Origin of the sequence: Sphingobacterium sp. UBA5996, from assembly GCF_002429765.1 — a bacterium.
GTDB lineage: Bacteria > Bacteroidota > Bacteroidia > Sphingobacteriales > Sphingobacteriaceae > Sphingobacterium.
In genome coordinates this window covers 173014-223330 of sequence record NZ_DJAS01000016.1, presented here as the reverse complement: position 1 = coordinate 223330, position 50317 = coordinate 173014, and the positions used below count along the sequence as shown (strand labels likewise).

At 38.3% G+C, this 50317-nt stretch carries 48 protein-coding genes (1 of these 48 cut by a window edge); 38 read left to right on the top strand and 10 right to left on the bottom strand.

Annotated features, from left to right (window positions below; genetic code table 11):
• Positions 1-103: 103 nt before the first annotated feature.
• Complete coding sequence (locus B3E00_RS12960) at positions 104-670, bottom strand: hypothetical protein (protein WP_293938763.1); 567 nt, start codon at positions 668-670, stop codon at positions 104-106.
• A gap of 628 nt (positions 671-1298) precedes the next feature.
• On the opposite strand from B3E00_RS12960, the gene B3E00_RS12955 reads away from it, so the two are divergent.
• Genes B3E00_RS12955 through B3E00_RS12940 form a run of 4 tightly spaced genes read left to right on the top strand, consistent with a single transcriptional unit; the run spans position 1299 to position 7596 of the window.
• Entirely contained in the window at positions 1299-1667 is a 369-nt protein-coding gene (locus tag B3E00_RS12955; protein ID WP_293938761.1) for a hypothetical protein, read from the top strand.
• 1 nt (position 1668) lies between these two features.
• Positions 1669-3009, top strand: coding sequence for a TlpA family protein disulfide reductase (locus B3E00_RS12950; RefSeq protein ID WP_293938759.1), 1341 nt, complete (start codon positions 1669-1671; stop codon positions 3007-3009).
• 23 nt (positions 3010-3032) lie between these two features.
• A complete protein-coding gene (locus B3E00_RS12945) occupies positions 3033-6209 on the top strand; it encodes a SusC/RagA family TonB-linked outer membrane protein (protein WP_293938758.1) in 3177 nt (1058 codons plus the stop codon).
• A gap of 34 nt (positions 6210-6243) precedes the next feature.
• Positions 6244-7596 (top strand): RagB/SusD family nutrient uptake outer membrane protein, encoded by a 1353-nt coding sequence (locus B3E00_RS12940; protein ID WP_293938756.1) that lies wholly within the window; start codon positions 6244-6246, stop codon positions 7594-7596.
• A gap of 56 nt (positions 7597-7652) precedes the next feature.
• On the opposite strand, the gene B3E00_RS12935 is transcribed toward B3E00_RS12940, so the two are convergent.
• Complete coding sequence (locus B3E00_RS12935; RefSeq protein ID WP_293938755.1) at positions 7653-8021, bottom strand: hypothetical protein; 369 nt, start codon at positions 8019-8021, stop codon at positions 7653-7655.
• A gap of 109 nt (positions 8022-8130) precedes the next feature.
• On the bottom strand, positions 8131-8724 hold the full coding sequence (locus B3E00_RS12930) for a hypothetical protein (RefSeq protein ID WP_293938754.1): 594 nt from the start codon (positions 8722-8724) through the stop codon (positions 8131-8133).
• 331 nt (positions 8725-9055) lie between these two features.
• Here B3E00_RS12930 and B3E00_RS12925 point away from each other — a divergent pair, with 331 nt between their 5' ends.
• From B3E00_RS12925 to B3E00_RS12890, 8 genes are all read left to right on the top strand, one after another.
• On the top strand, positions 9056-10090 hold the full coding sequence (locus B3E00_RS12925; protein ID WP_293938753.1) for a hypothetical protein: 1035 nt from the start codon (positions 9056-9058) through the stop codon (positions 10088-10090).
• 39 nt (positions 10091-10129) lie between these two features.
• On the top strand, positions 10130-10465 hold the full coding sequence (locus tag B3E00_RS12920) for a hypothetical protein (RefSeq protein ID WP_293938751.1): 336 nt from the start codon (positions 10130-10132) through the stop codon (positions 10463-10465).
• 442 nt (positions 10466-10907) lie between these two features.
• A complete protein-coding gene (locus tag B3E00_RS12915; RefSeq protein WP_293938749.1) occupies positions 10908-11552 on the top strand; it encodes a DUF6266 family protein in 645 nt (214 codons plus the stop codon).
• A gap of 90 nt (positions 11553-11642) precedes the next feature.
• Positions 11643-12203, top strand: a complete 561-nt coding sequence (locus B3E00_RS12910) for a DUF6266 family protein (RefSeq protein WP_293938747.1) — start codon at positions 11643-11645, stop codon at positions 12201-12203.
• Positions 12204-12245: 42 nt separating this feature from the next.
• Positions 12246-12632, top strand: a complete 387-nt coding sequence (locus B3E00_RS12905; RefSeq protein ID WP_293938746.1) for a hypothetical protein — start codon at positions 12246-12248, stop codon at positions 12630-12632.
• On the top strand, positions 12551-13132 hold the full coding sequence (locus B3E00_RS12900; RefSeq protein WP_293938745.1) for a CHAP domain-containing protein: 582 nt from the start codon (positions 12551-12553) through the stop codon (positions 13130-13132). Before B3E00_RS12905 ends, B3E00_RS12900 begins: the two co-directional genes overlap by 82 nt.
• Positions 13129-13584 carry a hypothetical protein gene (locus B3E00_RS12895; protein WP_293938743.1) on the top strand — a complete coding sequence of 152 codons (456 nt, stop codon included), beginning with the start codon at positions 13129-13131 and terminating at the stop codon, positions 13582-13584. Before B3E00_RS12900 ends, B3E00_RS12895 begins: the two co-directional genes overlap by 4 nt.
• 116 nt (positions 13585-13700) lie before the next feature.
• Positions 13701-14192: a hypothetical protein gene (locus B3E00_RS12890; RefSeq protein ID WP_293938741.1), complete on the top strand. Its 492-nt coding sequence runs from the start codon at positions 13701-13703 to the stop codon at positions 14190-14192.
• 61 nt (positions 14193-14253) lie between these two features.
• Here B3E00_RS12890 and B3E00_RS12885 read toward each other — a convergent pair whose 3' ends face one another.
• Both B3E00_RS12885 and B3E00_RS12880 read right to left on the bottom strand, forming a co-directional pair.
• On the bottom strand, positions 14254-14865 hold the full coding sequence (locus B3E00_RS12885) for a DNA-binding response regulator (protein WP_293938739.1): 612 nt from the start codon (positions 14863-14865) through the stop codon (positions 14254-14256).
• The gene (locus tag B3E00_RS12880) at positions 14862-16775 is read right to left on the bottom strand and encodes a 7TM diverse intracellular signaling domain-containing protein (RefSeq protein ID WP_293938737.1); all 1914 of its coding nucleotides are present in this window, start codon (positions 16773-16775) and stop codon (positions 14862-14864) included. The genes B3E00_RS12885 and B3E00_RS12880 overlap by 4 nt, the downstream gene beginning before the upstream one ends.
• 183 nt (positions 16776-16958) lie before the next feature.
• On the opposite strand from B3E00_RS12880, the gene B3E00_RS12875 reads away from it, so the two are divergent.
• The 23 genes from B3E00_RS12875 (at position 16959) to B3E00_RS12770 (ending at position 42811) form a co-directional block, all read left to right on the top strand.
• The gene (locus B3E00_RS12875; RefSeq protein ID WP_293938736.1) at positions 16959-17450 is read left to right on the top strand and encodes a hypothetical protein; all 492 of its coding nucleotides are present in this window, start codon (positions 16959-16961) and stop codon (positions 17448-17450) included.
• A gap of 224 nt (positions 17451-17674) precedes the next feature.
• Positions 17675-19057, top strand: coding sequence for a nucleotide sugar dehydrogenase (locus tag B3E00_RS12870; protein ID WP_293938734.1), 1383 nt, complete (start codon positions 17675-17677; stop codon positions 19055-19057).
• A gap of 84 nt (positions 19058-19141) precedes the next feature.
• The gene (locus B3E00_RS12865) at positions 19142-19648 is read left to right on the top strand and encodes an ArsR family transcriptional regulator (protein ID WP_293938732.1); all 507 of its coding nucleotides are present in this window, start codon (positions 19142-19144) and stop codon (positions 19646-19648) included.
• A gap of 145 nt (positions 19649-19793) precedes the next feature.
• Positions 19794-20915 carry a non-hydrolyzing UDP-N-acetylglucosamine 2-epimerase gene (wecB, locus tag B3E00_RS12860; RefSeq protein ID WP_349681463.1) on the top strand — a complete coding sequence of 374 codons (1122 nt, stop codon included), beginning with the start codon at positions 19794-19796 and terminating at the stop codon, positions 20913-20915.
• A 9-nt stretch (positions 20916-20924) separates the two neighbouring features.
• Entirely contained in the window at positions 20925-22133 is a 1209-nt protein-coding gene (wecC, locus tag B3E00_RS12855) for a UDP-N-acetyl-D-mannosamine dehydrogenase (protein ID WP_293938730.1), read from the top strand.
• Positions 22134-22139: 6 nt separating this feature from the next.
• Positions 22140-23603, top strand: coding sequence for an oligosaccharide flippase family protein (locus tag B3E00_RS12850; protein WP_293938728.1), 1464 nt, complete (start codon positions 22140-22142; stop codon positions 23601-23603).
• Position 23604: 1 nt separating this feature from the next.
• Positions 23605-24759: a polysaccharide pyruvyl transferase family protein gene (locus B3E00_RS12845; protein ID WP_293938726.1), complete on the top strand. Its 1155-nt coding sequence runs from the start codon at positions 23605-23607 to the stop codon at positions 24757-24759.
• A gap of 2 nt (positions 24760-24761) precedes the next feature.
• The gene (locus tag B3E00_RS12840) at positions 24762-25964 is read left to right on the top strand and encodes a hypothetical protein (protein ID WP_293938724.1); all 1203 of its coding nucleotides are present in this window, start codon (positions 24762-24764) and stop codon (positions 25962-25964) included.
• Complete coding sequence (locus B3E00_RS22240; RefSeq protein WP_414712420.1) at positions 25942-27129, top strand: EpsG family protein; 1188 nt, start codon at positions 25942-25944, stop codon at positions 27127-27129. The genes B3E00_RS12840 and B3E00_RS22240 overlap by 23 nt, the downstream gene beginning before the upstream one ends.
• A 4-nt stretch (positions 27130-27133) precedes the next feature.
• Positions 27134-28276: a chondroitinase-B domain-containing protein gene (locus tag B3E00_RS12835; RefSeq protein ID WP_293938722.1), complete on the top strand. Its 1143-nt coding sequence runs from the start codon at positions 27134-27136 to the stop codon at positions 28274-28276.
• Between the two features lie 160 nt (positions 28277-28436).
• Entirely contained in the window at positions 28437-29570 is a 1134-nt protein-coding gene (locus B3E00_RS12830; protein ID WP_293938720.1) for a glycosyltransferase, read from the top strand.
• 3 nt (positions 29571-29573) lie between these two features.
• The gene (locus B3E00_RS12825; protein ID WP_293938718.1) at positions 29574-30041 is read left to right on the top strand and encodes a serine O-acetyltransferase; all 468 of its coding nucleotides are present in this window, start codon (positions 29574-29576) and stop codon (positions 30039-30041) included.
• Positions 30010-31587 (top strand): alginate lyase family protein, encoded by a 1578-nt coding sequence (locus tag B3E00_RS12820; protein ID WP_293938716.1) that lies wholly within the window; start codon positions 30010-30012, stop codon positions 31585-31587. The genes B3E00_RS12825 and B3E00_RS12820 overlap by 32 nt, the downstream gene beginning before the upstream one ends.
• Complete coding sequence (locus B3E00_RS12815; protein ID WP_293938714.1) at positions 31587-32756, top strand: glycosyltransferase family 4 protein; 1170 nt, start codon at positions 31587-31589, stop codon at positions 32754-32756. The genes B3E00_RS12820 and B3E00_RS12815 overlap by 1 nt, the downstream gene beginning before the upstream one ends.
• Positions 32753-33655: an NAD-dependent epimerase/dehydratase family protein gene (locus tag B3E00_RS12810; protein ID WP_293938712.1), complete on the top strand. Its 903-nt coding sequence runs from the start codon at positions 32753-32755 to the stop codon at positions 33653-33655. The genes B3E00_RS12815 and B3E00_RS12810 overlap by 4 nt, the downstream gene beginning before the upstream one ends.
• A 22-nt stretch (positions 33656-33677) precedes the next feature.
• Positions 33678-34643: an MraY family glycosyltransferase gene (locus B3E00_RS12805; RefSeq protein WP_293938710.1), complete on the top strand. Its 966-nt coding sequence runs from the start codon at positions 33678-33680 to the stop codon at positions 34641-34643.
• On the top strand, positions 34640-35071 hold the full coding sequence (locus B3E00_RS12800; protein WP_293938708.1) for a WxcM-like domain-containing protein: 432 nt from the start codon (positions 34640-34642) through the stop codon (positions 35069-35071). Before B3E00_RS12805 ends, B3E00_RS12800 begins: the two co-directional genes overlap by 4 nt.
• Positions 35072-35233: 162 nt before the next feature.
• On the top strand, positions 35234-36016 hold the full coding sequence (locus B3E00_RS12795; protein WP_293938706.1) for a polysaccharide biosynthesis/export family protein: 783 nt from the start codon (positions 35234-35236) through the stop codon (positions 36014-36016).
• An 8-nt stretch (positions 36017-36024) separates the two neighbouring features.
• A complete protein-coding gene (locus B3E00_RS12790) occupies positions 36025-38421 on the top strand; it encodes a GumC family protein (RefSeq protein ID WP_293938704.1) in 2397 nt (798 codons plus the stop codon).
• A 130-nt stretch (positions 38422-38551) separates the two neighbouring features.
• Positions 38552-39244: a hypothetical protein gene (locus B3E00_RS12785; RefSeq protein WP_293938703.1), complete on the top strand. Its 693-nt coding sequence runs from the start codon at positions 38552-38554 to the stop codon at positions 39242-39244.
• A 27-nt stretch (positions 39245-39271) separates the two neighbouring features.
• Positions 39272-40567 (top strand): SUMF1/EgtB/PvdO family nonheme iron enzyme, encoded by a 1296-nt coding sequence (locus B3E00_RS12780; RefSeq protein WP_293938701.1) that lies wholly within the window; start codon positions 39272-39274, stop codon positions 40565-40567.
• Positions 40568-40599: 32 nt separating this feature from the next.
• Positions 40600-41583 (top strand): gliding motility protein GldN, encoded by a 984-nt coding sequence (gene gldN, locus B3E00_RS12775; protein ID WP_293938700.1) that lies wholly within the window; start codon positions 40600-40602, stop codon positions 41581-41583.
• 265 nt (positions 41584-41848) lie between these two features.
• On the top strand, positions 41849-42811 hold the full coding sequence (locus B3E00_RS12770) for a nucleotidyltransferase family protein (protein WP_293938698.1): 963 nt from the start codon (positions 41849-41851) through the stop codon (positions 42809-42811).
• A 49-nt stretch (positions 42812-42860) separates the two neighbouring features.
• Here the strand turns inward: B3E00_RS12770 and B3E00_RS12765 are convergent, their stop codons facing one another.
• The gene (locus B3E00_RS12765; protein ID WP_293938696.1) at positions 42861-43961 is read right to left on the bottom strand and encodes a nucleotidyltransferase domain-containing protein; all 1101 of its coding nucleotides are present in this window, start codon (positions 43959-43961) and stop codon (positions 42861-42863) included.
• A gap of 207 nt (positions 43962-44168) precedes the next feature.
• Here B3E00_RS12765 and B3E00_RS12760 point away from each other — a divergent pair, with 207 nt between their 5' ends.
• Positions 44169-46082, top strand: a complete 1914-nt coding sequence (locus B3E00_RS12760; protein ID WP_293938694.1) for a polysaccharide biosynthesis protein — start codon at positions 44169-44171, stop codon at positions 46080-46082.
• A 69-nt stretch (positions 46083-46151) separates the two neighbouring features.
• Here the strand turns inward: B3E00_RS12760 and B3E00_RS12755 are convergent, their stop codons facing one another.
• From B3E00_RS12755 to B3E00_RS12745, 3 genes are all read right to left on the bottom strand, one after another.
• Positions 46152-46502 carry a helix-turn-helix domain-containing protein gene (locus B3E00_RS12755; protein ID WP_293938692.1) on the bottom strand — a complete coding sequence of 117 codons (351 nt, stop codon included), beginning with the start codon at positions 46500-46502 and terminating at the stop codon, positions 46152-46154.
• 127 nt (positions 46503-46629) lie between these two features.
• Positions 46630-47001 (bottom strand): hypothetical protein, encoded by a 372-nt coding sequence (locus B3E00_RS12750; RefSeq protein WP_293938690.1) that lies wholly within the window; start codon positions 46999-47001, stop codon positions 46630-46632.
• A 325-nt stretch (positions 47002-47326) separates the two neighbouring features.
• Positions 47327-48409: an AI-2E family transporter gene (locus tag B3E00_RS12745; protein WP_293938688.1), complete on the bottom strand. Its 1083-nt coding sequence runs from the start codon at positions 48407-48409 to the stop codon at positions 47327-47329.
• Positions 48410-48588: 179 nt separating this feature from the next.
• Between B3E00_RS12745 and B3E00_RS12740 the strand changes: the two genes are divergently transcribed.
• Positions 48589-49236 carry a hypothetical protein gene (locus tag B3E00_RS12740; RefSeq protein WP_293938686.1) on the top strand — a complete coding sequence of 216 codons (648 nt, stop codon included), beginning with the start codon at positions 48589-48591 and terminating at the stop codon, positions 49234-49236.
• A gap of 80 nt (positions 49237-49316) precedes the next feature.
• Complete coding sequence (locus B3E00_RS12735) at positions 49317-49646, top strand: hypothetical protein (protein ID WP_293938684.1); 330 nt, start codon at positions 49317-49319, stop codon at positions 49644-49646.
• 105 nt (positions 49647-49751) lie between these two features.
• On the opposite strand, the gene B3E00_RS12730 is transcribed toward B3E00_RS12735, so the two are convergent.
• On the bottom strand, positions 49752-50317 hold the 3' portion of the coding sequence (locus B3E00_RS12730) for a hypothetical protein (RefSeq protein ID WP_293938682.1). The gene runs 439 nt beyond the window's last position; the window shows 566 of its 1005 coding nt (coding positions 440-1005); its start codon lies off the right edge, out of view; its stop codon occupies positions 49752-49754.

Here is a 50317-nt window from a genome sequence, read left to right as displayed (position 1 = left end):
TAAATTTGAGACAGCTTCTTGGCTAAATGCTAGTTATCTAACCGGCAACACTAATTTAAGGATGATAATTTATATCGCCAAATCAATTTAAATTATTACAATTTTATTTTATTTCAACACCGACAATCTGTTTTCCGAAGTCAGTTAATACATATTTAGAAACAATATTTCCCTCTAAGTTTTTCATATGCGAAGTCAATAAGCCTGCTTCAACACATGCTTTGATTGATGCAATCAATTTAGAACTCCTACGTTTAAGACCTATTAAATCTAATATCTCGGTTTCATTTTTCGGATCAATAGTAAGGGGAAGAAGAATAGCCATTCGTTCTATGTCTTTTTGTGTAATCTCATATTTAGTTATTAGGCCTTGATCGTTCAGTACTTTTGAAAAATTATTGATTAGCTGCTCGGAATAGGTAAACTCCTCCTGTAATTGAAGTTGGCCATATAGTTCTTGTTGCATCTTGCAGGCATCTTCATTAATAGCTAACGAAATGAGCTGTAATTCATAACATCGCAAGAAGTTGTTACTGTTATAACAGAGCCGATTTAGTCTAGTAATACTTATTCCAACCTTTCTACATACTTCAGATTTATTTACAGATCGTTTCGCCAGATATTCTCCGAATGGGGTTAATTGCTTTTTCTGTTTAGTTTTTTTTTGCATTATGAGAGACATTGGTTTATCTCAAAAGTATTTTTACAATTATTTTTTTATACATTTTGTTTTATTATTGATACATAATGTATAAATTTGTAGTAATTAATTTCCCTTTTGGGAATGATGTGAAAAGATAAGGATGTTTTATCCGAAGATCTTGTGGAGAAAAGTAGGACATTCGAACACAAGTAGTAGGAAAGGCCTTAGTCTTATGTTATCTTTGTATAGTCATAAGACTTGGTCACCCTGCTTGTTCTGTGTTCGGCCATCGAAAGATGGTGGCTGTCCTACGCCTTCTCGGCAGAGCAAGCAATAGGGTGACCTATTATTTTCTATTGTCTCTGCCAATTTCTCCTCCAAGAAATAAACAATAGAATTATGACAAAAAAACAGACCACAAAAAATCTTATTAAATCTCCCGAGTAGCTCGGTGCGATTAAGCCAGCAATAGTCTGGTCACCTTAGCTATGGAGAGCGTAACGCCAATATTATATGCCTTGTAGATGTCACTCAAACGTCCTCTAGCTTTTCCCAATTAATCAATTTTATTACACACGGCGAACGGCCTAAAAAGTAACTGATTCTATCAGACTGGATAAGCTATGCACTAAACTCGCCATTAAGATTCTTAAAAATGAAGTCTAATTATGCTCACCTAATCCTATTGGATATGGTCATCTATGAGACGCACAGGGAAGAATACGACCCCATTCAGAATGTACAGAGTTTCTGGGAGAAATATTCTTTGAGTACGATCCACGAACATATGGTCGCATTGCAACCTTATTTCGATAACAAAGAGGGGAATTATAGTATTGATCAATTGTCCTCATTTTCTGTTGATCTTCTGCGAACAACAATAGCCTATTTCATGCTGCATATGGATAAAGCCGACTTGGGTAAAGTCCAAATTTCAACGTCTGTGAACGAAGAAGAACTACAGACAACAAAGAGAATCTCGGATTTATTCTTACGCGCATCCCAATCCAATACCAATTCCTAAAATGATGAAAAAATTAAAGTTACAATCTAATAATAGCTTATTGCTACATCGTCAGATAGTAAAGATCGCGGTACTCGTCATCTTATACCATTTAGTTTCTACGTTTAGTTTATCAGCCCAAACGCCCCGCAAGGACAGCGGGGCCGATGGGCTTATTCCAATGAAACCACTAAATATTGGCGACAAGGTTCCAAAATGGCTTTGGGACACACCGCTTGAAGTAGTTAACCATCCTACCGGTCAAAAGACCATTACGCTAAATGAATACCGAAATAAAAAGTTGATTATACTAGATTTTTGGGCAGTATGGTGCGCAAGCTGTGTCGAAAGTCTCGGAAAGATCCAGCATAAGCTGAAATATGATCAATCTGATATCGCATTTATCCCTGTCACAATAAACGCCGATACCGTGGTTAAGAAATTTCAACAGGCAAACAAGGGTGCGGGCGAATGGGAATTTCCACTGGTAGTTAACGACAAAATATTGAAACAGCTTTTTCAACATTCGTCCATATCACATTTCGTTTGGCTGTCGAACGACGGTACTGTGCTAGCTTTCACATCCTCGGAATTTATAACAGATGCCCAGCTGCAGAAAGGTCTGAAAGGAGACTTCGCTGAGGTAAGAATGAAAATAGATCAGATTGATTTTAATCCAAAGCAACCGCTATTGGTACCTGAGCAGGCAAATTTGAAAGCAAAGTATAGCGGGTTTAGGAGTTTTATTGCAGGGGTTACACCGACGAGTGGAATACATGCTTTGCGTAGTGACGGCCTCAAACGTAATTTTATTGTCAATACAACGCTGCGTAGCCTATGCCTAAATGCAATGGCTGGTGAAAACGATCAGTTGTCGAAAAAGAAAATAATCTATGAAGTCAGTGATGTAGATATGTTCTTTAATAAATTCAACATAAACGAGGATGTCTGGCATCACAAAAATGGTCTTTGCTATGAAGCTATTCTACCCGAAAGGGCATCGCAAAAGGTCTTTAGAGAGGTATTAAAGGAAGATTTAGAGCGATATTATCACATTGGCCTAGCGATAGAAAATCGGCCAATCCCAGTAATTTCTTTAAGCGCCAGCAAGGTAAAACCGAAACGGTTTACGCACGATGCGATAGCGCTTAAATCGCTTGTCTATACGCTAAACGTTAGGGACAATGCGATTTCATACCTGGTATGCACCAAAGATATCGAGCAAATTAGCGTGCCGGTGAGCTTAAAGGATTGTACATCCGAGAAACAATTGATCGAGTTGTTGGCAACGTATGGCATTAAAGCCCAGCTACATACCGAGAACCACCCCGTATTGGTCATTCGCGAAGGGAGGGGAGCATGATCAGGATAGTTACTACTTTTTGTATGCTTTTTTGTTTTTTGCAAGTTGTTAACGCACAGACTGTTTTAACTGTGTTGGATAGTGCCGATCATAGTCCTATAAAGGGTGTGCTACTTGAGGTGGATGGTGTGCTTGTGCCGCAATCTTCAGATGAGCAGGGCAAAATTGTTTTTAATGCAGCGAAAGAAAAGTTTCATTTCCTTTTTAGAATGATGGGTTACCGCAATAAAGAATTGACCGTGCAGCGGGGGCGGGTGCCGAATGTGATCTATATGAGTAAGTCCGTTCATCAATTGGAAGAAGTGCCTATAAATACAGGTTATCAGGTGCTCTCAAGGGAACGGTCGTCAGGCTCGTTTGAATTGGTAGATTCCGCACTCTTTAATCGTGCTGTGGGAATGAATCTACTTTCACGTCTTGAAAATACCACATCGGGCCTTTTATTCGATACGCGCAAAGAGCAGCCCAAATTGCAGATCCGTGGACTCAGTACATTGCAGTCTAATGCTGATCCGCTTATTATTTTGGATGATTTTCCATTTGAGGGTAACATTGAATCCATCAATCCCAATGATGTTGCCAATATATCGATCTTAAAGGATGCTACAGCCACATCTATCTGGGGGGCAAGGGCTGGAAACGGTGTAATTGTCATTACGAGTAAACGTGGAAGCCGCAATGCTGCACGTCGTGTCAATTACCGGAATAATTTTTCCTGGAGTGCTCGGCCTAACTTGATGTCCTATCCAGAAATGGCAACTGCCGATTATGTCGAATTGCAGCGTGAGCTTTTCAAGCAGGGGCATTACGACAGCAAAATCAATGACAAAACCCTATATCCCGTATTGGGGGAAGCTGTAGAAATATTTCAAGGTCTAAAAACTGGAACCTTAGCGGCAAGTCAGGGCGAGCTACAGCTTGACGTATTGAAAAGTAGGGATGTGAGGCACGATATTGCGAAATATCTTTATCGGCCAGCTTTTTTGCAGCAACACTTTGTTTCCATAGATGGCGGTTCTGCAAGCAACAGCTATTTATTTTCGGTAGGCTATGATAAAAATAGAAGCGATCTCGTTGGACAGCATAACGATCGATTGACGTTAAACCTCAGGAATAGTATGGACCTGACCACATATCTTAGGCTGGAAAGTGACTTATACTACGCCCATGAGGGGGGGCAACAGAGTGGTTTAGGACGCTATGAAAAGGGGTATCGACTGGGCGGTGTGGAACGAGCTTTGTTTCCCTACGATAGGCTCGTTGATGAAAGAGGTGCATGGCTAGGAATAGAGCGTAACCTAAGACAGTCTTTTGTAGATACGGTTGGCAATGGTTTGCTGCTCGATTGGAATTATATTCCCTTGCATGATCGGGAACAAATGAAGTTGACGTCGGCGATGAATACCCTTCGCTTTAATGTTGGCGCAAAGATCAGGCTATTGAGCTATTTAAATGCTAATCTAAAGTATCAGTTCGGGCAGTCGTTTGGACGCAGCGATGATTACAAAAGTCCGAATAGCTACTATGCCCGAAATCTGATCAATCAAATGACGACCGTTAAAAATGGTACGGCGAGCTACGCCGTTCCGGTGGGCGGTATCTTGGACTATGGCAATAGTCGACTGGGGTCGCACTCCTTTAGGGCTCAAGTAGATCTCAACCTAAAGATCGGTGCATCGGGGCTTCTAACAGGCTTAATGGGGGCTGAATTACGGCATACAAAAAGGAAGAATGAAGGCGATCGGCTGTATGGATATTTCGATGACCTCGTTACTTCGACACCTGTAAATACGATCGATTACCTGCCTACCTACAATGGTATGTATGGGGTACAACGGATTCCGGGCGGGGAAACGTTGGCTGAGAGTACCGAGCGCTTTATTTCTTACTATGGTAACGTTGGGTATTCTTACGATAACAGAATCAACATCAATGCCAGTATGCGTAAGGATGAATCAAACCTGTTTGGTGTGGAGACGAACAAGCGGGGTGTGCCCCTGTGGTCGGTAGGCGCATCCTGGAATATAGCTAGGGAAAATTTTTGGCAGTCACCTGTCTTTTCCGCGCTTAATGTAAGGGCTACTTATGGTACCAGCGGTAATATACCCAATGGGATGTCGGCTTATACCATCATCAGCAATAGATCAGCTTCCTCCAACAGCATCGTCAGATTGCCGTATGCCAGTATTGTTTCTCCCCGCAATCCTTATCTACGATGGGAAAGGGTGGCCATGGCAAATTTTGCATTGGATTTTGGCCTGCTGAACGACCGGATTAAAGGGAGTATAGAGTATTATCGAAAAAAGGTGGTCGACATGGTGAGTTCTCAAACTGTCGACGCTACAAAAGGCTTTTCCTCGGTATTTAACAATAGTGCCCATATGGTAGGAAAGGGAATGGATCTAAACCTAAATGTGCAGGTGTTAAAAAATAGCTGGCGATGGAATGTGAATGCGCAGGCAGGCTATGCTAAAAATAAATTGACGAAATACCTGCTAAAACAGCAAAGCCTCGCTTATCTCTATGTCGGTAGTGGATCGAATGTATTGCCCTACGAAGGTAAAATGCCGTTTATGGTGTTGAGTTACCGTTTTAAAGGCCTAGATGGGGATACAGGGAACCCGATCGGTGAAATCGACGGCATGGAGTCCCAAAACTACGCAGATTTAAAAAACAAAACACCATTGGATCAGCTTGTCTTCCATGGTGCTCCGGTGCCCCTATGGCATGGCGCACTGCGAAATACCGTTTCTTTTCGGCAGGTTACGTTTTCCGCTAATGTTGCTTTTAAAGCAGATTACTATTTCAGGCGAAGTACGATTTCGTACAATACACTGCTGAATAATAATGATGGCCATGCCGATTATGCCTCGAGATGGCAAAAGAAAGGGGATGAGTTTTGGACAGATGTCCCTTCTTTCAGTTATCCCAATAATGCAGATCGTGACAATTTTTATACGATGTCCGAAGCGACTGTAGAAAATGGATCTCATATCCGCCTCAATGATGTCAAAATAGCTTACACATTCCAAAGCAAGCTGTTTGGCGGTAAGGTAATCCGCAGCATGGATGTGTATTGTTATGTCGATCGCTTAAATTGGGTAATCTGGAGAAAGAACAAACGTGGTATTGATCCAGAGCATCCAAATGGATTCAAATTACCAACACAGGTGTCTTTTGGTTTAAACGTACAGCTATAATATGAAAACACCATTGAAAACAAATGATATACAGATGAAAAAAATAATATTTTACATAGGCTTATTGTGCTTGAATGGTCTGCTTTCGTGTTCAAAATTTCTGGATGAAAAGTCAGATAAATCGCTTTCAATCCCAAAATCACTCGACGATCTACAAGCCTTGCTCGATGGTTACTCAACGATAAATCAGGCTTATTCGTGGGCTGGGGAAGAAGCATCAGACGATTACTTTATAAGCACAAAAAATTGGCAGGGCATAGCCAATCAGGATACACGCAATAATTACATTTGGAACGATGCGGCATTGCTCAACGCTGCCTGGATATCGCCTTATAAGGTGGTGTTTGTCTGCAATACCGTGCTCGAAGAAATTGATCTGGTCGACAGAAAAAATAGGGAACAGGATTATGAACGTGTTAAAGGCACAGGACTCTTTATACGGGCATTTGCCTTGTATGAGGTGGCCAGCCTATTTGCACCAGTCTATTCTTTAGAAAATGTGAAGAAATTAGGTATTCCTGTTCGGCTATCAACGACCATCGATGAAGATACCCCCCGTTCTACGGTAGAGGACACCTACCGGCAGATCGTGGGTGATTTGAAAGAAGCAGCAACATTGCTGCCTCAAAATACGGCCTACAAAAACAGACCTACAAAACAGGCTGCCTATGGTTTGTTGGCGCGTATTTATCTTGCTATGGCAGATTATCCAAATGCATTGGACGCAAGTAATAAAGCATTAGCTTATGGAAAAGAACTCTTGGACTATAATACCGTTAATGCGGGTTCAGCAGCGCCCTTTACGATTGCAAACGAGGAAGTAATATGGCTGGCAAGCACAAATTCGGCAAGTCCATTATTGGCGCCTGCGCGCTGCCGGGTGGATACTCTCCTTTTTGCGCACTATACGGATGACGATCTACGAAAAAAAGCATTTTTTACAAAGAATGCCGATGGCTATTATACGTTTAAAGGCGCCTACGATTCGAGGATAAATGGTTTTGTATTTAAAGGAGTAGCGCTGGATGAAATTTATCTTATCAAAGCGGAGTGTGAGGTAAGAAGCGGTAATGCCAGAGAAGGCTTAAAAAGTTTGTCGGTATTACTTGATAAGCGTTACAAAGGCGGTAGCTATCCAATGGATTTTACGGTCGGACAGGAGGAAGCTTTGGCATTCGTGCTAAAGGAAAGAAGGAAAGAATTGCTATTTCGTGGCCTTCGTTGGACAGATCTGAAACGATTTAATTTAGACCCCTCTTCTGCCATAACCTTGGTGAGGAAAATCGATCAGCAGGAGTACACACTTAAGCCTGATGATCCACGATATGTATTTTTAATACCCAGCTACGTCATGGCAGCAGCTAATTTCGAGCAGAACCCTCGCTAACAATAAAAATCCCTCTAGCATATGACGAACATATTCTCTAGAGGGATTTCTACCACTTAATTTTTCAATTTGATCTCTTCAGTCGGTGTCGAACTGGCAATTGCACTATTGATATCCGATTGAAATTGGCTACTAAATGCAGCGGGGTGGGATGAAGAGCCAGGCAAAGCCCGTACAGCGCACATCTCTCTTGTGCCGGGGCATAACACATTGTCGACATCATCAGGAGATGGCTGCGGTTGGATAAGCGTGTAATTGCTAGCATCTGTAGGGTCCCCAATACCATCGTACTGATACCATTGTGGATCGACAGCTTTTACGATATCCTTTTTCATCACTGCTACTGCTGCATACGTACCGATTGCGAGCAGGGCCAAGATTAAAGTGAAGAGTGATGCCTTCACTGCAAATGTTTGTTTCATCATAATCGTATTATTTTGATTATGATGCTAAGGTAGAGCCGGCAAGAGGGCGTTGCTAGAGCATCTATTCCTATTGTGCACACATTATTGCCGAAAGGCGATGTCTTATTTCCTATTTGCTGTCTTTCCACTCCAACTTCGGGTTGTTTTTATTGTGGTTGTACCAGCGCAGCGAAATGCCCAAAAATTGGGCAATCTGTAAATCGGTCAGTTTAAAACGAATATCTGCATACTGCTGATAAAACCAGCGCATCAATGCCAAGCTGTTTTTTAATCGGAACAAATTTTCCTGCTGCCGGTAATATTTAAGTTCTTCCACCAGCAAATAATGGAAGAACGGTGTCAGTTCTGTCGCCTGCAAGAGGTGGTCAACAGGGATCTCGATCATATGGCCCCCTTCGGGAAACACAATATCCATGTCGCTGCGCTGGAATGCCAGCAGGCTTTCGGTCTTCAAGATCATACGATCGGCCTGCCAGATACGGGATAGCCGCTGCTCCTGATCGATCTGCTCATATCCCAGCGCATAGCCCGTATGGATAAAACAGATATGCTTGGCAATACCTCCCCGCTCCAGATAGATTTCCTTTGGACTACAATATTTCACCGTCACCAGCCGACGCAGGGTCTCCTCCTGGCTTGCTGTAAGCCTTCTGTAGCATTCTAAATGCTTCTTAAGTTTTTGATAGGATACGCTATGTTCCATGCGCTTTGATTATTAAATTGGTTATCCATTATTCGGTTTTTCTATCGTACGTATCAAGCAGCTACAGCATATTACTAGCTATAAAATTAAAGGATTTTAGCGCTTTATGAAAGGTATTTGTTGTTCCCGACCGCTGCCATTTACCCTTAGTGATGGAAATATATGTTCCAACTCATATGTCTAAGGGTTTTTTATGGTAAAAAGTATTCCAAAACGTCTGAAAATTAGGTTAAAATATCATTTCTTAATGGTTTAACTATGTAACTTTGATTGATAAAAGTTATTTTAGTGGTTTATAATTTTCGTTTAATCAATCTAACTAAATAAAATTATGACCGATTTTGATATTCAGCTCATGCTTTTTAAAATGATCCGTGAGAAACAGGGCAATTCATCGGCTGGGATAAAAGAACTTCAAAAGCTATTGCGCATTGCCGACCGGCCCTTGCGTAACCGCATGACTGGCCGTACGTACCTCACTTTAGCCGAGTTTTATCGCCTTTCTCTTTACTATGCTATTTCGATCAATGATATTGCCCAGCGGCTGGAAAAGGCCCATGATGATGCGACCGACGTCGTTTTGAAACCCCAGGATGGCCATGGACTACCGCTGTTGACCAGCGATCTGAACGAACTGCCGCTATATATGCTACGCTTGCAGCAGGAGTTTGAACAGCTGTTGCAAGTGGATAAGCCGCTGCTCAAAATGGTGTGTGCCGACGTGCCGCTAATGCAACTAATGGCTTTCGAGGAACTGACTTATTTTAAAATCTATATGTACTATGTGCATTTTACCGGTCTTAAATTATCCTTTGAGCAGTTTGTCAAAAAAATAGAATCCTGTCAACTGAAATCGTATTTTGATCGCATCAACGAGATTTACAGCCATATAAACAGCTCCGAGATATGGGACGAGCATACCATCAATAGCCTGTTGCGCCTACTGGAGGAATGTGCCGTCTACGGTAAGTTTGAACAGGAAGCTACGCTGAGCCGTTTGCTCGATCAGTTCGATCTGCTGGTGGCCAACCTGATCAGCATGCTGCAGGAAGGTGGAAAACCTGCCGGTGGGCAGGTCGAATTCTTTAATTCTGATGCCATCCTGCGGAAAAACTTTACACTGCTGGAAACCGCCCAAGGGCCTAAAGTATTGCAGTCGAAGCTCTTTATGCTGCAGATGATGAGTACCACAGACGCTGACCTGATGGGATATATGGATCAAACTTTTGACTCCTTGATTGAACGATCCAATTCGCTCAGCAAAACTTCGCATTATAGCAAAGGTAAGCTCATACAGATCCTCCAGGCACATGTCAAAGATTACCGCGATAAGCTACTGGCTCCGTGCCGGCTTTTAAAATCCTAACACAATGATACATGCATTTTATTCACCATAAACCGCTACATGATGATCGAAAAACTATTTTTTAGTAAGTGCTTTACGCTATCCGTAAAGCCCGACGATTGCCAAAAGTACTCTTTACAGGAAGTCTTTTGGATACTGATGCGTACCGTAGTCGAATCGAAAGAGGAAGTCAAGGCCATGATCCAAAGTAAACTTCCCGATCCGCCACTTCAGCTCGTGCATTCCAGTGAAGTATGCCAATATGTAGGGATTGTATCCAAGACTCTCTATCGCTGTGAACGGCAAGGGCTGATAAAGGCCGTTAAAAGAGACCATACGGGCAAATATTATCTCCATGCCGATATGGTGACATTCAAACAGAAGTACCGCCAATAGCAACACCATAGTTTTATTTTCTTTCGGCCTTCCTTCTACTCTCCTTCGGGGCTTGTCCGCCCCTGGCTCGCCTCCCGCCTTACCGCCGTCCACTCCCGCTCCACTGTCTGCCCACATAAACAGTGGAGCGGGAGTGGACCCAGAGTGGGCGCAGCGTGGAGGATGGCCGAATCAGGAGCGAACAAAGGGCGAAGCAATTATGGCCCTGCTACCCAAGACCTTTTGCGCGCAAACGTTACAAAGCAACTTCGAGCCCGGACAGCGATCGGACATTTTTAACACGTAGTCCGCAGCCGGCCAAAAAGCGACCGGACAGCGATCGGACTATCCGCTTCGCAGCCTTTTTTTCCTTCCAGTTCGTCCCTATGTTTGTTGGTGTAAAGCAAGATATACCGGTATCAATCAAGTTTTTACATTTTTTTTAACATTAAAAATTAACAACATGGGAACAATTAGAAAAGGCGTCAATGGAGGGTTCAGCGGTAAGGCTGGATCGGTAATAGGCGCAAGCTGGAAAAGTATCGATTACATTCGTGGACTTGCAAAAAAGAGCAATAAGCCGGCTTCGCAAGAACAGCTTATTCAGCAGGCCCGATTTTATACCATCGCCAAATTTATCATGCCAATCGCCCCTTTTGTGGAGGTTGGATTTTCACAGGTGAACGCCGATGTTATGACGCCGACCAATGCGGCATTGCAGGCCAATATCAATTCGGCAGTAGTGGGTTCTTATCCCGACTTTAAGCTGGATTATGCGAAGCTCAAACTTTCGGCGGGAGGCCTGCAGCCTGGGGGCACCACCTCGGTGGAAGTGGCGTCGGGTATATTGATTGTCGGCTGGACCAACACCGCCATTAAAGCCATGCGAGGCGAATTGGATGACCGTGTCCATCTTTTGATGTACCACCCCGAGCTGGACGAATTTTTAACCGCTCCCGAACCGCCGACACGGGGTATGGGCTCGGTAGATATCGAATTGCCCGAGCACTTCCTGGGCGGAAAAGCGCATCTCTGGATGTTCTTTTCTGACCGGAAAAACAAGCGCATAAGCCGCACAACGTACCTGGGTGAGCTCGATCTCGTCTAGTACACCACCCTATGGCCGGTATGCACTGCCGGCCATGGTTTAAATCAAACACATTCAACTCATAATTCCTAGAAATTAATACGCAATACGATGAAGATATTAGCAAAACAATCAGAGAAGCGTGCCTATGTCGCCAATGGAACCGAAATCATGCGGATGAAGTTTGCCAAAGCACGCAAATTTCTCAATCCCTTAAATTATATCATACAGATGGGCTTTGCGCCGCAGCGGCTCAGGAAAGGGAAAACTGCCATTGGCAGGGCCATGTCTGCCGTCCTGCAATCGGCCATGGTAGGGGAGTATCCTCATATTGAGGTCGATCCGGCTCGGGTAAAGATTAGTGCAGGGGTCACAGCCATCCTTCCGGTTTGCAGTGTGGAGCGCATCGGAGCCACCATTCGGTTACGCTGGATCACGCTAGGTGCGCCGCTAAGAGGTGCAGAAAGGGACGACCGTATTATCCTATGTGCCTATGCGGTACAAGAGGAGCTGGCCGCCATCAACGAGGAGGAGGTGCTACGGGCGGAAGGCGACTTGCAGATGCAGCTGCCCGAAGGCATGGAGCACATGCCCGTACACCTCTATCTCTGTGTGCATGACCGCGACAAAATTAATTTTTCCAATAGTCAGTACCTGGGGCTATTTGCATAATCAACTGATCGGGTTAAACGACTTGAAAAAATCATAAATCAAATGACAACAATACAAAAACAAATAGCCTGGTATGTCGAGGATATTGCCTGGCCTTTCAGCACAAAGCAACTGCTCAGTTTCCTTTTGCTGTGCTTGTTCATCTTATTTCTTTCCGCCGGCCTGCTACTGCAGGCCATCGACCCAGCAGCAGGGGTATTGGACATCGGCGTGCTTTCTATTCTGCTGTTTGCCCTATTGGCTGGACTAGCCAGTATCTATTGCTGCTATTGGCTGCAGGAGTTGCTTTGGCACCCGTTTAAATTCTTCCGGCGTAATTTCAATATTCACTTTAATCAATTGACATCATGGCAACAATGCATTATTTATTTTGCTGTATTTTTTCTGTCGCTCTATGCTATGCTTTGGCTGTTGAGCATCGTGCTATAGCGCAACAGCGTGTTTCAGCGCAGAAGACCGTGCCCGAACTCTCCCACGAACAGCAGCTGCGGAATCGGATAGTGCAGCTTGCCGTGGCAGAACTCGGCGTACGCGAGGCGACCGGTAACAATGACGGTCCACAGGTCGAAGCGTATCTGTCTTACACCGGCATGGCAAGGGGAAATCCCTGGTGTGCAGCTTTTGTATGCTGGGTTTATAAACAGGCAGGCCTACCCCAACCGCGCAATGCCTGGAGCCCGGCTTTATTCCCCCGGCAAAGGCGGTATATGGGTAGTTCCGAGGCTACAAAGCAGGCGATGCCAGCAGATATCTTTGGGATCTATAATCAGCGGCTCGGCCGTATCGATCATGCGGGCTTAGTGCGTTCCGTCGATAAAAACTGGATACTCACCGTAGAAGGAAATGTGCAGAACCAGGTGGCTTCCAGACGTCGGCCAGTAGCGACAATCCATACTTTTGCAGATTGGTTAAAAAAAGTGGATCCATGAACAGGCACATCATGTACTGCGCGATGCTTCTCATGGTGATCGCGAGCACAACCGGTTGTAAGGTTCATGAACAGCGCAAAGAGTCGCTCCAAAAAATCGAAACCAACGTTGGGCTTACGGGAACAATGGATCGGATGGCATATAGCCTACGGCAAGATAGCTTATCGCGGGTGTGGTTTTTTACAACCGACACAGCATTTCGTTTTCATCCAGACAGTGGTCTGATGGGGCACGCGGGAAAGCTGTTATCGCAGGAGGCAAACAGCAGGGTAGCTAGGGTCAGTTATCAAGAGCATGATAGTATTCATCGCTACGGACGGCAGGTAGACTTGACTACAGCTACTGCTAAAAGTTCCTCCAATGCGGATGTGATTTGGACCATTGCTGTTGCTTTTATCGTGTTGCTATGCTTTATGCTAAGAGGAAAAATAAAAGGCCTGCCACACCGGTAGGCCTTTTTTGCCGACTACAAGGCACATTTACAATTGTCCCCCATTTGTCCCCCCCTCATTATTAGCCAGCTATGCCCGATTATCTTAATTTTGTGATAACACCTATTCCTATTAGTATGGTAACTTTTTTAGCACTAGCGGCACTTGTTTTAATCTTTGTTTATTTTATCTTAAAGGCAAAGCAAAGACACAAGCTTTTCAACGATGCCGTTTCAATGGAGGTCCACTACCTGTTTCAGGATAGACCCGGGCAATATAGCGGCGACTACCGGACAAAAAGTGGGGTTTTTGTTTTTAGTACAGAGTCGAAGGACGACGCACTTAAAAATTTGGTGATCAAAGCGGTCAAACCCAGCCATCCTGCTTTAGTTGTCAATCTGGAACAAATTGTCGTGGTGCCTTTTGAAAAGAAAAATGAGGGGAACGCCGACGTGTCCGTCCGATTTAAATTGCTCAAAAAGAAGGGTGAAGTCACCGCCTTGGAGGGTAAGCGGATACGTGTTGCTGGTGTATTGAATTATGCCAACAGAAAACCCAAAACGTTCAGTACCGTATTAAAGATCGGGGAGCTTTATCAATCTAAAAGCCAGCTTGATCAGACGACATAATTTGCGTAATTCTTATTTTATGGGAAAGGGTTTGCTTCATTGCAAACCCTTATTTTTTGTCTCAGAATTTGAGTAGATGCTGATGTTCAATAGCCCAGGATAACAGGGCATTGTTTTCTTCATTGAGATCCAATTTTCGGCAGATGCGGTGTCTTGTATTTTTGATGGTATATGGACTCAGGAATAGTGATTCGGCAATATATTTGGTGGTATGCCGCAGTGCAATCAGCTTAAGAATATTTAATTCGGACGGAGTCAAAGTTTTGAGTTTTTCCACGGCCTGATTTTTAACCGTTTGTTGTTGCAGGCGCTGGATCACCATGTGGGTGCCTGCATAAAGTCGGTTTTCGCCCAGCGGTTTAATGATGTAATTCTCAGGTTGTAGGGCTGCCGCACGGTCTATACTGCTTTTGGACTGATAAGAAGTGATAAAGATTAGACTGAAATGCTTCGTTGCGGTATATTTCTCCATTAACTCAATGCCATCCAATCGATCATTGAGCTGAATATCACAGAGTACCAGATCGGGTGAATTTTGCGCCATGTACTGATCCACCTCGTCAACAGTGAGTGCAATATGCAATTCCAAACCTGTATAAAGGGTGTGAAGCTGATATTCAATAAATCGGGCAATAATCATTTCGTCTTCTACAATTAATACTTTTAGGCTCATATGATATTGTTAAATTCAAATAAATATTTAAATCCATTTTGCGGGTTGATGGTCACTGTTCCTCGTATTTGCCGTGTTAGATCCCTTACTAAGCCAATCCCGAAAGAAGCCGCGGAAACAACGGCTTCGGCACCGACACCATTGTCCTCAAACCGCATGGTCGTTCCAAATTCATTTTTGAGTATACTTAAATGAATCGCAGGCGCATCGACAGCACCCTGAGAAAAAGCATATTTATAACTATTTGTCATAAGCTCCGTAATGATGAGCGCTAAGGGTATAGAGGTTTGGGTTGTAATCAACCAATCTTGTCCAACATCGACATGGATAGCCACAGTGCCTTCTGGATCATGCATTTGTTTCAGGTAGTTAACAGTTTCAATCACTAAAATGTTCAATTTCAGCTGACTATTTTGATTATATACCAGCAACTGGTTAACGAGCATCATGGCATGTATTCTATCCTGCATGGATTGTATGGCTTGCATATTTTGGTTGCCATGATCTGACCGGTACAGGCTACCCAAACTATACAGCAGCTGAAGGTTGTTTTTAACCCGGTGGTTGACCTCATCAATGAGGGTTTCGATATAATGGTTTTTCTGAAGCAATTGAATCTGCTGCTCATAGAGCGCATCATTCGCCTTTTTAAGCTCCGCTGTTCGTTCAAGAACGATGGTCTCGGTGGTTTTATGATGCTCCAGTTCTGATTTTCGTATTTTTAGCCGGATGCCGATCAAGAGGATCATCGTGATGCATAACACAAAAAACTGCGTCATAATCGAGACATATTGGATGGACTGTTCCTTCAAGATCAATCCACAATAGATCAATATGCTGATGCCAATGACGAGAAAAATACCCGAATAAATCAAGAACCGCTGCATCCTGTCTATCTTTTTCCAGAGGGATATAAATAAGTTTGAAAAAAAGAGGACATATAGCCCCCCCACGAAAAGGTTAATCCAATTACTCTGCTTAAAATTGGCGAAACAATAGTTATTGATAAAGTTAAATGTTGACGTAATAAATACCAGTAGGATGAGGCCAAGCGTTAGCTTATAATACTGATGGCTTATTTTTTTGAGATTTAAGAAGGCGATCGTCAACAGGGAGAAGCTGATTCCAGCCAGATTTCTAAATACCGATACCAAGCTCCATCCAAGCTGGGGATTGTTTGGGAAAAATAGATCTATAAATTGATTTTGCAGTCCGTAGCTATAAAATCCGATAAATAGTAGAAAGCAAAAGATCCAGATATAAGGCCTGTAGCGCGAGACGAGCCATGCAAAAGCAATGTACAGCAGCAATACAATAATGGCTCCCTCCATAAAGGCATGGATAAGATTGATGCCTTGCACTTTCTTGAGGTAGTCTTTCTGTGTTTGTAAGCGGAAATCATAAAACGGCGTATAGCCTTTAATGTGTTGTACACGAAGTAAAAGGGTGTACATCTTTTTGCTGTCCAGATGGATGTTAAAATGGTCCCGCCCACCTTGAGGTGATCGTGATAGATGTTTTCGAAAAAGGCCGGCACTTCTTTTGTCGAGGATGTTTCCGTGCATGTCCAGTATGGTGAGATCCACGAAAGTCAGATTATCAAATGACAGTACATAATCGCCTGTCAATGCGCTGTCATCGAGAAAAATCACCTTTTTTAACCAAAATATATTTTTGTCCTGATTTGTTGCAGGTTTGAAATGGGCGAGTGGTGCAAAAAGCTGTTTGTTGGTATCGTAATAAACCGGGTCGGTTTGACCTTCTTTCTCCTGGGTTATTACAATGGGAGATTCTTTAGAAATATAGGTATGCTGTACCGCACTATTATGCGAGATGATAGCCTCCATCCCAAAGTGAATTGCGACAGTACTCAGTAGCAGTAATAGGATGAAAATAATATTTGGCTTCATACAGCAAAACAAAGGTGCACTATTTTTCAATAAATCTAATAAGCTTTTATTTTCCTAATTGTAAATGAGACCCTAGGGTCTCTGTTACCATTGGTATTTACTTTTTACTTTTGCTCTACGCATTTAATATTATAGACGAACGTAGCAATATATTTTGACTTAGATACCTTTGATTACTTGATTATGACTTATTTATATATAGCTCTGTTTATTGCGATTGTGTATGTCCTATTTAAGCTTTTTGCTTCAGGCAAGAAGCCGCAAGATGTGTCTTTGAACGTTTATTACCGCTTTCAGGAACATCCGGGGCAGTATAGCGGGAGGTTAAGTTCGACCCATGGCGCATTGGTTTTTCGAGGTGAGCGCTTTCACGATGATGTGCTGAATATTGTGGTAAAAGACGTCCGTTCTACTGATCATAAGGTAGAGGTGAGGCTGCAACAGCTGCTCGTGTTGCCCTTTAAAGGGGACCAGAAGTCTTCATCGGAAGTGTCTGTTCGCTTTCGTATCGACGCTGGTAAAGCTGATCAAGTTGATCTGACGCATTACAAGGTAAAAGTGAATGCCGTGGTGACCTATCAGAATGGCGAGAAGAAAGCCTTTAGTACAACACTGCCTATGATGGGTGTGTATACGATCAGTCCTTCGGCCAGCCACAATGAATTTAAAAGTTAATTTTTACGTGTTTTTATTCCATATTACATACCTATTTAACCCGAAGGGACCCTGCTTGCCGGGGTTTCTTCATTTTAATGGGAATGTTCCACGTGGAGGAGGAGTTCGGCTCCTATATTCAATTTTCTTTTTGACCGGTAATTCGGCCTATATTCCTATATTTAACGCTGCAAAGCTGGGGAAAATAAAACGAAAATTGATTAATATTAGTTTGAGCTGATTATATGAAAGAGATAAAAAAAATAGCCTGTATTGGAGCAGGATACGTCGGCGGTCCAACGATGTCTGTGATTGCACAAAAAAATCCGAGTATTCAGGTTACGGTTGTTGATTTGAATCAACAACGTATTGATGCATGGAATAACGAAGATCTTGCGCAGCTTCCCATTTATGAGCCTGGGCTTGATGCTGTGGTAGCAGAAGCTCGCGGACGGAATCTGTTTTTTTCTACCGATGTTGAAAAGGCGATCGACGAAGCGGATATGATTTTTATATCCGTCAATACCCCGACGAAAAACTATGGTAAAGGGAAGGGGCAGGCTGCAGATTTAAAATATATCGAATTGTGTGCTAGGCAGATTGCCCAAGTGGCCAAAGGGGATAAGATTGTTGTCGAAAAATCGACCCTTCCTGTTCGTACAGCTGCTGCGTTAAAGAGTATTTTGAATGATACAGGGAATGGAGTAAATTTTGATATCCTATCCAATCCGGAGTTTTTGGCAGAGGGAACAGCCGTAGCAGATCTACACCATCCCGATCGCGTATTAATCGGGGGCGAGAGTGAGGAGGCTATTCAGGCACTCGTGCAGATTTATGAGTCGTGGGTGCCGCAAGAGCGTATCCTGACAACAAATTTATGGTCTTCCGAATTGTCCAAATTGGTGGCCAATGCTTTTCTAGCGCAACGGGTTTCATCGATTAATGCCATCTCAGAACTGTGTGAAGTGACAGGTGCTAATGTCGATGAAGTATCTCGTGCCATTGGACACGATAGCCGTATCGGGCCTAAATTTTTAAAAGCATCGGTGGGTTTTGGGGGGTCCTGTTTTCAAAAAGATATCCTCAATCTGGTTTACATCGCGCGGAGCTACAATTTGACCGCTGTCGCCGATTACTGGGAGCAGGTGATTATTTTAAACGATCATCAGAAACTGCGCTTTGCTGAAAAAATCATTCAAACCATGTACAATACGGTCAATGGGAAGAAGATTGCCTTTTTGGGCTGGGCATTTAAAAAAGACACCAACGATACACGCGAATCTGCTGCGATCTATGTGGCCGATCACTTGCTGGATGAGGAAGCGCAGCTTGTCGTTTATGATCCGAAAGTAACTGCAGAGCAGATTTACAAAGACCTGGATTATCTAAAAACGCGATCTTCGGAGGATAATCGTCGCTTGGTAACTGTAGTTAACGACCCTTATGATGCGTTACAGGATGCGCATGCTGTTGCCGTATTGACCGAGTGGGACGAATTTAAAAGTTACGACTGGAAGGAGATCAAACAACTGATGAAGAAACCTTCTTTCGTATTTGATGGTCGGAAGCTGTTGGATAGTGAACGTCTAAAAGCACTAGGTTTTGATTATTATGCCATTGGCAGTTAGTTATATTGATCATTGTTTAACAATAATTTAATTTGATAAATAAAATCAGATTGAGTACTTTTGTTACTCAATCTGAACTATACCATGCTAGACACTTTAATTACATCGAAGACGCGATTGAAATTACTGATTAAGTTTTTTGTATCTGCTAGCAATCAATCCCACTTACGGGGGCTGGCTGACGAATTTCAGGAATCAACCAATGCCATACGAAAAGAACTGAACCAACTGTCCGAAGCGGGCTATTTAGAAAAGACTACAGCCAAAAACAAAATACTATACCGTGCCAATACGAAGCATTCGTTATTTGAGCCCCTTCAAAAATTAATTCATACCTATTTGGGTATTGATGACATTGTAGATAATATCCTACATCAAGCGGGCGATATACAGGAAGTTAGTTTAATTGGTGACTATGCGGAGGGCATAGATTCAGGAAAAATAGATGTGTTAATTTTGGGTGAAAACCTAAATCAGGCATATTTATTGCTGTTAGCGGACAAGGTTGGAAAAAAATTACAGAAATCAATCATTTTGCATACATCAGAAATACCAGGAAAACATCGTATCATTTTATATTCTGTGAAATAAAACTCGTGAATAGAAAAGAAATAAATGCATAGAATCAAATACCATAATGTAATTGCTTCGCTGCCCATAATAAATTTTTGACATTAGATCTAGAGGATTGTTTTGAAGATAGCTTGTTAATGCTAGACTGTAATATTTATATTTTATGAAAATTAAGAATTTAATTGTATTTGGAACTAGGCCGGAAGCTATTAAAATGGCTCCGCTAGTTAAAGAATTTCAAAAAGATCCATCTTTTGAAACGAAAGTATGTGTTACTGCACAGCATCGTGAAATGTTGGATCAGGTGTTAGAATTTTTTGATGTCAAGCCTGATTTCGATCTAAATCTGATGAAACCAAATCAGAATCTTTATACTTTAACAGCAGACATCATTACAGAGATGAAAACTGTATTGGAGGATTTTAAGCCGGACTATGTATACGTGCATGGTGATACAACGACAACAATGGCATCTAGTATTGCGGCATTCTATTCGGGTGCTCAAGTTTGTCATGTTGAGGCGGGTCTCCGAACACACAATAAACGATCTCCTTTTCCTGAAGAAATCAATAGACAAGTTGCTGGACGTATATGTGATTATCATTTTGCTCCAACTGAAGCTTCTCGTCAAAATTTGTTGAGTGAAAATATTCAAGATAAAGATGTTTTGGTGACTGGTAATACCGTTATAGATGCATTGTTTGAGAGTTCAGCACGCGTAAAGGATTTGGATAATCTTGAGATCAATCGTTTGAAAGAATTGGTTGATCCTTTAAAAAAGGTAATCTTGGTTACAGGTCATAGACGTGAAAACCATGGGCAAGGCTTTATTAATATTTGTCAGGCTTTAAAGGAAATCGCATTATCCAATGCCGATGTACAGATTATTTATCCCGTTCATTTGAATCCAAATGTAAAGAAGCCTGTCTATGAGATTTTATCTGATGTACCTAACATCCATTTGATTGAGCCGTTAGCGTATCCAGCTTTTGTATGGTTGATGAATGAGTCTTACCTAATTATTACAGATTCAGGTGGCGTGCAAGAGGAGGCTCCTAGTCTTGGTAAACCAGTATTGGTTATGCGAGACACAACTGAAAGACCAGAGGCGGTTGATGCAGGAACAGTTATCCTAGTTGGTACGGATACAGAAAAGATTGTGAATGAAGCTCAAGATTTACTGCGTAATTCGAGTAGGTATCAAGAGATGAGCGGCCTACATAACCCATATGGTGATGGTAAGGCCTGTCAAAGAATTGTTAACTTTATTAAGAACTTAAAATAAATCGTATCAATGCAAGCAAAAGTAGTAACTGTTGGCTTAGGCTATATTGGATTGCCAACATCGGCATTAATCGCAAATAGTGGTATCGCTGTTCATGGTGTTGATATCTCGCAACATGTTGTGGATACAATTAATGCCGGTAAAATTCATATTGTTGAGCCTGATTTGGATAAGGCTGTAGCAAAGGCTGTGGCAGAGGGTTTCTTAAAAGCAGACACTAAACCTGTTCAAGCCGATACATATTTAGTTGTTGTTCCTACACCGTTTAAAGGTGATCATCAACCTGATATTTCTTATGTTCAAGCGGCAACTGAAGGAATTATACCATTATTGAAAGAAGGTGATCTATATGTGATCGAATCTACTTCTCCTGTAGGCACTACAGAGAAAATGATGTCTCTGATCTTTTCAAAGCGTCCTGAACTGGAAGGGAAGATTTCTTTGGCTTATTGTCCAGAGCGTGTTCTTCCAGGAAATGTGATGTATGAATTGGTACATAACGATCGCGTTATTGGTGGAGTCAATGAAGCCTCAACACAAAAAGCACTGGCTTTTTATAGTCAATTTGTTGAGGGAGAATTACATCCAACCAATGCCCGTACCGCTGAAATGTGTAAATTGACGGAAAATGCTTCACGGGATTCACAGATTGCATTTGCAAATGAGCTTTCTTTAATTTGTGACAAGGCAGATATAAATGTTTGGGATCTGATCCGATTAGCAAATAAGCATCCTCGTGTAAATATCTTGCAACCAGGATGTGGAGTTGGTGGCCACTGTATTGCGGTGGATCCATATTTCTTAACGGCAGATTTCCCTATGGAGTCTCGTATGATTGCACAAGCACGTGAAACAAATAATTATAAATCATTTTGGTGTGCCGAGAAAGTAAAGACCGCGCGTTTGGAATTTGAAATCAAAAATGGATGTCAGCCTTCCATTGCGATCATGGGATTAGCTTTTAAACCAAATATCGATGACTTGAGAGAGTCCCCAGCAATTCATATAGCAGAGCGTGTATTACAAGATTCAGGTGATGCAGATATGTATATTGTTGAACCCAATGTACACGAACATAAGGTTTTCAAATTGACTGATTACAAAGATGCGATAGCTAAAGCTGATATCATAGTTTTCTTGGTTGCTCATAATGAATTTAAGACTTTAGAAATAGCAGAGGAAAAAGTTGTTCTTGATTTCTGTGGGGTTCGAAAGTAATTTTAGATGATAAAATTTAACGATATTCTATCTTATTTTAAAAGTAGTAAGATTCTAAAGGGTATTATTTGGACTTTTTTAGGGACACTTGCTGCAAAAGGCTTCGGTTTCCTCGCTATTTTTATTGTAGCGAGGCAGCTGTCTGTTGATGATTTTGGAAGCGTTGGTGTATTACAATCATACATAACAACTTTTACTCTCTTTAGCTTGGCTAGTTTTGGAGTTACGGCAACAAAGTATATTGCTGTAACAATTGATGTTGATATTAAAAAGACCAGTGAAATTTTTTCTTTAATAAGAATATCTTCGGGGATATTAGCCGTTATAGTCTTGATAGCATCATTGCTTTTCAATAAGCAACTTTGTTCTCTTTTAACAGGAAGTAGTGTTAATTCAGAGGCTATGTTCATTTGTTCTATCGCGGTTTTTTTTGCATCGCTAAACGGACTACAAATTGGTGCTTTAACTGGTCTCGAAAGTTTTAAATCTGTTTCCATTGTAAATATTGTAAATGGTATCATTTCCTTCCCTTTAATTATAATACTTACCAGGTATTTTCAAGTTAAGGGGTTCGCAATTGCCGTTTTGATTACTAGTTTTTCGATTTGGTTGTGTTCGGCGATCTTAGTTCAATCAATATTAAAAAAGCGGAAAGTTTATTTTTCTTTGAAAAATATAAAGAATAATCTTGATGTTATTTGGAAATTTAGTTTACCTGCTTTTATAAGTAGTCTTCTTGTGAATCCGGTGGTACTTATATGTAATAGTATTCTTATAAAAAATAATAAGAATGGTTTATATGAAATGGGTATTTTCAATGCTAGCAATAATTATTCTCAGATATCTCTGATTTTATTGGGGATAATAGGTCAGGTATTCTACCCCTATGCCATGAAGAACTTTGGACAAGGAAATAAAAAGTTTGATTTCGTCAATATAGTACATCCTTTATTCTTCGGCTTAATGATATGCTTACCGACTATTTTTTTACCTGAGCTATTTTCTTCTTTATTTGGTAGTAAATATCATAATAACGATATGTACTTAGCTACTGTCATAGTTTCTGGTTTTACAGTTATAAATGCACAAAAACAGGGAATTGCAAGAAATTTTGCTGCTGGAAATTTTATGTGGTTCAGTGTCATTAGTAATGGTTTTTGGGGACTTGTAGCTATTGGATTTAGTTATGGTCTAGTAGATATGGGAGCTATAGGAAGAGGAATTGCTTTTTTTGCGGCATATTTTCTAAATACGGTGGTATTTATACCATATTTTATAAAAAATAACCTTGTTGAGAGAAGGCTTGTTTTGTCGTGGTACAATCTCTTGTATTTACTCATTGCAATTGGTGGAGGTACGTTATATTTTATCCATATATCGCTTTTTTTTAGAGTTTTATTATTATTATTTAGTATTCTTCTCATAATTTATACAATGAGAAAGTGGTATTTATCATACACAAATAGTTAACATGGGTTATCAGAATAAAAATTTAAGTGTTATAATAAAAGGAGCTTACGGCGACGCAAATGTTGGAGACGATCTTTTGTTAGAGATGGTAATGTCTTTATTAGATAAGGTCAAAGAAAGAAATTTTGATATAAAGATTGTCTGTAGAAGCGCCCCTTATTTGCAAAAGAAATATAGAGAAGTAAAATTTATTAGTTTAGCTGCATCTAAATTTGAATCACCTGACATATATATACTGGGTGGGGGCACGCAATTTTTTTCTTTTGAAAACCCAGAAAAGGTGTCGCCTGCAAAAAGTAGATTTTCAATTTATATGAAATCTATATTTAAGGAGCCCACTTTACTTGCCAAGTATATACTAAGCATTTTTTCTAAGAATAAAAAAGAATCATTACAATTAGCTTTAGGTGTTGGTTTAGGTCCATTTGAAACAAGTAGTATAGAGGAAAAAGTTAAGAAGCAAATGAAGTCTTTCTTTAAAATTTATCCCAGAGATCATGCTTCTAAAGAGTTTTTGGAAAAGTGGGGACTTTCTAACTGGTCTCTCTCTGCCGATTTGTGTTTAACAGATATTTTTAAGGATAAGTATCCAATAGACCATGTAAAAAGAGATGAAATTAAGTTGGGAATAGTATTAAGAGACTGGAGTCACAATGATATAGGTAAAGTAATCAATGATAAAGTATTAGACTGGACACTGAGTCTTGGGTCAATAAAACATAGTTTGTTTATATTTTCTAAACTCAAAGACAATTCATTAATAGAAAGAGTTAGGAGAGACTATAATAAATTAAAAACTACAATATGGGATCCTGAGATTGACGATTTTTATGATTTTCTGAAAGAGTTAAATTCATGTGATATTCTAATTACGTCAAGGTATCATACAGCAATTTTTGCTTTAAATTTAGGAATTCCGACAATTTGCCTTGGTATAGATCCAAAATTGAAGATTTTATGCGATGAAGTTGATGGTTTTTATCATTGGCAGCATCATGAGAGTATGGCTGTCATAGATAAATTTGTTGAAAGTATTAAACATGATTATTCAAACCATGTGTTAAAAGTAAATAACAGTTATAGGGTCTTAAACGGTAGAGCAAACTCAATGGTTAAAGATGTAATTGAACTCCTAGATCAACATAAAAATAAATGAAAATGAAAAAAAGGATTTTATTTGTAGCGCCTAGTTCCTATCCTGTCAATTCTCCTGAAGCTATAGTAAATATTAAATTGCTTGAGATTTTAGGTAATAATGACTATGAAATTGATCTAATTTCTAAAAAGATAAAATGGGATAACTATCCTTCTACTAAGACCTTAGAGGAATTAAATGTAAGTCTTAAAAGTTGTAATGTTATAGAGGTGGATAACAAGTTTAATTTTGTTACACTGTTACAACACTTAAAGGTTTATTTTATTTTTGGCGCAGTTTTCAAAGGAGCACATTGGGCTTTAGAGGTTTTAAATAAATGTAAGCACTTGTTAAAGAGAGATTATGATTATGTACTTACAAAAAGTTCGCCAAGCCTTTTAGTGGGGTATTATTTGAAAAAGAGATTTGGATACAAATGGATCGCAACTTGGAACGACCCTTATCCTCACCAGAAGTATCCATTTCCTTATGGAGGAGGTGTTTTAGCTAAGTTGCCATATTTTCAGAGGAGAATTCTAAAAATTATGGAAACTGCTGATATCCATATTTTTCCAAATGATAGAATACGTGATTACATGTTGAAATATTTGAATGTTCCAATTGAAAGCGCGAAAGTAATACCACATTTAGCACAAGAGGCTAAAGATCGGTATAGTGAGTCTAATAATGGACGTTTAAGGTTAATTCATGCTGGAAACGTTAGAAGCCCAAGAAATCCAAAACCTCTAGTTGAGGCGTTTGGTAAATTTATTAATGAAAATGGGATTAGTGATGTCGAACTTCATTTTATTGGTGTGGTGGATGATGATCTAAAACGAAAAATTGGTGAACTTTCGCATAATGGACAAATTAAGGTCTTGCCACCAGTTGAATATGAAGAGAGTTTAGCATTATTAAAAGATTATGATATAGCTTTAATAATAGAGGCGCCTTGTGAAGAGGGAATATTTTTACCAACTAAAGTTGGAGATTATATGACCGCACAAATACCGATTTATAGTATTAGTCCTAAAATTGGAATACTGAACGATTTATATAAACAAGATTATATTCAATATTTTTCTAGTGTTGATAGTACTGATGAAATTCTAAATGAATTGATTAAGATTTATGATGATTTCAAAAATAACACAATTAAAGTAAGTAAATTTAATACAAATTACAGTGCTTGTAAGATATTAAATGAATATAACTCGCTCAGCTAAAGATATGTGGATTTATATTATTACATTCATAGCTTGCATATTTGTAGATAGTTTTTACGGACAGCATACCTTTTTGGTGCGTAAAATTCTGTTGTTATGGTTGTATATATTTTTGTGTTTCGGTTATACAGTAGGTACAGATTGGAGAAATTATGAGGATTTGTACACTATTGCTCCAGATGATTTATTGCTGAATAGAATCTATGAACAGGGCTTTTATTACATAGTATATATTATAAGACAATTTCTTACCGATTATTGGCTTTTTGTTGGCATTTTAAAATGTATTTATTTATATGGTGTTATTCGCTTGGTCAGAAGATTTACAGATAAAATTTTTTGGGTTCTTGCTATACTAATGAATTATAATTTGTTGTTCATGTTAGTAGATAACCCTTTGCGATTTATGGTCGCTTCAATATTTTTAATATTCTCAATAGATGTAATATTGTCCAAAAAATATAAAAAATTACTGTTAATTGGTGTCGCAGGAACTTTTTTTCATATAAGTATAGCATTGTGTTTTTTAGTAGCAATATCACCTTTAGCCCTTAGACAAATTACTAAATGGCCAAATTCAAAATTATGGATATTGTATGCTTTTACTTGCGTAATAGGGGCCTTTCCAAGTGTTCTAAACAGTTTCGGAGGGTTAATAGCTGTATATCTGCCGTTTCTCGCGAACAAAGTCGAAAATACATATTTTGTGGAATCTATTTCTCCCATGTTTACAATAGGCTCACTGATTATGTTTTTTCTTTTTTTTATAGTTTTAAAATATAAGGAATCTATAATCAAAGCGCCACATGGTGATCTATTGTTTTATTATACTCTGATATATATGTACTTGTTTAGATTGTTAATTATAGTACCAACAGGTTTTCGTATTAATATATTTTTCTCAATATTTTTTGTTATAGGATTAGTCTACATAATTTCGAAAAGACGGCCATTGTTAAGACTGGGAATCTTTGGCCTTTTAATCATAACAATTTCAAAAAATCTTTGGGACTCGTATCAGTTCATTCCATATACAAACAGTATTTATTATATAGTGACCCAATCACATCTCCCGCGATCACAGAGAGAGGACTTAAATAAGATCTATTATTTTCAGAGAACGGGAAAACAAGTAGAAGAAAGAAAGTTTGAAATTAGAAATTAGAAATATGAAAGTATTGATTGTTATTTTGATTTTTTTTACATCCTTTAGTGTGAAAGGACAGGAGATCAGTTTATATGATCTTAATAAGGTTTTAAAAGATGGGAAATATGGAGATGTCATTACCATTAAAAATGGAAATTATTCTAATGTTAATATCTCTATAGCAGGTATTAACAATGTTAAAATAAAGCCTCGTAAAAATGGAGCTGTGGTGATAAGTGGGACTTCATCAATTAATATTTTCAATTCTAAAAGTGTGACTTTGGAAGGTTTCTCTTTTAATCAAAATAAGGTACAGGAACTTTTAACAATACAAAACTCTCCATCATGTACTGTAAATAACAATTATTTTTATTCTAATGGATCCCAAAGGTATGGTTCGGTTATAATTTTTAAAGGGCAATCTAGCAATGGTAAAGTTACCTTCAATACTTTTGACGGGAATAAGGCTATAGGTGTCGCTGTTTTGGAGGGCAGTAGCAATATATTAATTAAAAATAACAAGTTTTTAAATGTTGCAAATGTCAAAACCGTTTATCCCAAATCGGATGGTAATGGCATGGAATGTGTTCAAATTGGGAGAAAAGGCAACTGGGATTCCGAAGTTACAATAGAAAATAATTATTTCAAAAATATCATTGGTGATCGATCAGAAATTATAAGTATAAAAAGTGACAGAGTAAAGGTTATCAGAAATAATTTTTTTGACTGCAGTGGTGGCGTAACATTAAGAATGAGTAACTCTTCGATTATTAACCAGAATTATTTTAGTAATGTAAGTAATAGTATCCGTATACACGGATCAAATCATATTATAGAAGGGAATACCATATTGGGCGCAATTATTGGAATACAGCTGCCAGCCGGGGACAACTTAAAAAATACAAAAAATTTTTACAAAAGTGCATACAATGTTTCTATTAAACGAAATGTAGTTGTGAAAACTAAAACACCTATATTGTTGGGAAACAGTAGTTTCGGACGTAGTGACTTGCCAACCCAGATAGATTTTCAAGAGAACTCATTCGATAGAAAAAACTGGTATGCTGAAAATGGTAAGGCAAAAGCATTTGTCTCGGGATCAAATAAAGTTAATGTAGATAGTGTATCATTAATGAATAATTTCTCAAGTGGCGTTGATTGGTAATAAAAAATGAGTACTTGTATACTACAGTATTTAAACAATTCCAGAATTAATGAATCTTATATTATTTTAAATAGTAATTTTCCCTAAAATAATTTACCATTCAAAAATCGATAACCTTGATCAATTTTGGTCAGTTTTTACAAATTTATGTTGAATTTTAATGAGAAAAATTAAGTTAGTAGTCCTTTATCAAGTGATAATGCATTATCGCGCTCCATTGTATCAAAAGTTAGAAGACGATGAAAGATTCGATTTTTTGCTTTATTATGGCAAAGGGAGAGCTGGTACTAAATTGGTAAATACAAATTTGTCGGAATACTCTTTTGCAAGAAAAATTATAAAAGAATTTAGATTGTCTATTGGGAAAAATAGCTTTGCCATCTGGCCTTCATTGATTTTTAAATTGATTAAGCTTAAACCCGATGTAATTTTTTCAGAAGGTTCTTCTTCTATATTTAATTCTTCAATAGCATTTATTTATGCTAAGTTGTTTAAAAAGAAATTCATTTGGTGGAGTTTAGGGCAATTAGAAAATAAAAACTATAGAGGTTTTAGGAAGTTTATAAATAAATGGGAACTTTTTATTGAAAAGCATAGCGATGCAATTTTTACTTATAGTACTCAAGGATGCAATTATTTTCTGAGTCGGGGTATTGATCGAGATAAAATTTTTATTGGTGTTAATGTGTTGGATACAAGCAAAAAACTGAAAGAAGTTCAAAAGTATAAAGATACGAAAGTAATAGATAAAAAGAATTTCTTTCATATAGTATTTATCGGAACTATTACTGCTGAGAAAAACTTGGAATTAGTTATTGATGTGATTAATGAGCTAAATTTATTAGGAGATAGATTTAGGCTTCATATAATTGGAAGTGGAGTTCATGAGGTAGGCTTGCATCAATATATTGAATCCCAAAATATAAATAAGGATTTTTATATCTTTCATGGGAGGATAAATGAAGGGGCTAGTAGAATTTTAAAAGATTGCGATTTAATGGTCCTTCCAGGTTTAGGAGGACTTGCTATATGTGATGGTATGATAAATTCACTACCAATTATAACAGGGAAAGCTGATGGGACTGAATTAGATTTAGTAGATCAATCTAACGGTTATGTAATTCAGAATTTGAATAAAGATATTTTAAAAGATAAAATTATGTATCTATTTAATAATCCTATCGAGAGAAGTTCTATGGCGAATTCATCATTTAAAAAAATAACAGAAGTTTTTACTTTTGATAAATATTATGATAAGTTTGTAGAAAGTGTTTTGTATTCATTAAAAAAATAAATAATGTCTTTATCTGTTAAGCTTTATCGTATTGGGAATTTCTTTCATAGAAAAGGGTTTAAGAAGATTGGCCTTGTAATTTCAGGGTTAAATCGAATTATTTTCTCGACATGGATACCTTCCTCGGCTAGTATTGGTAGTAATTTCAAAGTTGGTTATTTGGGATTAGGTGTTGTTATACATCATAATTCCATTATTGGAAATAATGTTACTATTGCCCAGAATGTTACTATTGGAAGAAATTTTGGAGATACAGAAGTTCCTAAGATTGGTAATGACGTATATGTTGGTACAGGTTCAGTAATTTTTGGAGAAATAACTATTGGAAATAATGTCATTGTTGGATCAAATACTGTGGTAAATAAAGATATTCCCGATAATTGCACGGTGGTTGGAAATCCATTTAGAATAATAGCTCAAAATAGACTTTATAAATATTATGAGATTGACAAAATTAAAGCGATTCGCTAATACTTTAAGGCATCTAAAAATTGAGCAGTTGTATTGGCAGTTTAATAATAGATTGAGGTTAAATAAGGCTATTAGTGAACAACAAGAGATATTTCAAATTGATGAAACTATATTTTTCACATATATTAGAACTTTTAGAAAAAGCTATTTTGGTGAAGGGCACTTTAGATTTTTAAATTTAGAAAAGCAATTTGGAAAAAACATTAACTGGAATTTTTTGGATTTTGGAAAATTGTGGTGTTATAATTTAGAGTATTTTGATTATTTATCCGAACAAGATCCGATTAATGAACAAAAATTTTGGCTATTAAATTCTTTTTACAAATATAGTTTAGAAAATAAGAGAACTTTAGAACCTTACCCTGTATCTCTCAGAGCTATAAATATAATTAGGTTTTTTAGATTGACAAAAACTGAAGATCATAAAGTTCTCAATAGTCTTTATCAAGAATTAAGTTTTTTGAATAAAAATTTGGAATATCATATATTGGGGAATCATCTTTTAGAAAATGCATTTGCTTTATGTTTGGGAGGTGCATTTTTTAAAAATGCATCGTGGCATGATAAAGCTTTAAAGATACTAAAAAAGGAGCTAAACGAGCAAACTTTAGAGGATGGAGCCCATTTTGAACTTAGTCCAATGTATCACAATATTATTCTTTTTAGAGTACTAGAATTAATAGATTGGTATAGCAAATATAATAGTCAGAAGCAAGAATTTCTTTCTTTTTGCAGAGAGATCGCTTCTAGAATGTGTGCTTGGGCTAAAAATATTCAGTTTTCTAATGGTGATTTTCCTTTATTTAATGATGCTGCGAAAGGCATTTCGTTTGATACTTGGTCTTTAATTGAATATGCAAATAAACTTGGAATAGAGCCGAAAAATATAAATTTGGGACAATCAGGCTATAGAAGTTTTGCTAACCAAAATTATGAAATCAAAATTGATTTAGCTCAAATTGGAGCCTCTTATCAGCCAGGCCACGTTCATGCAGATGCTTTGAGCTTCATTCTTTATAGCCAAGGAAAGCCTTTATTTGTAGAACAAGGAACATCTACTTATCAAATAGGAGAAAGAAGAAATTTAGAACGATCGACTGAAGCTCACAATACCGTAACCGTAAATAATAGAAATCAATCGGACGTTTGGGGTGGTTTTCGCGTTGGTGATAGGGCGAAGACTACAATCCACCATGACGAAACAACCAAATACATAGCCAGCCATGATGGCTATAAAACTTGGGGAACTATACATAAGCGAACTTTTATATTTGAAGAATTTTGCGTCCAAATTTACGATTCTTTAAATAACAAAGATGACGCAAAAGGGTATATCCATTTGCATCCAGATAGGAACCTTGTGAAAGTTACTGATAATGAGTACATCATAGATGACTTTATAACACTTGTCTTTGAATCGGCAACGGTCATCATTGTTGAAGATTATGAATATGCTGAATCATATAATGAATATCAGCCAGCTAAAAGACTTGTAATTTCTTTTGAAAAAGAAATGTCTACTAAAATTTTCTTTAAAAAATCATAATGAAAAAGATATTATATCTAACTTTTTACTTTGAACCCGATTTGTGTGCAGGTTCGTTTCGGAACAGCCCTTTGTTAAAAGAGTTGGCTGCGCAGGCGCAAGGGAAAGCGACGATAGATGTGATTACTACGTTGCCTAATCGTTACGGATCATTTGAAGCACAAGCCCCAGAGTTTGAAAGTAGAGATAATTATACAGTCACACGTGTCGCTATCCCTAAACATCAAAGTGGTATGAAGGATCAGATACTGTCATTTAAGGCTTATTATCAACACGTGAAAAAACTAGTAAAAGGGAAACAGTATGATTTGGTAATAGCTTCTTCGTCGCGTCTATTTACCGCATACCTAGGCTATACTATAGCAAAGCGAATCAAAGCTCCATTATATCTGGATATTCGTGATATTTTCTACGACACATTACAAGATGTGCTACAAAGCGGATTAGTGAAAGGCTTTGCATTACCTGTTATCAAACAAATAGAAAAGCGGACCTTCGCTTATGCAGATCATATTAATTTGATATCGGCAGGTTTCAAATCGTATTTTAATTCTTATACTACAACAAATTTCACTTTTTACACAAATGGAATTGATGATATGTTCTTAGAAAATAAGGCCAATGAAAATGCTGTCGCCAATCACCCTAAAAAAATTTTATATGCTGGCAATTTAGGAGAAGGTCAGGGGCTTGATAAAATTGTTCCAGATGCAGCGAAGAAGCTAGGTGACGATTATGAATTTATTATTGTTGGAGACGGGGGGATTAAAAATAGACTGATAGAAAAAGTGCAGGCATACAACCTCAAAAATGTGAAGTTTCTCCCTCCTGTTAAAAGGGATGAACTTTTGAAAATGTACGAAGAGTGTGATTTTACCTTTGTGCATTTAAATGATTATGATGCATTTAAAAAGGTGCTGCCATCAAAGATCTTCGAGCTTGCTTGTTTTCCGCAGCCTATAATAGCTGGTGTAGGTGGCTATGCAAATAGCTTCATCTCTGAAAATATAGAAAATAAAATTTTATTTAATCCCTGCGATGTAGATGATATGGTAAAACAGTTACAAAGCTACAGTTACCAGAGAATTAGAAGACAAAATTTCATAGATAAGTTTAAACGTACTTCAATTAATAAGGAAATGGCTTCCTCAATGTTAAAATATTTATGAGAATTATCATTACAGGCGCGTCAGGTTTTGTAGGTAAAAATCTCGCTGTTTATTTGGAAAAGCAAGGTTGTATAGTGGATAGTTTGTCCTTGAAAGATCCATTATGGGAAAATAAAATTGATTCGAGTGCTACCGCTATTGTCCATTTGGCAGGCAAGGCACACGATACCTCTAATACGTCCGCTCCTGAGGAATATTTTAAAGTTAATAGAGATTTAACAATTTCTTTGTTCAAAAAATTTATCGACTCTGAGATTAGGGATTTCTTCTATTTCAGCTCGGTGAAAGCTGTAGCGGATGCTGTAGTTGGGAAATTGACTGAAGACGTAAGCGCTAACCCGCTAACCCCGTATGGTAAATCAAAATTAGAGGCTGAACAGTATTTATTAGGTCAGGACTTACCTAAGGGAAAACGCTTGTTTATTATTCGTCCGTGTATGATTCATGGGCCAGGTAATAAAGGCAATCTTAATTTGTTGTATAAAGTTGTTGAAAAAGGGGTTCCTTGGCCATTGGCGTCTTTTAAAAATCAACGCTCATTTTTGAGTATAGATAATTTAAACTTCTTTATCGAGCAATTTTTGGTAAAAGAGGATGTTTGCTCCGGAATTTATAATTTCGCAGACAACGAATCCTTATCTACAAATGAACTGGTTGCGTTGATATCTAACGTATTAAATAAGAAACCAAAGTTATGGCACATACCAGAAACTTTTATTCGGGGAATTGTTAAAGTCGGAGATATAATACCTTTACCTTTAAATTCTGAACGTTTGAAAAAACTGACGGAATCTTACATTGTATCTAACGAAAAAATAAAGAGTGCCTTAAAAATCGATATATTACCGGTCACCGCAAAAGAGGGGTTGACTAAAACGATCCAATCTTTTAAAAAGTAGATTTATATTATAAAAAGATCAAATGACATACATTTTTATATTCATCCTATTATTTGTTTTAGAATTGCTTTATTTCCGTATAGCAGATCGTTTCAACATCATTGATAAACCTAATGAGCGCTCCTCGCATACGGCCATCACATTGCGGGGGGGGGGGGTAATATTCTATCTTGCTGCTTTGATCTTTTTTATAGAGTCGGGATTTCAGTATCCTTGGTTCTTCTTAGGTCTTACTATGATGTCTATCGTTTCTTTTTTAGATGATATTTTTACATTGTCTAATAAAATACGTTTATTTATCCATTTTGTATCTGTATTATTGATGGCATACCAATTAGAGGTTTTTACGATGCCTTGGTATTATATATTGATTTTATTTGTAGTTGTGGTAGGGGTGATTAATGCTTATAATTTCATGGATGGGATCAATGGGATCACGGCCTGTTATAGTCTAGCAGTGGGAGCTTTATTGATGATCGTTAACCATAAAATGTCATTTATTGCACAGGACCTACTGACTTATACGATGTTGGGAGTTTTGGTATTTACATTTTTTAATTTTAGAAAGCGGGCAAAATGCTTTGCTGGTGATGTAGGGTCTGTGGCAATTGCTTTTGTGTTACTTTTTGCGTTAGGTGCCTTAATTTTAAAAACAAGTAATTTGATATATTTTCTTTTTCTAACTGTATATGGTATTGATGCGGTCTGGACGATTATCCGCCGTTTGTATCTGAAGGAAAATATTTTCGAGGCACATCGTTCTCATCTTTATCAATTTTTAGGTAATGAAGCGGGCATGAATAAATTGTTGATTTCGTTTTTGTACGGCATAATTCAATTAATTATTGGTTTGGGCGTTATAAAGTTCGCGTCATATAATATAAAGACACAATGGATTTTTGCTTTAGTACTATTATCAGTACTGAGCATTATGTATCTAGTACTTAAAACTTGGGTTATTAAAACATTTGTAAATAGAATCAAATGATGGAAACAATAAAAGGAGGAATTGCTGAGGATCATCGGGGACAGATTAGATTCGTTAACGATTTCGATATGACGCTGGTCAAGCGTTTTTACGTTATTAAGAACACTGATACGACATTAATCCGTGGTTGGAGAGCACATCGAATAGAGCAGCGATGGTTTTATGTGTTGTCAGGTTGCTTTAATTTTCATATAGTAAAGATAGACAATTGGGAAAGTCCTTCTCCCGATTGCCCCATAGAAAACCGCATTTTAAGTTCAACAGATCAACAAGTACTACATGTCCCTTCTGGGTATGGAACTGCTTTTCAAGCAGTACATCCCGAAAGTGAACTTTTGGTATTTGCAGATTATCAAATTGATAATGCGCAACACGATGATTATGTTTGGCCTATTGATTATTTTATCAATCAAACAGTACAATTCTAGAAATGAGATTTAAGAAATTTATACGAGCAATCTGCCCAAAAAAAATTAAATAAAGAACTTTGGGCATAAAAATTGCTAAATTGCCGGAAGATTTTAAATAGAACGTTTATCTTTTCTTATTCATTGATTGATTTTTATACGTTTAATAACTTACAGAAGTTTATGAAATTATTTTTAACGAATTGTTTGAGCATTGGTATAATAACTATATATCTAATGTTCTTGTCTTCTTGCGGTTCAAGAAGGAATATGGTTTATTTACAAAGTGATTCTACTTTAATTGATTCTAGATATCAACAATATATTCCGAAAATACAAGCTCAAGACATTTTGACAATTGCTGTAACCGCAGCGGATCCTAAAGCTGTTGCGGCATTTAATCCTGTAAGTAATGTTTCTCCCACAAATATGACACAGCAGGTAGATTTGGCTTTAAGACCTACATATACTGTAGACAATAATGGAGATATCACCTTACCTATATTAGGAAAAATTCATGTTGCTGGCCTTTCTCGCATAGAGGCAATTGAGAAAATTCGTTTAGAGCTAACTACTTATATTAAAGACCCCGGAGTTAATATAAATTTTAATAATTTTAGGGTGTCAGTGTTAGGGGAAGTTGCAAGACCTGGATCTTTTATAATGCCGACCGAACGAGTTACTTTATTAGAAGCTCTAGGGATGGCAGGCGATATGACTATCCGAGGTGTACGTAATAATGTATTACTTATTAGAGAAATAGATGGACAAAAGACGATGCATCGGCTTGATATGACGAAACAAGAAACATTAAATTCTCCATATTATTATTTGGCGCAAAATGACGTGATATACGTTGAACCTAATAAAGCACAAATAAATAACTCTAAACTAGGTGCAAATTCAAACATCATTATATCAGTAGCAAGTCTATTAATCACCGTAATTTCGGTTCTCACTCGTTAACAATAGCAATGGAACAACCAATACAAATAAAGGAAAATCAAGAAGAGGAAATCAATTTGCGCCAGATTTTTGAACAGTATGCTTATTATTGGAAATGGTTTTTATTATCCATTTTTTTAATAGTAAGCATAGCTGTAGTGTATCTGCGATATGCTCAAAAAAGCTATAATACAACAGCTAAAATCCTTTTGAAAGATGAGAAGAGTGCATCAGCAGGAGAATTAGCGGGTATTGCAGAGTTAAGCAATTCTATAGGGTTAGGGGGCAGCCGGTCTGCATTTGTGACTGATCAAATACAGGTTCTCTTATCTCGTCGCTTGATGAGGAAAGTGGTTGACAGCCATCATCTTAATATAATTTATTCTATAAAAGGAAATATACGTTTAACAGAGGTTCTCGAAAAGAGTATGCCATTTTTGATTGAACCTTTGGGTGATCAGGATACTATGAATTTTGGTCTTGATGTTAAATTTTTAAATGACAATCAACTTCACATCACTGATCTTGCAAATAATAAAAAAGTGGAGGTTGCTTTTAATAAAGCTGTAAAAATTGGAAAAAACACTGTAGTTTTTAAAAGAAATGCGGAAAATCTAATTGATAAAAGTATTAATTATCGAATTTCTGTAATTCCTAAAGACTGGGCTATAGATGCGAATTTGTCGTCTATAAATATAACACCAAGTAAAGAATTGCAGTCTTACATTGTTAATTTTGCAATGGTTTCGACTTTAGGAAAAAAAGCAGAGCTTGTTTTAAATAGTTTGATAGAGGTCTATAATAGAGATTTAACTGAAGATAAGATGCGTACAACACGTGCTACGTCGGATTTTATCAACAAGCGATTAATGTTAATTTCCAAGGATTTATCTGGAGCTGATGAAGAGGCAGCTGATTTTAAGTCGTCAAATTCGATGGTGGATATGGCCGCTGAAGCTTCAGCTTTTCTAAGCACAGCAACGGATAATGATAAAAAGGTTTTAGAATATCGGATGCAGTTACAGTTAGTTGACTATATGAATGATCATCTTAAAAATCAGTCTGTAGGTAAACTTCTTCCTTCAAACATAGGATTGCAAGATGCGTCGATTAGTGCTTCCATAGCAGATTATAATAAATTGGTGTTAGAACGCGATGATTTGCTTAAATCTGCTTCTGAGAAAAACCCATCCGTAATAGCCTTGAATGAAAGCATCATTGAAAGCGATAAAAACATACGTCAATCCCTTTTAAATTATAAAAAAGTAACTCAGTTATCTTTGAATAGTCTTTTGCAGAAATCGAATGAAATTCGTGGAAGAATAAACGCGATTCCTAATCAAGAGCAAGGTTTTAAAAAGATTTCTCGCCAACAGCAGATAGTAGAATCATTATATCTACTTTTATTGCAAAAGCGGGAAGAGAGTGAGGTTAAAGCAGCTGCAACACCTGACAACCTAAAAATTATTGATGCTGCTTACGGTAGTGGTATTCCTGTTTCGCCTAGTAAAATGATGATTTTGTTAGGAGCTTTAATGGTTGGAGTGCTACTTCCTCTTGTCATTCTTTATCTTAAATTTCTTTTGGATAACAAAATTCATTCACGTAAGGATATTGAAGACATTGTTAAAATACCTGTACTTGGTGAAATTCCAACTGCTGAAGATACAATTGTGCATTTAAATGACCGTTCATCACTCGCTGAAGCATTTCGGATTTTGCGGACCAACATGAGTTTTATGTTCGGTGCCGATAATAAGGAGGCTTCTAAGGTGGTTTTTGTAACCTCTACAATTTCTGGGGAAGGGAAATCTTTCGTTACCACCAATCTGGCGCAAATCTTATCCATGTCGGGTAAAAAAGTGGTTTTGATCGGTGCCGATATTCGGAGCCCAAAAGTATTGGATTATCTTGGTCTTTCACATTTACAGCATACTAATGTTGGTATTACCCAGTTCTTGATTAATCCGGATATGGATGTCGATAATATCATCATTAAAAAGCCAGGAAATTATGATTTCGATGTGGTTTATTCAGGTTATATAGCTCCTAATCCAGCAGAATTATTAATGAATGGACACTTTGATGATGTGATCAAGTATGCGCGTGAACATTATGATTATGTACTGGTGGATACAGCACCAGTAAGTTTAGTAACTGATACACTATTAATTGCTCATAATGCAGATCTTACATTGTATGTGTCTCGTGTCAATTATCTAGACAAGCGTTTACTTCAAGTGCCACGTGAATTGTATATCGATGGAAAATTGAAGAATCTTGCGTCTGTAGTAAATGATGTTGACTTTGCCCGTGGTTATGGCTATGGTTATGGTTATGGCTACGGTTATGGCGACAAAGGCTCTAAGAAAACCGGCCTTGCAAAAGTTTGGCAGGGTTTAAAAGATCGTTTAAATATAAAATAAAGGTCTGTGTAAACTATTTTTGGCCTTATTGTTGTTCAATCCCAAGTCGTAGAAAACGACTTGGGATTTTTTATATACTGCTATTATATGACTAAGCCGTTCTTTTAATTATTTAAATACATTCAACCAAATGAAAAAACTTTTATTATTTAGTTTTATTGCTTCATGTTGCCTCATATGTAGTTCTGTTTCTGCGCAGTTCTCCAGACCAGTTAGTATTGGTGCAGGAGCTGGAGGAACCATTAATCTTACAGACATGGGAAATGTAGAGTCAAAGTTTGCATTCTATGGGGAGTTTGACTATCTGATCACACCTTTTATCTCTGTCGGATTACATGGTGAAAAGGGAACATTAGCGGGGAATGGTTATGAGAGCGAGTTTAAGAATCGGTATTTCGCCGGAAATATTAATGGAAAGGTCCGTGTGGGGCAATTTTTGGACGGAGCTGAAAATTATAGCTACTATACTTTAAAAGCTAATACCCTATCTCGTATCTTGTCGAATATCTATGTTGGTGCTGGGGCGGGGTTGGTTAAAAACCGAATTGCCAAAAATATTTCTCCGCTCTATGCCAATTATTTGGAATCGGTAGGCGGAGAGATCAGCAAAGATGCAGGTGAAATTCATTTTGTGGTTCCTTTAAATGTTGGCGTCGACATTCCTTTCGGCCGTACGCTCTACGGACCGCAATGGGCAATCAATGTAAATTATCAGCATACATTGACGTTTAACGATAACCTAGATGGCGTTATAAATAGTAAGAATGACCAATATGGCTTTGTTTCTCTAGGAGTGAAATATGCATTATTCAATCGTAAATAAGCCAGTTTAAATCTAAATCACATAATAATGAACATACTAAAAAGTTATAAAGGGAATCGTTTTTTCGCGCTTTTTTCTTTAGCTATCTTAATAGGTTTCACAGCGTGCAAATCGAATACGGCGATGTACAAAGCGCCAAAAGTAAATGCTTTTAAAGGCGGAAAGTTACCGCCCCCTCCTGGAATGGTGTATATTCCCTCGGGAACCATTTTGTTCAAAGGATCATTGGATAGCGGAAACGTCGGGAAAAATGTGAGTGTGAGTGCATTTTTTATTGACGAAGCGGAAGTAACCAATAAACAATACCGTGAATTTGTTAACTGGGTGGCAGACTCGGTTGCTGTAACGGATTATCTAAATGATGACCAATATTTTTTGGATGTCGCAGGCGAACAGGTGGGACAAAAGCGGATCAATTGGGCAAAAGTAAAAAAGATATCGCCAATTTGGAAAAGTAACGATCCTGCTATCCAGGAGCGTATTGCCCCTATGCTTGAAATGCAGGGGAATAGACGAGCACTCAATCCGGAAATGATCAGATATCGTTTCTCTTACCTTCAATCGAAAGGGAATGTAAAAAAGAAATATGTAACGGATACTGTGGCAGTAATGCCGGTTGAAGATATTTGGACTAAAGATTTTCCGAATGCGCAACTTGCATCGCTAGATGCGAATTACTTTACCCACCCTTCGTTTGATTATTATCCGGTAGTGGGGGTTACTTGGAGACAGGCGCGTGCATTTACCGACTGGCGTGCAAATGAAATGGCCGCTACGGTATTGAAAAATTCTTATCTCAATGGGTATCAGCTAAGCTTAAGCCTGCCAACCGAAGCGCAATGGCAATATGCGGCATCGGGTAAATTGGATCCACAAGATACTATTGCGGGATCGCGCATGACCATTGATGGAACAGAAGGTAAAAAGAAACTGGCTGTCAATTTTAAACAGGGTGAAGGGACATATTCCCGTGATGGTGCTACGTTTACGCTTCCAGTGAAGTCGTATATGCCAAATGCTTTTGGTGTCTATAATATGGCTGGTAACGTGTCTGAATGGACGCTAGATGCTTACAGCCCCTCAGCAGTTGTTTTTGTGAATGACTTAAACCCAGCGCTACTCTACGACGCTGATGAAAAGGATGGCGATGCGTTGAAACGTAAAGTGGTGCGCGGCGGATCTTGGAAAGATAACGGGGAGCAGTTAAATAGTGAAACCAGAAACTACTCAGTAGATTATGAACCACATTCTTATATTGGATTCCGTTGTGTAATGTCGGCATTTGAAATGCCAACCGTACAAAGTAAAACGCGCAAATATTAATTCGCTGTGGCATACTATAAAAATCGATAACGATGAAAAAAGAAATAATTTTGATAGCGGCGATGGCTTTTGGAGTTGGGTCATTGTTTGCACAACAAGAAACCACAATAGATACTGTACCTGCACAGCAGCGGATGTTGCAAACGGGGGCCTCAACGCCTATCCCTGCAGGAGAGGTGATCCAGGATACTATTCCACTAACGGATGGCTTTTATCAGGCCAATAGTATGGAGGATGCTGTACCTTTTGCTTATCCCGAGGTGAATAAAAAGAATATTCGCTTTTACAAACGAGTGTGGCGCGATATTGATCTCAAGGATGAAAAAAATAATCTATTGGCAGTGCCGGGCAATTCATTGATTGAAGTGATCATGAAAGCCATTGAAAAGGGAAAACTATCACTCTATAGTCCGGATGATGATTCGTTTAAAGGGCGATTAAGCGCTCAAGAGGGCATGGCTCGATTTGCAGATAGCGTGCTGGTTCCAATCTTTGATGGCGAGGGTAATCAGATCGATTCGAAAATGGCGCTGAATGAATTTGATCCGGCGCGCGTAACCAAATTTAGAATAAAGGAAGATATTTTCTTTGATAAACAACGCAGCCGTTTGGAGACACGCATCATTGGCGTGGCGCCCTTAATGAATATCACCACTTCAGCAGAATTAGCAGAATCTGTGGGGGCAACGCCGGCATTCTGGTTATATTTTCCGCAATTGCGTTATAGCTTGATACAGGTCGATATTTCTGATCCAGATAAGGGGCTGTATGATATGACCATGGACGATTTCTTTGTACAGAACAAGTTTGCAAGTACAATCGTTAGGGAATCTTCGCCTGGTATGTTGCAAAATCTGAAAGATACCGAAAATGGGGGCCAACAACTGGACGGTAAAAAAGTGGAGGAAAAGCTAGATGCCTATAAAAAGAGACTATGGAGCAATCCTAAGGGCGTCAAGGCAGAAGAGCTTGAGGGAAATAAGTCTGAAGTAGAGACAAAGGAAGAGAAATTATAATAAATATGATAAAGTAATAGCGGTGCCTCTCTTTAGAAAAGATGAGGCATCACTATTTTAGGGTCCTATAGGGTTCTTTTTAATCAATTCTTCATAGTTTGTTAATGGGAAAGGATAAATAATGGCATATGTTTTGTTATTTTATGCTTCTATTTTCCTATAAATTCTCGAACGCAAAATATGAAATTAGTCCTTCATCATAAGAAGGGAAATATCTTTTAAGGCATATTGAAAACAACAAACAAACAGATAAGATCAAATAGTCATGTTAAGAAATGAAATGTATTCGCAAAAACCCATTCTAGTCATCTTGGCTGCGGGAATGGCAAGCCGCTATGGTTCTGCAAAACAAGTAGAGTGCTTCGGTCCCTTTGGTGAAAAAATTATCGATTATTCAATTTATGATGCAATAAAGGCTGGCTTTGGGAAAGTCGTTTTTGTGATTCGGGAGGAGTTTTTAGAGGTGATGAAAAGTAATGTCGGGGATAAGCTGCCGGATTCCATCGAAGTTGCATACGCTTATCAGGATTTTGACTTGAAAAAATATGGTGTAGATCGAATCGTAGAACGTCAAAAGCCTTGGGGAACAGGTCATGCCGTAATGAGTACCGAGCAAGAAGTGGATAGACCGTTCTGCGTGATCAACGCTGATGATTTTTATGGCTATGATGCCTTTCAGAAAATGGCTACTTTTTTACAGCATCAAGCCAATGATACAGAGATGGCATTAGTTGGATTTGAGGTTGGAAATACCCTCTCAGACTTTGGGTATGTCTCTCGCGGTGTATGCGAAGTAAATGCTACGAATCATTTACAAAGTGTTACGGAAAGAACGAACATTTATCGAAAAGATGTGGCTATTGTCTACGCACAAGAGGAGAAAGAAACTGTGTTACCGGACAACACACGGGTGTCGATGAATTTTTGGGGATTTACGCCCAAAATATTTGAGGTTGCACGTGCCTTATTTCCTGACTTTGTGGAGCAAAATCATGAGAACCCCAAAGCGGAATTCTTTATTCCCGATTTGCCAGATTATATGGTGAAGCAAGGTATCGCGAACTTCTCTGTTCTTCCAACCGATGCAAAATGGTTTGGTGTGACGTATAAGGAAGATAAGGATCAGGTACAACAAAGTATCCATCAATTAATTGAGCGCGGTGATTATCCGCAACGCTTATGGCCGGAGAAGAAGGTTGTCGATGAAAGTATTTATTTAGACTTTTAATACAAAGTTTATGGCGTCTCTATTTCAACATAGTAATAGAGGCGCATTTTCAGTCACTATCTTTTCCTAAAAACTTTGAATAGGTATATACTATTGGAAGAGCAATAGTTTCCTTCGGAGCATACCTGACATAACGTTTAAAGTTTCGCCATAAGCGTTTAGCTGAATCTGGACGATGAAACAGCAATGATTGTTCTGAATTTTTGAATCTTTCATCATCGAAACCAAAATTACCTGAATACCAAACTTCATTTATCATCCAATCTATATTTGTATCACGAGGATATTCAAAAGGAAGAGAAGTTTGTGGTAGACCTATATAATCAACTAGCAATTTATGAAGAAGATGTATCCATTTAAGAATGCCAGTTGTTTTATAAATTTGATACAATTTTTTCTTATCAATTTTAGATGATACTCTGTGGTATAGTTGTGCTGAATCACAAAATTGGCGAAATCCAATTCCATAAGTAATTGAATGCTTCAAGATATGTACATTAATTTGCAGAAGCTGTAATTCATATGCCAATAACGTTATTTTAAAATCGTTTATATTGATTAGTTTGTGCTGATTTTTATACTCTATTAGTAACTTGTTTAAATACTTTTTTATAAAAGGATTTAGAAAATCAAATGTCCTCTTGTGATGTTCGATGTGTATATCTTTATAATCATAGTCTAAACTAAATCCTCCAGTATCTCGAAATTTGATTTTTTTTTCCTTCAAAAAAGACCTTGCTTTGCTATAATCATCATCTTCGAAACACCAATCAATATCACCACTTATCCGATGATTAGGCATTCGATAATAAGAGGCTACACCTTGGCCTTTTTGTAATATGGGTCGGATACCATTTTGCGTAAACAATGTAAACTGTTCGGCAATCACTGCATTCATCTTCACATTGTGACGTTCGATCTGATCCACACGGACAGCCCATTTTAAACGTATAGCAATTGGTGGTAATTGATCTTCATGTAAAATTGCAAAACTATCATAAATAATTCCTTCAACGGTGTGATTACTCGCATATTTTAGGATACTTTTCCAATCGTCATCCGACAAAGGTTGGGTGAGAGAAAGCTTCCCTTCCCCCCAAAGGCCGATCCGTAATAACTGAAAAAAAATATCCCTTAATTGATTGTTCATTTGGTTTTGGAAATATACGTACTATCAAATGTAATAATTTATATTGTTTATTTAACGATTTAACGGCACTAAAATTGATATGAATAATATAGTTGACAAGCTATTTATTATCTTCCAGATTGATGTAATCTTTTTATTAAACATCCCTTTATTTTGGTATATTTGGGCGGCCTTAAACTTGGAAAGGAAAATTTTAATAGATTTTGAATGAGTAATTTATGGAGGGAGGGCTTGTCCGTTAACAAGCCGCGTTGGGTCATTCTTTTAATAGATATGATCATAGTAGTTGTATCCTTTCTTGCCAGCTATGTGCTCATCTTCAAACATAGGGGCGGCATTGAGCCAAATGCGTTGCGCATACAACTTATTTTGGTCTCTACAATATATCTCTTCTGTTTCCTTATAATGGGAACATTCAAGGGCGTTATACATAAAACTGGCCTCCGTGAATTGCAACGTATGGTATTTGCGATTGGACTGGGCTATTTTTCTTCGGTCCTTATATGTAAAGTATTGGAGTGGATACAGCCCTCGTTCTTACATGCCGCTTTTCCTTTTTCTGATACCCAGCTTCTTTTTCATGCACTAATCGCAGGGTTTGGAATGACGTTTAGCCGAGTGTTTTACCGGGCCTTGTATCATGAACTGATGTGGGGAGGTAAAGACAATCGCATTCCCGTGATTCTATTTGGCGCCGGAAATATGGGAAATACCACTTTTCATTTTATACATACAACATCACGTACTAAATACCGCATTGTGGCCATTATGGACGACAATCCGCATCGTATTGGCAACCGTATCCAAGGATTTAGAATCCACGATATTAATAAATTGAATAAGGAGTTTGTCAATCGGCATGGAAATGCAGCTGAGCTTATTGTTGCGATAGACAATAGAGCGCCTGAAAGATTAAATAAGGTATTTAAACTGGCTGAGCCGATTCCTTTGGTCGTTAAGATTATACCAGACACGGCCCGTCTGTTGGCTGGCGAAGTAGCAACCCGGCAGATCCGAAGCTTGCGCATCGAAGATCTTTTGGGCCGTAAAGCAATCGACCTTAATAATCCGGCTATTGCCTCCGAGATGAAAGACCAAATAGTACTGGTTACCGGTGGTGCTGGATCGATAGGAAGCGAATTGGTGCGTCAGCTTATACATACTGACCTAAAGCAGCTCATCGTATTGGATCAGGCTGAATCTTCGCTCTATGATATTCAGCAGGAGCTGAGCGCGTCGGCAAATTTTGATCGTTGCCTTTTTATGGTAGGCAATGTCCGGGATGCGCAATTTATGGAGACGCTGTTCGAGGTTTACAGACCGACTTATGTCTTTCATGCAGCGGCCTATAAGCATGTTCCTCTGATGGAGGCCAACCCTTATGAATCGATCTTAACGAATGTATGGGGCTCCTATAATGTAGCGCAGTTGGCGGATAAGTATGGCGTATCCAAATTTGTGATGGTGTCTACCGATAAGGCCGTAAATCCGACGAATGTAATGGGGGCCACAAAACGTGTAGCAGAGATTGCTATATCGACGGTCAACATGCACTCCAAAACTAATTTTATTGTCACCCGATTTGGCAATGTATTAGGTTCTAATGGCTCTGTAATTCCTCTTTTTGAAAAGCAGATGCTCAAAGGTGGGCCGCTGACCATTACTGATCCAAATATCACCCGCTATTTTATGACCATACCAGAAGCCTGCCAATTGGTACAGGAGGCAGCTGTAATGGGTAAAGGGGGCGAAATATTTGTCTTTGATATGGGGGAACCCGTTAAAATAATGGATCTTGCAAAACAGATGATTCGCTTAAAAGGCTACAACTATCCTGAAGACATCGATATTAAGATCGTCGGTCTACGCCCGGGTGAAAAGATTTTTGAGGAGCTGCTCGCGAACGGGGAGAATACCGAGAAAACCTATCACGAAAAGATCATGATTGCTAAGGTCAATACGCCAGATCTGACACTGCAAAAGGCAAGAATTGACCAATTGTGTGCACTCGCGAAAACCGCCGATCCAAATAGTGACAAAATGAAACTGGTGCAGCTGATCAAAGATATCGTACCGGAATATCGTTCTCAGAATTCTGTTTTTGAAACACTGGATAAATAGCCATTTCCGAAAAGGAGTGGCTTTAATGCGATAAATTTCAGCTATAACAGCGTATTGTGCTACTTGTGTTTAAACAGTATCTTTTTTGTATAGTTCCTCATAGAGTTGTATAATCTTCGTCTGAATTTGCATGATTTCTTCTTCACGTTGTCGTATTTTTTTTAAAATTTCAGCACACTCATCTCGTTCTTTTGCTTTACCTTTGTTACGTTGAGGCAATACATGTTGAGCTAATAACTGTACAGTTGTCACATTTAATACGCTTGCGATTTGGTTTAAACGAGAGAGCGTAATAGTGGTAACGCCTGTTTCGATCTTTGAAACAGCGGGATTAGATAAGTTCAATTTTTTGGCAAATTTTATTTGTTCCCAGCCTTTCTGTATCCGAAGTAATCTAATTGTCTTCCCTATGTTTTTCATGAAAAAAATAATTTATCGTTAAGTTATTAAGTTATAAAAATGGCTGTGACCTTGCACAGCTCAAAAAGCAATACCTCTGACGCTGAGGCAAAAAAAGAATTCAGATCTTAAAAACTGTAGTCAAATTTTATAAAATATAGATAGGCATCCATTTGTAGCCCGCTATTAGGTCAGGATTTTCATTCCAATCGAGATCGGGATGATAATATACGAAAGTCCTAAATAATACATGCTTATTACCAAATCCGTAATGATAGGGAACTTTGTGCGCCTTTAAAATGCCGTCAACAACGATGTATCTTAGAATGGATTTAATCCGTTCTGCTGTAATTTCGAAACTATATTCATTCGAAAAGTCGGCAGCCATTTGATAGATTGTCCGTGGTCTGAAGAAATAATCGGATGTTGTAGCGACAAATAAGACGAATTCCCTTTCTTTTTTATGCTGCTCTCGTTTCTTTTTATTAATACTATTTTTCCTTTCAACCTTTTTTTTCATATGTATAGGAACTGCGCGTTTTAAATTGGAAATAAATGCCCTAAAGTTGCTCACAGCCCTGTATAGCCACAACCTTTTTGAGTTTGACATAAATCGTGTGCATAGTTGCCACCAACCAGGTATCGTCGATAGGATACTCCGGATCGGAATCTGAATGAGCAAGTACGGTAATTTATAATCTAAGAATAATTTTAAAGATAGTTATAATAACTGATAGTTATTATATGCTTGATTATTTATTTTGTTAGCCAGCTACTCCTTTTTAATATAAATTTCCTTTTGAGACGGAAGGAAACTTAATTTAGGCATTATAATTAGCGCTTACTCAAGCCGAATCATTCTCCTTTTCGAGGTTTTCGATTTCTTCGATCAGCTCGCCTGCGGTCTCTTGCTTTAATACCCTCATGACATAGATCTCATTAACAAAATTGACGATAGCGACCAAGATCGGGGTAGCAAATAGTAAGCCTAAGGGGCCTGTGAGTGTGCCCATTAACAACTGAAAAAAGAGCACCATAGCAGGCGGTAAGGACAGCATTTTCTTCTGGACAAAGGGTGCGAATACGGCAGACTCTATAATTTGAACGCCAACAAAAATGGCGATAATATACAACGCCGTTGCGGGGCTATCCAGCAGACCGACCAATGCAGCGGGTATCAGTGCCAGTGTAGGACCTAAATTGGGAATGAAGGTCAACAGTCCTGCAATCAACGCCAAGATCAGCCACAGGTCAATACCTAAAATAAGCAACGAAATCGCGGTGAGCGTAAAAACAAAAAGCATATCCAACAGCTGTACTTTTAGCCATATCTTCAATTGCTCACCTACTTTATCTAATACCGTTTCTACGGTTTGCTTGTTTTTATCTGGAAAGAGGCTGAGGATGCCGATCATATACTCTCGAGGAGAGATCATAATGAATATGCCCAAGAATAAGAAAGCGTAAAGATCTCCAAAAAAACCAAAGGTGCCACTGAACACTTGGGGCAAATGCTGAATGACGGTATTCATCTGATCTTCGGCACTATCAATGTTGTCGATGAGATAAGAACCCCAGTTTGTATTGGCAAGGTAACGCTGTAAATTGTCAATCATTTCGGGCAATGTAGCAGCGAGTTCTTTATATTGTGTTACAGCAGTATTGCCAATAAAATAGGATATGCCACTACAGAATACAACCACCCAAACGATAGCGAGTAACAAGGATACCTTGGTATGGCAGCCTGTCCATTGCCTTATTTTGGCAGAGATGGCATGAAAAAGTATAGAAAATAGTATTCCACCAAATAGCAAGAGTAATAACGTGGTTGCTTTGACGAATAGAACGGTCATCATCAAAAAGAGTAAAACAACGATACAAACAGCTGCAGTTTTTTTGTAAATATAAGTCATAGGCAATTTGAGCATAAAAATGGATTTGTTTTCTACGAAATACGGATGATTGAATAAAGAGTGACATCCACAGAGAACATGCTACCGTTAGGATTTGTTTCAATAGATCGCAAAAGGTAGTGGTTTGCTAAATATATTAGTTTTTTTTATTGTTATTTGTTATCTTAGTATTGTTAACCAGTTAATAAAAAATTATGAGTCTAAGATCAAGGCGTGTCGACGACCCTCTGTGGAAATCTATCCTGGAGCAAACATTTTCGCATTTTTTACGATTTATTTTTCCGAATGCTGATGCCGTTTTTGATTTGAGCAAACCCTTCGATTATCTCGATAAAGAGTTTGAGCAATTATTCCCTCCGGAAAGTAATGGCAAGGGGGTCCGTTATGTAGACAAGCTTGTAAAAGTTTTCTTAAAGGATGGCAGCGAGCAGTTTGTACTGTGTCATGTAGAGATACAGAGCAATAAAGGCAGGGGCGATTTGGCCGAACGTATGTTCCGTTATTTTTATAGAATATGGGATCGTTACAAAGTTCCAATTACAGCTATTGCAATCTTGGCAGATGACAACAAAGGTTATCAGCCGGAGGTCTTTACCCAGGAGTTTATGGGAACATCATTGCGCTACGACTTTAACAGTTACAAGATCCTCCATCAGGAGGAGTCGGAATTAAGAGCCAATGAGAACCCATTTTCTGTCATAGTCCTAACCGCACTTATGGCCATATTAAACAAGAAAGTGACCGATGAGGGATTGAAAGAAATAAAGCATGATCTCTATGATGAAATGATGAAAAGGGACATGGATAAGGACACTCGCCAGGGGCTATATGATTATCATTGATTTAATTTTTTTTAATAGGAAATGATGCTGTTATGAGCTAAGCTCATAACGGTTTCTAACTTACTACGTAAGTTTTGATAATGAGGAAGTTTTGGGTATATTTCCTCAAAAGATTAGTTCTAAATGGCAGAGGAGAGATCGATAAATTGCTTTTTGTATGCAATTTATCTAAGTTTGAACAAGAGATAAAAACAAAAATAGGAAGGAGCGATACTATGGGCACTCAAGAATATTTATTAGATAAGGCTGAAAAAAAAGGCATTCAGAAAGGAATTCAGAAAGGTAAGATTGAAGGTAAGATTGAAGGTAAGATTGAAATGCTTAGAGAGCTAGGTTTTACTATTGCTGAAATATGCCAAAAACTTGGTCTTTCCAATGGTGAGGTTGAGAAATATTTCAAAGGAGCATAGAAACTGTATTGGTCTCCATCTTTCAGTTAGATCAGATGTAGGGCTTGAAAAAAGTAGATAACGTAGGCATAGAGAAAGGCAATATGTAACGAGATCTGGAAAGCATCATTGAGATGCTTTCCAGCTTTGAAATAATTTAAATTTTTCCGTTAAAACGGTAGAAATATCGCTATACAGCGTTTCATCAAATAAAATATCATTTAGAAACTGATCTGTGGCGCTAAAATTCTGCTCATAAATCTGTTCAAACACTTCAGCCTGATTTAAAATATCTAATACGATAGTGCGAATGTAAAGCGATACACGATTACCTTCAGGATCTTTTAGTATTCTATTTGTAGTAATATGATATAAAAAACTGGAGAGCTGATCAATAGCTACCAATTGATTTTTCCAAAGATGACTCTTGAGATGATGTTCAACAAAATCCAAAATAGTTTCTGCATCCCCTTTTAGTGGCAACTGATATACATCATCAGTAAGTCGTAGAAACCGGCTGTCAAACAACCATTTGATAATCGAAGTGTGTGCTCGTCTTAAAAAAGGAAAGTTCTCAAAATTATTTTTTCGATCATAGAAAACTCGGCTTACAATTTCTGATTCTTGACGTATCGATATCCAGCTATTATAGGATAGCTGGTTTTTTGAACTTTTAGTATAGTTCAAAACAA

What these genes read in the sequence shown, in the direction of transcription:
- B3E00_RS12920 (WP_293938751.1), top strand. Translation starts at nt 10,130, where the DNA reads ATGATGATCGAAAAACTATTTTTTAGTAAGTGCTTTACGCTATCCGTA.
- B3E00_RS12750 (WP_293938690.1), bottom strand. Translation starts at nt 47,001, where the DNA reads ATGAAAAAAAAGGTTGAAAGGAAAAATAGTATTAATAAAAAGAAACGA.
- B3E00_RS12780 (WP_293938701.1), top strand. Translation starts at nt 39,272, where the DNA reads ATGAACATACTAAAAAGTTATAAAGGGAATCGTTTTTTCGCGCTTTTT.
- B3E00_RS12790 (WP_293938704.1), top strand. Translation starts at nt 36,025, where the DNA reads ATGGAACAACCAATACAAATAAAGGAAAATCAAGAAGAGGAAATCAAT.
- B3E00_RS12770 (WP_293938698.1), top strand. Translation starts at nt 41,849, where the DNA reads ATGTTAAGAAATGAAATGTATTCGCAAAAACCCATTCTAGTCATCTTG.
- B3E00_RS12890 (WP_293938741.1), top strand. Translation starts at nt 13,701, where the DNA reads ATGGTAACTTTTTTAGCACTAGCGGCACTTGTTTTAATCTTTGTTTAT.
- B3E00_RS12925 (WP_293938753.1), top strand. Translation starts at nt 9,056, where the DNA reads ATGACCGATTTTGATATTCAGCTCATGCTTTTTAAAATGATCCGTGAG.
- B3E00_RS12785 (WP_293938703.1), top strand. Translation starts at nt 38,552, where the DNA reads ATGAAAAAACTTTTATTATTTAGTTTTATTGCTTCATGTTGCCTCATA.
- B3E00_RS12865 (WP_293938732.1), top strand. Translation starts at nt 19,142, where the DNA reads ATGCTAGACACTTTAATTACATCGAAGACGCGATTGAAATTACTGATT.
- B3E00_RS12845 (WP_293938726.1), top strand. Translation starts at nt 23,605, where the DNA reads ATGGGTTATCAGAATAAAAATTTAAGTGTTATAATAAAAGGAGCTTAC.
- B3E00_RS12755 (WP_293938692.1), bottom strand. Translation starts at nt 46,502, where the DNA reads ATGAAAAACATAGGGAAGACAATTAGATTACTTCGGATACAGAAAGGC.
- B3E00_RS12815 (WP_293938714.1), top strand. Translation starts at nt 31,587, where the DNA reads ATGAAAAAGATATTATATCTAACTTTTTACTTTGAACCCGATTTGTGT.
- gldN (WP_293938700.1), top strand. Translation starts at nt 40,600, where the DNA reads ATGAAAAAAGAAATAATTTTGATAGCGGCGATGGCTTTTGGAGTTGGG.
- B3E00_RS12950 (WP_293938759.1), top strand. Translation starts at nt 1,669, where the DNA reads ATGATGAAAAAATTAAAGTTACAATCTAATAATAGCTTATTGCTACAT.
- B3E00_RS12880 (WP_293938737.1), bottom strand. Translation starts at nt 16,775, where the DNA reads ATGAAGCCAAATATTATTTTCATCCTATTACTGCTACTGAGTACTGTC.
- B3E00_RS12930 (WP_293938754.1), bottom strand. Translation starts at nt 8,724, where the DNA reads ATGGAACATAGCGTATCCTATCAAAAACTTAAGAAGCATTTAGAATGC.
- B3E00_RS12735 (WP_293938684.1), top strand. Translation starts at nt 49,317, where the DNA reads ATGAGGAAGTTTTGGGTATATTTCCTCAAAAGATTAGTTCTAAATGGC.
- B3E00_RS12795 (WP_293938706.1), top strand. Translation starts at nt 35,234, where the DNA reads ATGAAATTATTTTTAACGAATTGTTTGAGCATTGGTATAATAACTATA.
- wecB (WP_349681463.1), top strand. Translation starts at nt 19,794, where the DNA reads ATGAAAATTAAGAATTTAATTGTATTTGGAACTAGGCCGGAAGCTATT.
- B3E00_RS12955 (WP_293938761.1), top strand. Translation starts at nt 1,299, where the DNA reads ATGAAGTCTAATTATGCTCACCTAATCCTATTGGATATGGTCATCTAT.
- B3E00_RS12905 (WP_293938746.1), top strand. Translation starts at nt 12,246, where the DNA reads ATGACAACAATACAAAAACAAATAGCCTGGTATGTCGAGGATATTGCC.
- B3E00_RS12810 (WP_293938712.1), top strand. Translation starts at nt 32,753, where the DNA reads ATGAGAATTATCATTACAGGCGCGTCAGGTTTTGTAGGTAAAAATCTC.
- B3E00_RS12885 (WP_293938739.1), bottom strand. Translation starts at nt 14,865, where the DNA reads ATGAGCCTAAAAGTATTAATTGTAGAAGACGAAATGATTATTGCCCGA.
- B3E00_RS12830 (WP_293938720.1), top strand. Translation starts at nt 28,437, where the DNA reads ATGAGAAAAATTAAGTTAGTAGTCCTTTATCAAGTGATAATGCATTAT.
- B3E00_RS12935 (WP_293938755.1), bottom strand. Translation starts at nt 8,021, where the DNA reads ATGATGAAACAAACATTTGCAGTGAAGGCATCACTCTTCACTTTAATC.
- B3E00_RS12765 (WP_293938696.1), bottom strand. Translation starts at nt 43,961, where the DNA reads ATGAACAATCAATTAAGGGATATTTTTTTTCAGTTATTACGGATCGGC.
- B3E00_RS12740 (WP_293938686.1), top strand. Translation starts at nt 48,589, where the DNA reads ATGAGTCTAAGATCAAGGCGTGTCGACGACCCTCTGTGGAAATCTATC.
- B3E00_RS12805 (WP_293938710.1), top strand. Translation starts at nt 33,678, where the DNA reads ATGACATACATTTTTATATTCATCCTATTATTTGTTTTAGAATTGCTT.
- B3E00_RS12875 (WP_293938736.1), top strand. Translation starts at nt 16,959, where the DNA reads ATGACTTATTTATATATAGCTCTGTTTATTGCGATTGTGTATGTCCTA.
- B3E00_RS12940 (WP_293938756.1), top strand. Translation starts at nt 6,244, where the DNA reads ATGAAAAAAATAATATTTTACATAGGCTTATTGTGCTTGAATGGTCTG.
- B3E00_RS12840 (WP_293938724.1), top strand. Translation starts at nt 24,762, where the DNA reads ATGAAAAAAAGGATTTTATTTGTAGCGCCTAGTTCCTATCCTGTCAAT.
- B3E00_RS12945 (WP_293938758.1), top strand. Translation starts at nt 3,033, where the DNA reads ATGCTTTTTTGTTTTTTGCAAGTTGTTAACGCACAGACTGTTTTAACT.
- B3E00_RS12850 (WP_293938728.1), top strand. Translation starts at nt 22,140, where the DNA reads ATGATAAAATTTAACGATATTCTATCTTATTTTAAAAGTAGTAAGATT.
- B3E00_RS12835 (WP_293938722.1), top strand. Translation starts at nt 27,134, where the DNA reads ATGAAAGTATTGATTGTTATTTTGATTTTTTTTACATCCTTTAGTGTG.
- B3E00_RS12910 (WP_293938747.1), top strand. Translation starts at nt 11,643, where the DNA reads ATGAAGATATTAGCAAAACAATCAGAGAAGCGTGCCTATGTCGCCAAT.
- B3E00_RS12900 (WP_293938745.1), top strand. Translation starts at nt 12,551, where the DNA reads ATGGCAACAATGCATTATTTATTTTGCTGTATTTTTTCTGTCGCTCTA.
- wecC (WP_293938730.1), top strand. Translation starts at nt 20,925, where the DNA reads ATGCAAGCAAAAGTAGTAACTGTTGGCTTAGGCTATATTGGATTGCCA.
- B3E00_RS22240 (WP_414712420.1), top strand. Translation starts at nt 25,942, where the DNA reads ATGAATATAACTCGCTCAGCTAAAGATATGTGGATTTATATTATTACA.
- B3E00_RS12960 (WP_293938763.1), bottom strand. Translation starts at nt 670, where the DNA reads ATGCAAAAAAAAACTAAACAGAAAAAGCAATTAACCCCATTCGGAGAA.
- B3E00_RS12820 (WP_293938716.1), top strand. Translation starts at nt 30,010, where the DNA reads ATGAGATTGACAAAATTAAAGCGATTCGCTAATACTTTAAGGCATCTA.
- B3E00_RS12760 (WP_293938694.1), top strand. Translation starts at nt 44,169, where the DNA reads ATGAGTAATTTATGGAGGGAGGGCTTGTCCGTTAACAAGCCGCGTTGG.
- B3E00_RS12745 (WP_293938688.1), bottom strand. Translation starts at nt 48,409, where the DNA reads ATGCTCAAATTGCCTATGACTTATATTTACAAAAAAACTGCAGCTGTT.
- B3E00_RS12870 (WP_293938734.1), top strand. Translation starts at nt 17,675, where the DNA reads ATGAAAGAGATAAAAAAAATAGCCTGTATTGGAGCAGGATACGTCGGC.
- B3E00_RS12800 (WP_293938708.1), top strand. Translation starts at nt 34,640, where the DNA reads ATGATGGAAACAATAAAAGGAGGAATTGCTGAGGATCATCGGGGACAG.
- B3E00_RS12825 (WP_293938718.1), top strand. Translation starts at nt 29,574, where the DNA reads ATGTCTTTATCTGTTAAGCTTTATCGTATTGGGAATTTCTTTCATAGA.
- B3E00_RS12895 (WP_293938743.1), top strand. Translation starts at nt 13,129, where the DNA reads ATGAACAGGCACATCATGTACTGCGCGATGCTTCTCATGGTGATCGCG.
- B3E00_RS12915 (WP_293938749.1), top strand. Translation starts at nt 10,908, where the DNA reads ATGGGAACAATTAGAAAAGGCGTCAATGGAGGGTTCAGCGGTAAGGCT.